44 protein-coding genes, 1 tRNA gene and 3 pseudogenes (2 of these 48 running past the window's edge) are annotated in these 57,671 nt (G+C 65.2%); 30 read left to right on the top strand and 18 right to left on the bottom strand.

Translation table 11 applies throughout. The features are described from left to right. Together IEX72_RS01950 and IEX72_RS01945 are read right to left on the bottom strand one after the other, a co-directional pair. Positions 1 to 1,933, bottom strand: partial view of a bacterio-opsin activator domain-containing protein gene (locus IEX72_RS01950; RefSeq protein WP_188785688.1) — the 5' portion only. The gene continues 11 nt to the left of window position 1, outside the view; 1,933 of the gene's 1,944 nt are visible here — the first part of the coding sequence; it begins with the start codon at positions 1,931 to 1,933; its stop codon lies off the left edge, out of view. A 140-nt stretch (positions 1,934 to 2,073) separates the two neighbouring features. Then, positions 2,074 to 4,293: a histidine kinase N-terminal 7TM domain-containing protein gene (locus tag IEX72_RS01945; protein WP_188785687.1), complete on the bottom strand. Its 2,220-nt coding sequence runs from the start codon at positions 4,291 to 4,293 to the stop codon at positions 2,074 to 2,076. A gap of 92 nt (positions 4,294 to 4,385) precedes the next feature. Between IEX72_RS01945 and IEX72_RS01940 the strand changes: the two are divergent. Further along, positions 4,386 to 5,377: pseudogene (locus IEX72_RS01940) on the top strand (transposase). A 227-nt stretch (positions 5,378 to 5,604) separates the two neighbouring features. Here the strand turns inward: IEX72_RS01940 and IEX72_RS01935 are convergent. Then, complete coding sequence (locus IEX72_RS01935) at positions 5,605 to 6,558, bottom strand: DUF4268 domain-containing protein (RefSeq protein WP_188785686.1); 954 nt, start codon at positions 6,556 to 6,558, stop codon at positions 5,605 to 5,607. Between the two features lie 374 nt (positions 6,559 to 6,932). Here IEX72_RS01935 and IEX72_RS01930 point away from each other — a divergent pair, with 374 nt between their 5' ends. Next, positions 6,933 to 8,186, top strand: coding sequence for a Cdc6/Cdc18 family protein (locus tag IEX72_RS01930; RefSeq protein ID WP_188785685.1), 1,254 nt, complete (start codon positions 6,933 to 6,935; stop codon positions 8,184 to 8,186). A 441-nt stretch (positions 8,187 to 8,627) separates the two neighbouring features. On the opposite strand, the gene IEX72_RS01925 is transcribed toward IEX72_RS01930, so the two are convergent. Together IEX72_RS01925 and IEX72_RS01920 are read right to left on the bottom strand one after the other, a co-directional pair. Next, the gene (locus tag IEX72_RS01925; RefSeq protein ID WP_188785684.1) at positions 8,628 to 9,980 is read right to left on the bottom strand and encodes a DUF790 family protein; all 1,353 of its coding nucleotides are present in this window, start codon (positions 9,978 to 9,980) and stop codon (positions 8,628 to 8,630) included. After that, positions 9,967 to 10,293: pseudogene (locus IEX72_RS01920) on the bottom strand (helicase-related protein); the annotation flags it as partial. The gene IEX72_RS01925 and the pseudogene IEX72_RS01920, both read right to left, overlap by 14 nt. Before the next feature lie 132 nt (positions 10,294 to 10,425). On the opposite strand from IEX72_RS01920, the gene IEX72_RS01915 reads away from it, so the two are divergent. Beyond that, positions 10,426 to 11,508, top strand: coding sequence for a BspA family leucine-rich repeat surface protein (locus IEX72_RS01915; RefSeq protein ID WP_188785683.1), 1,083 nt, complete (start codon positions 10,426 to 10,428; stop codon positions 11,506 to 11,508). 76 nt (positions 11,509 to 11,584) lie between these two features. On the opposite strand, the pseudogene IEX72_RS01910 reads toward IEX72_RS01915, so the two are convergent. After that, a pseudogene (locus IEX72_RS01910) lies at positions 11,585 to 12,672 on the bottom strand (DEAD/DEAH box helicase); the annotation flags it as partial. A 64-nt stretch (positions 12,673 to 12,736) separates the two neighbouring features. Next, positions 12,737 to 13,096, bottom strand: a complete 360-nt coding sequence (locus IEX72_RS01905; protein ID WP_188785682.1) for a hypothetical protein — start codon at positions 13,094 to 13,096, stop codon at positions 12,737 to 12,739. A 365-nt stretch (positions 13,097 to 13,461) separates the two neighbouring features. On the opposite strand from IEX72_RS01905, the gene IEX72_RS01900 reads away from it, so the two are divergent. Beyond that, complete coding sequence (locus tag IEX72_RS01900) at positions 13,462 to 14,139, top strand: hypothetical protein (protein WP_229663701.1); 678 nt, start codon at positions 13,462 to 13,464, stop codon at positions 14,137 to 14,139. A gap of 920 nt (positions 14,140 to 15,059) precedes the next feature. Here the strand turns inward: IEX72_RS01900 and IEX72_RS01895 are convergent. The 4 genes from IEX72_RS01895 to IEX72_RS01880 all read right to left on the bottom strand — a co-directional run bounded on the left by IEX72_RS01895 (position 15,060) and on the right by IEX72_RS01880 (position 17,340). Further along, positions 15,060 to 15,320, bottom strand: coding sequence for a hypothetical protein (locus IEX72_RS01895; protein ID WP_188785681.1), 261 nt, complete (start codon positions 15,318 to 15,320; stop codon positions 15,060 to 15,062). Positions 15,321 to 15,640: 320 nt separating this feature from the next. Further along, a tRNA-Arg gene (locus IEX72_RS01890) sits at positions 15,641 to 15,713 on the bottom strand. A gap of 66 nt (positions 15,714 to 15,779) precedes the next feature. Continuing rightward, complete coding sequence (locus tag IEX72_RS15420; protein ID WP_188785680.1) at positions 15,780 to 16,367, bottom strand: 2Fe-2S iron-sulfur cluster-binding protein; 588 nt, start codon at positions 16,365 to 16,367, stop codon at positions 15,780 to 15,782. Positions 16,368 to 16,434: 67 nt separating this feature from the next. After that, complete coding sequence (locus IEX72_RS01880) at positions 16,435 to 17,340, bottom strand: decarboxylating 6-phosphogluconate dehydrogenase (protein ID WP_188785679.1); 906 nt, start codon at positions 17,338 to 17,340, stop codon at positions 16,435 to 16,437. A 405-nt stretch (positions 17,341 to 17,745) separates the two neighbouring features. Between IEX72_RS01880 and IEX72_RS01875 the strand changes: the two genes are divergently transcribed. The 8 genes from IEX72_RS01875 (at position 17,746) to IEX72_RS01840 (ending at position 25,276) form a co-directional block, all read left to right on the top strand. Further along, positions 17,746 to 18,852 carry an aminopeptidase gene (locus IEX72_RS01875; RefSeq protein WP_188785678.1) on the top strand — a complete coding sequence of 369 codons (1,107 nt, stop codon included), beginning with the start codon at positions 17,746 to 17,748 and terminating at the stop codon, positions 18,850 to 18,852. Between the two features lie 154 nt (positions 18,853 to 19,006). Beyond that, complete coding sequence (locus IEX72_RS01870) at positions 19,007 to 19,480, top strand: 30S ribosomal protein S6e (protein WP_188785677.1); 474 nt, start codon at positions 19,007 to 19,009, stop codon at positions 19,478 to 19,480. Between the two features lie 3 nt (positions 19,481 to 19,483). After that, complete coding sequence (locus IEX72_RS01865; protein WP_188785676.1) at positions 19,484 to 19,912, top strand: DUF7112 family protein; 429 nt, start codon at positions 19,484 to 19,486, stop codon at positions 19,910 to 19,912. Positions 19,913 to 19,970: 58 nt separating this feature from the next. Then, complete coding sequence (gene pepF, locus IEX72_RS01860; protein WP_188785675.1) at positions 19,971 to 21,761, top strand: oligoendopeptidase F; 1,791 nt, start codon at positions 19,971 to 19,973, stop codon at positions 21,759 to 21,761. Positions 21,762 to 21,885: 124 nt separating this feature from the next. After that, a complete protein-coding gene (locus IEX72_RS01855; protein ID WP_188785674.1) occupies positions 21,886 to 22,314 on the top strand; it encodes a universal stress protein in 429 nt (142 codons plus the stop codon). 87 nt (positions 22,315 to 22,401) lie between these two features. Further along, positions 22,402 to 23,793, top strand: coding sequence for an FAD-binding oxidoreductase (locus tag IEX72_RS01850; protein ID WP_188785673.1), 1,392 nt, complete (start codon positions 22,402 to 22,404; stop codon positions 23,791 to 23,793). Positions 23,794 to 24,025: 232 nt separating this feature from the next. Then, positions 24,026 to 25,108: an aldo/keto reductase gene (locus IEX72_RS01845; RefSeq protein ID WP_188785672.1), complete on the top strand. Its 1,083-nt coding sequence runs from the start codon at positions 24,026 to 24,028 to the stop codon at positions 25,106 to 25,108. Positions 25,109 to 25,111: 3 nt separating this feature from the next. After that, entirely contained in the window at positions 25,112 to 25,276 is a 165-nt protein-coding gene (locus IEX72_RS01840) for a hypothetical protein (RefSeq protein WP_188785671.1), read from the top strand. 28 nt (positions 25,277 to 25,304) lie between these two features. On the opposite strand, the gene IEX72_RS01835 is transcribed toward IEX72_RS01840, so the two are convergent. The 3 genes from IEX72_RS01835 to IEX72_RS01825 all read right to left on the bottom strand — a co-directional run bounded on the left by IEX72_RS01835 (position 25,305) and on the right by IEX72_RS01825 (position 29,354). Continuing rightward, the gene (locus IEX72_RS01835; protein ID WP_188785670.1) at positions 25,305 to 26,774 is read right to left on the bottom strand and encodes a heme-binding protein; all 1,470 of its coding nucleotides are present in this window, start codon (positions 26,772 to 26,774) and stop codon (positions 25,305 to 25,307) included. A 221-nt stretch (positions 26,775 to 26,995) separates the two neighbouring features. Next, complete coding sequence (locus IEX72_RS01830) at positions 26,996 to 28,810, bottom strand: site-2 protease family protein (protein ID WP_188785669.1); 1,815 nt, start codon at positions 28,808 to 28,810, stop codon at positions 26,996 to 26,998. Positions 28,811 to 28,904: 94 nt separating this feature from the next. Beyond that, positions 28,905 to 29,354: a pyridoxamine 5'-phosphate oxidase family protein gene (locus tag IEX72_RS01825; RefSeq protein ID WP_188785668.1), complete on the bottom strand. Its 450-nt coding sequence runs from the start codon at positions 29,352 to 29,354 to the stop codon at positions 28,905 to 28,907. A gap of 97 nt (positions 29,355 to 29,451) precedes the next feature. On the opposite strand from IEX72_RS01825, the gene IEX72_RS01820 reads away from it, so the two are divergent. Together IEX72_RS01820 and IEX72_RS01815 are read left to right on the top strand one after the other, a co-directional pair. Further along, positions 29,452 to 30,339, top strand: a complete 888-nt coding sequence (locus IEX72_RS01820; RefSeq protein ID WP_188785721.1) for a universal stress protein — start codon at positions 29,452 to 29,454, stop codon at positions 30,337 to 30,339. 42 nt (positions 30,340 to 30,381) lie between these two features. After that, positions 30,382 to 30,822 carry a universal stress protein gene (locus IEX72_RS01815; protein WP_188785667.1) on the top strand — a complete coding sequence of 147 codons (441 nt, stop codon included), beginning with the start codon at positions 30,382 to 30,384 and terminating at the stop codon, positions 30,820 to 30,822. 7 nt (positions 30,823 to 30,829) lie between these two features. Here the strand turns inward: IEX72_RS01815 and lysS are convergent, their stop codons facing one another. Together lysS and pyrH are read right to left on the bottom strand one after the other, a co-directional pair. Further along, on the bottom strand, positions 30,830 to 32,488 hold the full coding sequence (gene lysS / locus IEX72_RS01810; RefSeq protein ID WP_188785666.1) for a lysine--tRNA ligase: 1,659 nt from the start codon (positions 32,486 to 32,488) through the stop codon (positions 30,830 to 30,832). 2 nt (positions 32,489 to 32,490) lie between these two features. After that, positions 32,491 to 33,210: a UMP kinase gene (gene pyrH / locus IEX72_RS01805; protein ID WP_188785665.1), complete on the bottom strand. Its 720-nt coding sequence runs from the start codon at positions 33,208 to 33,210 to the stop codon at positions 32,491 to 32,493. Between the two features lie 151 nt (positions 33,211 to 33,361). Here pyrH and IEX72_RS01800 point away from each other — a divergent pair, with 151 nt between their 5' ends. The 3 genes from IEX72_RS01800 (at position 33,362) to IEX72_RS01790 (ending at position 36,086) form a co-directional block, all read left to right on the top strand. After that, positions 33,362 to 34,165 (top strand): molybdopterin synthase, encoded by an 804-nt coding sequence (locus tag IEX72_RS01800; RefSeq protein ID WP_188785664.1) that lies wholly within the window; start codon positions 33,362 to 33,364, stop codon positions 34,163 to 34,165. Positions 34,166 to 34,533: 368 nt separating this feature from the next. Beyond that, positions 34,534 to 34,800, top strand: a complete 267-nt coding sequence (locus tag IEX72_RS01795; protein ID WP_188785663.1) for a DUF7123 family protein — start codon at positions 34,534 to 34,536, stop codon at positions 34,798 to 34,800. 146 nt (positions 34,801 to 34,946) lie between these two features. Beyond that, the gene (locus IEX72_RS01790; RefSeq protein WP_188785662.1) at positions 34,947 to 36,086 is read left to right on the top strand and encodes a site-2 protease family protein; all 1,140 of its coding nucleotides are present in this window, start codon (positions 34,947 to 34,949) and stop codon (positions 36,084 to 36,086) included. A gap of 18 nt (positions 36,087 to 36,104) precedes the next feature. On the opposite strand, the gene thiL is transcribed toward IEX72_RS01790, so the two are convergent. Continuing rightward, entirely contained in the window at positions 36,105 to 36,977 is an 873-nt protein-coding gene (gene thiL / locus IEX72_RS01785; protein WP_188785661.1) for a thiamine-phosphate kinase, read from the bottom strand. 231 nt (positions 36,978 to 37,208) lie between these two features. On the opposite strand from thiL, the gene IEX72_RS01780 reads away from it, so the two are divergent. The 13 genes from IEX72_RS01780 (at position 37,209) to IEX72_RS01720 (ending at position 56,216) form a co-directional block, all read left to right on the top strand. Continuing rightward, a complete protein-coding gene (locus IEX72_RS01780; RefSeq protein ID WP_188785660.1) occupies positions 37,209 to 38,258 on the top strand; it encodes a lysylphosphatidylglycerol synthase transmembrane domain-containing protein in 1,050 nt (349 codons plus the stop codon). Positions 38,259 to 38,367: 109 nt separating this feature from the next. Continuing rightward, entirely contained in the window at positions 38,368 to 38,823 is a 456-nt protein-coding gene (locus IEX72_RS01775) for a 30S ribosomal protein S19e (RefSeq protein ID WP_188785659.1), read from the top strand. Positions 38,824 to 38,912: 89 nt separating this feature from the next. Next, complete coding sequence (locus IEX72_RS01770) at positions 38,913 to 39,275, top strand: DNA-binding protein (RefSeq protein ID WP_188785658.1); 363 nt, start codon at positions 38,913 to 38,915, stop codon at positions 39,273 to 39,275. 1 nt (position 39,276) lies between these two features. Continuing rightward, positions 39,277 to 39,879 (top strand): DUF7411 family protein, encoded by a 603-nt coding sequence (locus tag IEX72_RS01765; RefSeq protein ID WP_188785657.1) that lies wholly within the window; start codon positions 39,277 to 39,279, stop codon positions 39,877 to 39,879. Between the two features lie 163 nt (positions 39,880 to 40,042). Then, positions 40,043 to 40,924, top strand: a complete 882-nt coding sequence (locus IEX72_RS01760; RefSeq protein ID WP_188785656.1) for a DMT family transporter — start codon at positions 40,043 to 40,045, stop codon at positions 40,922 to 40,924. 68 nt (positions 40,925 to 40,992) lie between these two features. Next, a complete protein-coding gene (locus IEX72_RS01755) occupies positions 40,993 to 42,195 on the top strand; it encodes an outer membrane protein assembly factor BamB family protein (RefSeq protein WP_188785655.1) in 1,203 nt (400 codons plus the stop codon). Between the two features lie 123 nt (positions 42,196 to 42,318). After that, positions 42,319 to 43,614, top strand: a complete 1,296-nt coding sequence (gene hisS, locus IEX72_RS01750; RefSeq protein WP_188785654.1) for a histidine--tRNA ligase — start codon at positions 42,319 to 42,321, stop codon at positions 43,612 to 43,614. Between the two features lie 8 nt (positions 43,615 to 43,622). Beyond that, entirely contained in the window at positions 43,623 to 44,450 is an 828-nt protein-coding gene (gene truA, locus IEX72_RS01745) for a tRNA pseudouridine(38-40) synthase TruA (protein WP_188785653.1), read from the top strand. A gap of 186 nt (positions 44,451 to 44,636) precedes the next feature. Further along, positions 44,637 to 48,056 carry a tubulin-like doman-containing protein gene (locus tag IEX72_RS01740; RefSeq protein WP_188785652.1) on the top strand — a complete coding sequence of 1,140 codons (3,420 nt, stop codon included), beginning with the start codon at positions 44,637 to 44,639 and terminating at the stop codon, positions 48,054 to 48,056. Further along, positions 48,053 to 49,486, top strand: coding sequence for a hypothetical protein (locus tag IEX72_RS01735; protein WP_188785651.1), 1,434 nt, complete (start codon positions 48,053 to 48,055; stop codon positions 49,484 to 49,486). The genes IEX72_RS01740 and IEX72_RS01735 overlap by 4 nt, the downstream gene beginning before the upstream one ends. A gap of 51 nt (positions 49,487 to 49,537) precedes the next feature. Continuing rightward, entirely contained in the window at positions 49,538 to 51,592 is a 2,055-nt protein-coding gene (locus tag IEX72_RS01730; RefSeq protein ID WP_188785650.1) for a DUF456 domain-containing protein, read from the top strand. Between the two features lie 7 nt (positions 51,593 to 51,599). After that, positions 51,600 to 52,856 carry a hypothetical protein gene (locus IEX72_RS01725; protein WP_188785649.1) on the top strand — a complete coding sequence of 419 codons (1,257 nt, stop codon included), beginning with the start codon at positions 51,600 to 51,602 and terminating at the stop codon, positions 52,854 to 52,856. A 147-nt stretch (positions 52,857 to 53,003) separates the two neighbouring features. Then, complete coding sequence (locus tag IEX72_RS01720) at positions 53,004 to 56,216, top strand: hypothetical protein (RefSeq protein ID WP_188785648.1); 3,213 nt, start codon at positions 53,004 to 53,006, stop codon at positions 56,214 to 56,216. Between the two features lie 77 nt (positions 56,217 to 56,293). Here IEX72_RS01720 and IEX72_RS01715 read toward each other — a convergent pair whose 3' ends face one another. Then, positions 56,294 to 57,671 carry the 3' portion of a COG1361 family protein gene (locus IEX72_RS01715; RefSeq protein WP_188785647.1) on the bottom strand. 1,301 nt of this gene lie beyond the right edge of the window, so the window shows 1,378 of its 2,679 coding nt (coding positions 1,302–2,679); the start codon falls outside the window, past its right edge — the gene reads right to left on this strand; its stop codon occupies positions 56,294 to 56,296.

Genomic DNA, 57,671 nt, shown 5'->3' with positions numbered 1-57,671 from the left:
GCGGCCGTAACTGTTTGCGCTGGGCCGCCCGAAGATGATGGAGGAAAGTGGGGTGAGAAACCCCGAGCAGGTCGGCGATCTCGGTCGCGGAACTCTCCCGCGGTTGCTCGAAGTAGCCGTTGTAGTGGGCTGTCTTGAGTGCCCGCAGTTGCTTGTCGGTGAGGGTGGCGTTCGTATCGGGACTGTCGCCATCGTTCGCCGACTCGGGAGTGCCGTCTGCGATAGTGCGAACCGAGATCGACCCGAACGCGTCCTCCAGGGAGTCGACAGTGGGACGCAGATCCGCCCTCGATTCGAGTTCGAACGAGAGCGTCGCGGTCTCGGCGGCGACGGTCGTCGATCCGACGACTATCCCCCGGGTGGCGAGATGAACTTCGGGGACGGGATCTGTCACGGTCACCCGCAACCGCGTCGGGTCGTCGTCGGTCACGACGGCAGTCTCCCGCACGGCTGGACAGTCATCGACAGCGTCGCGGATGGTTGTCGCCGACTCGCCGGGAACCTCGATGTACTGTAACGCCGTTTCGTCGTCGACCGGGACTGTACCAACGATATCGACGGTCTCAGAGTGCCCGAAGGCGCCCGTACGCGCAGGGTAGAGGAGGTAGTGGCCGTCGGACAGCTCGACGGTCACCTCGACTGACTGGTCGGCCACGAGCGCGTCACGGGTTTCCAGGCTGTGAATGCCAAACGCGACGGTATCTGCCAGTTCCCGCAGCAGTCGCTTCTCCGTCTCGTCGAAGCGGTCGGGCTGTTCTTGGTACACTGCCAGCACTCCGTAGGCGATGTCGTTGTGGACGAGCGGAACGGCGGCACAACTCCGGTAGTCGTGCTGGACAGCACGGGCGGCCCACGCCGCCGAGGACAGGTTCGCAACGTTCTCGCAGAACTGTGCCCCACCAGTCGCCGTTGCCAGAACACTCGGCTCCCCGTCCGAGTCCTCGGCATCGAGTGAGCGGTCGATGGTCTCGAGGTATCGGCTGTCTCCACCGACATGCCGCGGAACTACTCCACCCCCGGCTTGCTCGCCGATCCACGCCAGTGCGTACCCGTGATGCTGTAACTGGTCTGTCACTTTTTGTTCAAGACTGCCGCGACTGCGCGACTCGACCAGTGCTTCCTGAATTGTTCGGTTGAGATTGCGTTCCCACCGGAGTTCGCGCTCGCGTCGAATCCGTTCGGTGACGTCCCGAATCGAGACCATCACCGCTGGCTCGTCCCTGTAGTCGATCTGTCCGCCCGTGTACTCGCAGTGACGGATCGTCCCATCGGGCCGGACAATGCGTGCCTCGTGTAGCAGTGACTGTTCGTCACCCTCGAACCAGCTATCGATGACGGCTCTGACCCGGTCGCGGTCGTCCCGGTGGACGATATCCGCGACGATGTCACCGTCCTGTAAGCTCTCCCGTTCCCGACACGTCAGTTCTATCAGCCGCTCGTTGCAGAACCGAAGTTTGCCGGACTGCAAAATAACGATTCCGTCGTGGCTCTGCTCGGTCACTGTCCGGTAGCGCTCCTCGCTCTCCTCAATCGCACGCTGGAGTCGGTTGTGTTCGACCGACGTGTGGATCTTGTTGACGAAATCTCGGGTCTGGTCAGTTCCGTAGTCCTTGATGAGGTAGTCGGTAACCCCGGCGTCCAGCGCTCGCGAGGCGACTGTCTCGCTGCCCTGGCTGGTCACGAGCAGGTACGGGAGCCGCGGGTGCTCCTCGCGAACGCGTTCGAGCAACTCAATCCCGTTTTTCCCCGGCATCCGGTAGTCCGCCACAATACAATCGACCTCGGCCGAGAGCGCGTCGAGTGCCTCGTGGGCGCTCCCCACGACGGTAACATGGACGTCCGCCGCCTCGGATTCGATGTCCCCTGCAGTCAACGTGGCCCACTGCTCGTCGTCGTCGACGAACAGAACCTGAATGTCCGCCCCGGTCGACACTCGCGGTCGGTCTCCGGTCACGCCGAGTCACTCCTGACGCCGTCGTCGGATTGACCCGCCTCTCCTGACAGATGTTTCACCATCGGTGTCCCCCCGCCCGGCTCCCCGTGATCCATACGTGCATATACAGACAGATGCGATTAGACTGGCGGCCACTCGATTTTCGGGAGTTCGACGACGAACACCGACCCGTCGGGTTCTCCCTGCTCGGTCGCTGACGCCCCGGCTGCGAGGCAGAGTCTCCCATCATCGTCTATCCCACAGTTGTCTGTGGCATTATATAACACCCTGTCCCGAACGTGGACGGTTCCGCCGTACCGATTGAGCAGTTTGGTGACTAGATACAGGCCGATGCCAGTCCCCTTGCTCTGGAGGCCCCGCTCGCCTTTCCCGAAGATGTCGTCTTTGCTGTCGTCGGGGACGCCGGGACCGTTATCGGCGACTTCGACGATGACGACCTCCTTGTGGGCGTGGGCTGCGACGGTAACTTCTGGCACAGCCTTGTCGTTGTGCTGGATTGCGTTTCGCAGGAGATTCTGGAACACCGACGAGAGCATCCGGTCGGCCCGTACGCTCACCCGTGGTATGTCACCGTCGACGGTGACGCTGGCGTTCTCGTGGGAAGCAGACATGCTCTCGATTTCGGCTTCGAGAATCGTGTCGAGTCGCACTGGCTCGAGTTCACTCTGCTCGTCCAGCGTCGCCTGCATTAGATTCCGCAGATTGTTCGTCATCTCCCCAATATGCTCACCCCGATCCAGCAGGGCGTCGAGATGTTCCTGTCCGTCTTCATCGACGTGTTGTTCAAGTTTTTGCGCAAGTCGTCCGATGACGATGGCGTCGTTCCCGATGTCGTGGCGGAGGACTCGATTCAACGTCTCCAGTTCCTCGTTTGTCCGTTCGAGTCGCTCTTTCGTCGCTTCGAGTTCCTGTTCGTATTCTTTGAGGTCGGTCACGTCACGAGCGTAGCCAAGAACCGCGCTCTCGTCATCGCCAGCAGTCTCGAACGGGATTCTCGTTGTCTTGAAAATCTTTGTTTCACCGTCAGGCCCCATCAGTTCTTCTTCGGATGTCAACGGACCACCCGTATTTACGGCCGCGAGTTCGCGCTGTCGATACTTATCGAAGTCATCGATATTCCCGACCTCAGGTTCGATGTCCCGTTCCCGTTTCCCCTCGATTTCCGCCGGCTTCATGCCGTGTAGCGTGGCATTTGCCTCGTTCGAGAGCAGGACTTCGTCATCCAGATCTTTCGCAAAGATCGGATCCGGGATGAGATCGATGGCTTGCCGGAGTCTCCCGCGGGCTTGTTCGGCTTGTTGCTGGGACTCCGTTTCGGCGGTAACGTCTGTGAGGACAATAACACTCCCTCTGGATCCCTTGGAGCCAATCGGCAGCCGTCTGCGGCGATAAAAACGCCGTCGTGAATCGACTGTGAGTTCGACTGTGCTCGCGCCGCCTGTCTCCGACCCGGTTATTTTCTGCGGGAACACCTCGGTTACCGGCTCACCAATTGTGCCGTTGCTCTCCATCAGGGGTCTGGCAGCGTGGTTGACGTCCACGACGCGGTCGTCGTGGTCCAGGACGACGACGCCGTCCTCGATGGTGTCCAGAACCGCGTACCGGGCCGCGGGTGAAATGTCGACAAGGTCACTCGAGAAGACACCCAGCGCCAGTAGGACGTTCGATAGTGCGAGTCCGAAGGGTGTCGGATCGACGGCGACGTGGGGCCAGTTGAAAAAGACGTACGCGAAGTTTGCGACCCAGGCAGCGAGGACACCAAGCAGTACGAACACCAGTTGACTACGATAGAACCGCGATCGCCTGAATCCCGCATAGACGAGTAAGGCTGACGCGACGGCGAAGATTGTCCAGCTATAGACGACGAACAGCCAGTACAGTGGTCCCACCTCGACGATGGAGATGACGGACATCGACGCGAGCGAGCGAGTCTCATAGGCCGTATAGAACAGTTCATGAAGCTGTGTCGTGGCGACCACGGGTAAGGACGCCACTGGAATGACGAGTAGCGCCGCGAGTCTTCGTCGCGTCAGCAAGTAATCTCTCCCGTCGTACAGCAGTGCGAAGACGAGTAGGGACGGGGCAAGCATCGAGATACCCACGTATTTCACGACCGAGACCGCGAGGAAGGCGTCGAGACTCGTAGTGAACACGCGGGCAATCGATGCGACCATCCAAATCGTTGTCATCCCGACCATACCGACAAAAGCTCGCCCCAGTGACTGGTGCCAGTAGTTGCGGCCGACGTAGACACACAGGCCGAGACTCAGCACCGCAGCACCGACGTGACTCGTGACGAGTCCAGCTATGGCCATCGAGCCAAACTCCGCGAGTCCCATGTGCCGTGTTGGTTCGGTATGCTAGTACATAGTTTTAAACGGTGTCATAGAACGAGTAGCACACCAAAGAGCAGGGCGAAGGCTGAGGTGGTATGGACTCAGCGACCCTGCAAGATGACCCTTCGGTAGACTCGTTCTTCAATGTCGTAGAGACAGAGACGCTAGTGCTGTTTGAGCATCTCTCCTTCGAGTTTCTGAAGAGTTCGACGTGTTCGCCCCGGCGGAGACGGGGCGAACACGAGACCACGAGCCACCAGCGCTGATGCGTGGCTTTCTCCACTGCTACTACAAGGACATCTACGGGATTCGTCCCGTTGAACGGAAGCTTCGGAACACAGTTGTCTGGCTGAGTTGTGGGTTCGATCGACCGCCGTCGAGAGACGCGCTCGATCGCTTTCTCACTGATCTTGAACACGTTGTTGACGAAGTCCTCAACCGGCTCGTCGAGCGGGCCGGGCCGGGCGGCCTGCTCGACTCGACATACTGCATCGATTCAACAGATGTGAGGGCGATGCCTGCCGATCAAGACGCATTGAAGTGCTATGATCCAACCGACGACGAGTACTACCACGGCTACGGCTGTACAATCGTCTCGACCGGGCAAAAGATCCCGATTGCAGCTGAGTTCACCGAGAGCAAACAAGCGCCAGAGGAGACGGCGATGCGCGTCACGCGTGACGCGTTCGCTGTCGCCAAGCCGATCTGGATGGTCGGTGACAGCGCCTACGACACGCTTGACTGGCACGACCACCTGCTGGCCGCAGGGGTCGTGCCAGTCGCCCCGTACAACGCGCGAAACACCGACGACCCGAAAGACATCGAGTACAGGGTCGAAAACCGCACCGAACAACACAGCGAGGACGTACAGCTGAAGTAGTCCACGTTGGATGGGACGTACAACCGCCGTACTGGAGTCGAACGAACCAACGAATCAGTGAAGCACTGCGGCCTCGGGCGAACGCACGCCCGAGGCCGCGTCCACGCGCGAGCACAAGTGTCCCTCGCGCTGTGCCTTCGCCTCGTCGTCGCAATCACCAACTACGAATGCGGAGACAATCCGGGAAGCACGATCATCACGGTGTGAGAAGAGTTCTATTACACCCTCAGGCAATAGCAAGCGATTAGCTAACTGCACGGGATCCACACCTCGCTCTCAGCACACCTGCCGAAACCTCCCCCCAACGCTGGAACCTCAACAGAGGCTATAGTCCAAAGTGGGCGTGGAGGGGGAGGGGGGTGCGTCCGACAAGACGGATAGGATGTAAGTCACCCACGTAGTGAATTCGATGCGCCGATGTAATCGTTCAGCAGTCAGTTGGAGCCAAGCGCAGAAAGACGCGGCTCGAAGTCTTCCTGGAATTCATCCATAGCGTTCACTCCCCACTCGACTAGGTACTCTCGCTGGTCGGCTGTTAGTTCGGTGATTGTCCCGTTGATCTCTTCCGGCCGCTTGATTCGGCAGGCTTGTTTCTGAGGCAAACGCTCCCACTCCAACTCAACGCCTAAATTCTCCTCAATCCGCGTCTGTTCTCGTTTTAATGCCTCAAATACCTCCTCGTTACGTTCCTTATTCGACGTTGAAATATAGAGTTCGACAGAAAATTCCGGCCCCTGATGAAATACCCACCCGAATCTAACCCCTGAAATTCCAGCACTGAACGTCAGATAATTTCGAGGCCCTGGCTTGAGTTTGTACCAGTTAGGACGCCTCTGTGAGTATGCGTCGACCATCTCGACAAAGAACTGCCGGTAGCTTTGCTCGGTGTCGGTAAAGGATCCGTCACTAACCCCTCGTTCCCATTCGTTGGGCTCAACGACGACTTCGAACTCGAAACCACGCTCTTCGGATCCCTCGATGCTCACGACGCGAGGTTTGATCGCGAAGAACTTCACTCCTTTTGGCCCAGTTTCGTTCAGCCATTCGAGCACGCTCCGATGCTCCGGTCGGAACTCCTCGGCAAGCCACATCGTGAATCCGGCATTCTTTCCGGACGAGTACGTCAGGAGTTTTCCCAGGTGATCGTGGTCAGTCTTGCCGTATTGATTCTCGATAACGACGGTCTCACCCGTGTTCATTTCCCGTGCAACGATATCAGCCGAGAAGTCGCCAACGGCTTCCTCTGCCCGTGTATCCTCAATCTCTATTCCCAACTCCGACGCTAACAGGCCGATGTTCTCTGTCAACCACCTCGTGAAGTCCCGCTCCTCGTTTTCCCACACCGAACGGAGGTTATGCTCCCGGATTCGCGAAACGTTCCAGTCCATAGACACGCTTTCGAGGGAGTCTGGATAAAACGTCGTGGACTGTGGGTTCCCTGAGTATGATCGTTGAGGGCCGTTGCCGGACGTACCCCCCTCCCCAGGAGGATTGACCTACAGACAACGAATACGATCGTTGTTCCATCGGTCGCGACGATCCGACCTCGTGCCCTCTGTACCTCGTTGTTACGTACTTCAGTTTACGTCTGGTTCCCCAGTGAGTTGCTGGACGCACCCCCCTCCGTCCCTGTCCTACAGCTAATGTATGGTATTGGCTCAAAATTGCTAACGACGAAATTCTGGACGCTATCCCGCCTGTCAGACAAGAAGATATGTAGGACACGGGGGTTTTATACACAAACATGTAAAACCGAGAGCGTATGAAGGCGTTCGGCGACGAAGACACGATCTTTGAGGATATGGACATCCTCAATCCTAACGAGCAAACGTACCAGCCCGAGTCGCTGCCGGAACGCGAGGTCGAACTTGACCAGATCCACTCTGCTCTCCGTCCGGCGACGATGGGATCGACACCACTCAACCTAATCGTGTATGGCCAATCCGGTCAGGGGAAGACCGTCGGGATTCGTCTCAAGACAAACCAACTGCAGGAGTACGCCGACGACTCCGATATGGACCTCACAGTCGTTCACATCCGCTGTAAGGGTATGGATGGCTCCTATCACGTCCTGACGCATCTCGTCAAGCGACTCCGTGAGACGCGGCTTGGCCCCGGTGAGGAACTCCCGAGCGGTCACCAACGGAAGACTCTGCTCAATATGGTGATCGAAAACTTAGAGAAGGTCGGTGGGACGGTTATTGTCGTCCTTGACGAGATTGATGCTATCGGCAACGACGACTATATCCTCTATGAACTCCCGCGGTCGAATCCGGACGGTGTCCGTCTCTCGTTGATCGGGATCACGAACGACCTCCAATTCCGGGAGAATCTTGATGCCGATGTCCGGTCAAGTCTCGGCGAGGATGAGGTCCGCTTTGAGCCGTACGATGCCAATCAACTCCGCGACATCCTCGCACGGCGTGCCGTCGGTGCCCTCCGGGACACGTATTTTGAAGACGACGTCGAAGACTACCAGCATCTCCGAAGCGAGATCCTGAGTGACGACACGATCCCGCTTGCCGCTGCGTTGGGCGCACAGGACACAGGGGATGCCCGCGAAGCCATCCGGCTGCTGTTCCGTGCGACCCGGTTCGCCGACGATCGGGGAGAAACAACGGTCGCTGAAGCGCACGTACGCGAAGCCCGGGACTTCCTCGAAACGAAGGCTATCGAATCGGGGATTCAAACCCTCCCAAACCAGCGGATGCTCGCGCTGATGGCGGTCACGTATCACCAGGTACACGACGATACCCCAGCTACGACGACACCGATCTACACTCAGTACAAGACTTTCTGTGAGTATGTGGATGTAAACGTCCTCTCGAATCGTCGGTTCCGTGACCGTCTCAACGACCTCGCTGATACGAACGTGCTCAACAAGCGGCAGGGTAGGGGTCGAGGCGACGAGAACCAGTACTCGCTCGCAGTCGAACTCGATACGGTACTCGAAAACCTCCCGAAGAAATCCGAGCGCCTTGGAGATGTAGCAACGGTTCTCCGAGAACGGGTATGATACACCCCCCTGAACAATCGAACGCTCGCAAAATGAATTCTCCGAAGGCGAGTACCTCAGATCCTGAGGTCGAAACATTGCCGGCACTTCCCAATCGTGCAATCACCAGATGGCGGCGACGTGCTGCACTCCCAACTCCGTCATGGAATGGACTCTGTGAGGCTCCAGAAGCACTGTTTAACAGGAATCCTACGCTGTACCGCGACTGCGGTTCAGGGCGTGAGAAGACGGACCCGACGGGAGTCACGCGAGTCGGGCGGGACCGGAGGTCCTGCTGGAAGCCGGCGCGGAGCGCCGGCGATACACCGAGCACGACGCCGTGTCTGACATAGGGGGAGGAACTTGGAACGTGTGACAGTCTTCCAAGCTCCACGTAGCCATTCGCACTCCGTGCTTAAACCTCTCAGGGAAGCACGGTGAAAGTGATACTCGGGAATGAAACTACTGAGTCGGCGAAACCTCGATAGCGTATTCCTCAGCCAACTCAACGACATCGTAGACGTGAATCCCAGATTTGAACCATAGCACACGGTCGTCGATCCCGCTGAAGTCTTCTGACGAGCAGTCCAGTCGTTCGGAGACGGCAACGATGAGGTTGTCACGATTCGCCTCTCGTATCTTGGTCAGCTTCTCATCAAGATACTCAGGCGTCCAGAAGCCGACAATCTCGAATAGTACCCGTTGCCCCTCTGGGTGTTCGATAGCGAAATCGGGGAGCATTACCTCTGCACCCAAGTCCAGCACGTCGTCCTCTCGGAGGAGTTGCCAATCGGTATTCGCTCGTTCCCACTTCTGGGCAAGCGTCTGTTCCACGTCCGAGTCAAACTCACCCTGTGCTGAGTAGTGCGAGGACAATCCCTCCGTGTAGTCAAGCTCAAACGAGAGCGTCCGATTGGGTGAACCACCTTCATCATCAAGAATATCTGCTTCCATCTCCCAGCGGTCGCACAACGGGAGGGCTGGCAGAAAGTTCGCCATTCGGATCCCATACTTCCGTGATTTCGAGAAGAGAGATGCTGCTCCGTCCAGAATCGCCTCATATCCGTCAGCAACGTCCGTACTGGAGACACGATTGCCGTCGTTGTCAATCGGATAGATGCGGTGCATCAAGCCGAATAGCTTGACATAACTGAAGACGGTCGCAAATGAGTCCCAGACCCGTATTCGCATCTCAGTTGCATTATAGAGTACCGCCTGTGCCAGAGCCAGATTGTATCGAGTGAGAAGCCAATCGACTGTGATGGCATCCTCGGCATAGGACTCCTCACTATCCCCGGTTAACCGTGTCGTAGTGGATGACTCATCTACCTTCTCATATCCATCGGAAACACGGTGTCCGAAGCGGACGAGTTGCTTGTTTTCCTCTAAGTCCGCATACATTCCCCGATAGCACTCTCCGAGCGAGATCCCCAGTCGGTCAGCAACGGTACTGTATACCCACACGGACTGAGTATCCTCACCGAGCGTCGGTTGGCGGACAATCGGGTGATTCCTGTTTGCAACCTCGAAAAGCTCCTGTCGAATCTCCCGTGGGTCAACTGGAGCAACCGTCTCGAACTCACACTCGTCTTTCAGTAGTTTCGCCAGCCCTTGGACGATTTTGTAGTCGGTATCCGCAACAGTAAGCTGATCAATCGTATCTTCCAATTCTCCTTTCGGTTCGCCAAGATGCTCCTCGAAAATCTGGATGAGTTCCGCAGCCGTCTCTCGATACTGTTGCTCGTCAGTTTCAATGAGCAACGGGGTAATGCTGTCTTCGTGCGTGCGTGAGCGTGCGAGGTCAGCTGTTAGCATCTGAAGTCACTCCCTGCCGACGCTGTTCGGAAACGTAGGTCTCCATCGTGTCCTCGGCGATAATCTCGTACAGTCGGGCTGGCTGTTTGTCATCTGTCGGACGGAGAATCCGCCCCAACCGTTGTGCGTACTGCCGTTTCGACGCACTCCCTGAGAGGATAATCCCGACATTCGCCGCAGGCACGTCAATTCCCTCATCAAGCACCTGTGAGGTGGCGAGCATCGAGTACTCTCCCGTCCGAAACCGCTCCAGAATTTCCGTTCGTTCGTCAGTCTCGGTCTGGTGTGTGATACACGGGACGATGAATTCCTGAGGGCTCTTGCCTAATCTGGTGAAACAACAGACAGGCTGCTGATATTGCTACTAGCTGGCATGCAAGATATAGAAGTGTACACCAGTATGACTTATCATTAATTCTTTTGCTCTTTAGATGAATTTCCCATTATGCCAGATAGGCGTCAGTTCATTACAGGAATCGCTGCGTTAAGCGCAGTTGGAACTGCCGGGTGCGGTGCATCTGAAGAGACGGATACTGCTGAAGAGACGGATACTGCTGAAGAGACGGATACTGCTGAAGAGACGGATACTGCTGAAGGAACAGAGACTGCTGAAGAGGAAGTGAGTGTGGTGCTTCCCCCGGATAGCAGCGAGTTATTCGGGGATGGCGAACTTTCAGAACATAATTTTGGCGAGAGTTCATTCACCGAGGACCAAGTTGGGACAGCCGTGAGCGAATTTGACCTAACAAATGCGGACACCAGCAGCGTCACAGATATGTTGGGGATGTTCGCCGGGGCTGGGTCGTTTAATCAGGACATCGGCGGGTGGGACACCAGCAGCGTCACAACTATGCGGGGGATGTTCTTCCGTGCTGAGTCGTTTAATCAGGACATCGGCGGGTGGGACACCAGCAGCGTCACAACTATGCGGACGATGTTCAGGGATGCTGGATCGTTTAATCAGGATATCGGTGGGTGGGACACCAGCAGCGTCACAAGTATGTTGTATATGTTCGCCGGGGCTGAGTCGTTTAATCAGGATATCGGCGGGTGGGACACCAGCAGCGTCACAACTATGTTGGCGATGTTCAGGGATGCTGGGTCGTTTAATCAGGATATCGGCGGGTGGGACACCAGCAGCGTCACAAGTATGAATAAGATGTTCGCTGAGGCTGGGTTGTTTAATCAGGATATCGGCGGGTGGGACACCAGCAGCGTCACAAATATGAAGAGGATGTTCCTTATGGCTGAGTCGTTTAATCAGGATATCGGGGAGTGGGACACCAGCAGCGTCACAAACATGTTTGGGATGTTCGCTGAGGCTGGGTCGTTTAATCAGGATATCGGGGAGTGGGACACCAGCAGCGTCACAGATATGTTGATGATGTTCCTTATGGCTGGGTCGTTTAATCAGGATATCAGCGGGTGGTGTGTTGAGCAGATTAGTTCCATGCCGGGCGATTTCGATAAGTTGGCAGGATTCGAGGGCGAAGATGCGAAACAGCCAAACTGGGGCGAGCCGTGCTGAATAAGCGCCGTGTATCTTGCACAGCATGTCTTAACAGAATCCAGAGAGGACTGTTTCGCTATCTTCGGTAAGAGCCTTCCTGAGAGATGTCGTATGCAAACTCGTTGTTGGCGGTGAAGATGATGGTACGGTCGTCGTGGTGTCGTTTCAGCAGGTTGTCGAGCGTGTCGAGCTTCTTGTCGGCAGTACGAGCGATGGTCTCCGCTCGTTGTTTGGCGATGAGCGCCCGCCGCCCCTGTGGGTCGTATGAGGTTCGTTTGAGAAATTCCTGATACCCACGTTCCTTCCAGAGGTCGAACTCCTGACTGTCCACGTAGTCACGGTAAATCCCGTACTCTTCATCGTACTGTTCCCGCTCGTCTTCTGTTAGCTCACCCCGAGGTGGATGGTTTCGTACTCGCTGAGGTACTCGCCAGCAAGCTCATCAACCTCTTCTCGATAGACGACCGTTCCGAGTAGGTCTTCCAACTCCTCGTGTTTGCCGTCAGCACGCTCGTAGGTGGCTGTGAGTCCGAGTCGATACGGGGCAATCGTCATTTCAGGAATCTGCTGGTAGGTCGGAGCTGGCAGATGGTGTACCTCGTCGACAACAAGGAGTCCGAACTTGTCGCCGTACTCGTTGATGTAGCGGTAGGCGGAATCATAGGTTGTGACCGTGATGTTCGCCACGCTGTGGCTTCCACCGCCGAGAACACCAACCCCATCAGGGAGTTGATCGCCGAATGCGTTCGTGAGCGTAGCGTGCCACTGGTTCATCAGGTCGATAGTCGGCACGACAACGAGTGTGCTTACACCCGCATCAGCAATCGCTTGAACGGCGAGGAAGGTCTTTCCACTCCCTGTCGGGAGGACAACGCTTCCCTGACGGTCGCTATCCTGCCACGCCGAGAGAGCGTCTTGCTGGTAATCTCGTGGCTCGATAGCAACGGACGGCGTGAGGTGAAACTTGGAATAAGAGCGAGCGTCGTTCTTGAACTCAGCCACAGTAGCTGTTGATTCTTCGAGGGTAGGTTGTCCATCGGGCTCAGTTGCCCACTCTCGAATATCACGATAGTACTGTGCCTGTGCCCGATACTCGTCAACACGGTCGTCCCATTCGGCATACGGCACAGTGTCAGGAGCGTTTTCAAGGAGAAGCGTACCGTCATCGAAGGCGAGACGCATTCAATCCTGTCTGTGCGAGTAGGGTACTTGTCCTTGCTGGGGCAGGCAGATCAACAAGGAACAACTACGTTGAGAGGTCGTTAGCCATTGAGCGAAGTTCACTCTTAGTCGGTTGGCGTCCAATCTCCACGGTCTCATCCCCAGCCCAGAACCGAAACTGTTGATAATCAACATCGAAGTGGAGTCCACAGGAAACGGTGGGGTCTGCCTGCTCGTACTCGGATTTGCTCACCGTTTTCCCCTCTTGAAGTGTTTCAAGAAGGTACTCAGCGACGTGTGGACGTTGCTTCATCGCCAAGATGTGGTCGGTTGCGATGTGCTTGAGTACCTCCTCACCCGTGCCGTGTCCGTCGCCGAGAAGATAGAATTCACCGCTGAATTCGTACGACTCGATCCGGATGCTGAGAGCATACGTATCGCTCATAGGCTATCGTCGTCGTTTCACAAATATTACGCCCACGGTTGTGGTAAAGACGGGTAATGAGTCACAAGTGCGACGACTGTGGAGAAGAGTTTGAGACACTTTCTCGACTCCGTCTTCATGACTGTTCCGCAGACGGGAGTTTGGAGGGCAGTAGTTTAACCCAGTCCAACGAGAGAAAGCAGCAACACACTACAGAACGTTCTGATGAGGAACAAGTCGGAGAGCTGGACGATCTATTGGTGACCATACACAATGGAGACTCAACTGCCCTTCATCAGGCAGTGGCGACGTACGAGACGCAGTTGGCGTCAGCACACGAATTAGGGAACTCCGACCGCTATCGGAGCATCTCCAGAGCGTATCGAGTGGAACTCATTACGGCACTTGACGACGCAACACAGACGGAGGGGTTTGCGTTCCTTGGGGAGTTCCTTGACGCATACCATCCAGAGACAGCCGACGACTTCCCGCACGTGACCTCAATCCTCCAGAATGTCTCCAGCCGCTATCTCATCCGTACCCGAGTATCAGACGGCATTGAAGCTGTCCCCGTTCCGATATTAGAGTTCTACAGTTCGATCCTTGACCGAGTCGGGGGAGACGGATACGACTTCATCAATGAGGGACTCCATCCATACGGCTGGGGTATCGGACATCCTGACCATTCAGTTGCGGACGACATCCTTGACCACGTCTTAACGGACATTTTCGTTACGAACCCGATGCTTGAACATACGTTCTACGCTGACCAGCACTTAGCTATCGACTTACTGGAACGAATTGTACATAACGACTCGATTCAAGAAACCATTTCTCGTCCACATCGAGAGGTCTCAGACACCCGATACCTGCTGGATGCTCCTGCGGGAGCAGTCAGCGATTTTGACCCAACGATTCCACGCTACTGGGAGTGGCAGGAGGAGTTGGATTACGAATTTATACTGGATGACGACGTAGAACAACGGATTCGACAGCTCGTCGCAGAACACGGAATTGACGACGACCTGCCCAGCGACTGGGTGGTTTCTGACCTAACTCTGTGAGATTAGTGCTATGTTGAATAACATCCTTTGAGGGATGGCGGAGTGGTACGGATTTTGAGGCTGCGACCCTCAACCGCTCACACACCAACTCAATTTCTGCCTTCCTCTCCAAGCACCGCTATTCAACAGGGCAGAAAGCCCTTGGTTCAACTCCAAGCGTGCCCATACCGCTTCGCTCCTAACGGTATCGTATCAGCAGACATGTCTTAACCAACATACTGTCACTGTGTATTGGTGCTGTTGGTTAAAGCCGTAGTCGGCGGGGGAGTGGGTTATCACTTGATGAGGCTCTTGACGAGGAGGTCGCAGAACTGCTGGAAGACGCCTCCCGACGTGCTGAAGCGAACGACCGAACTACGATGATGCGACGGGAGTTATACGGTTCAACGCAGTCCAACAACTGCACTCTCAACTCAGAGCTGACGATTGGTAGTACTCGAACTCAGTCTCTTCACACTCGCTCTGCTTCTCGACACGTGCGACTCTCCCTGTAGTGGTCATCGACTGATTCGATCTCGTCACCACAGGATGGGCATACCCCAGCGAGTTTCTGCCGTAGTATCGACAGCCCAGCATCCAGTTCACGAGACTCAGCGCCCTTCACGTTGTCAGCCATATACACGGTTGTCCCGTCGCTACCTTGCAGATGTCCAGGTCCGTCAACGGTAGCCATCACATCGAATGGAAGCGAGAGCGGTTGCGCTTCGCCCGTGTCAATCATCACCTCGTCAGCAGTTGGGAGGTCAAGATACTCCTCGAACGAATCGGCTTCGCCTGTGTGGACTGTGATGTGTAGTCGTCCTACCTCTGAGGCTGCGGCAGATGAGCGATGTAAACCTCAGCAACATAATCAAATCTGTCGGAGACTTTCTCAATTAGCGATTCGACACCAATCTGCTTAGTTTTTTTCTAACATTTTACTAAATAATCGAGTGAAGGTCATCCTCCTCCAGCATCTCCATCTCACCCCGAATATAATAGCGCATCAGAGATTCCATCTCCTTGCTACAAACATCAGCCAAGTCCGAAACTGAATCGTTAACCGACTCGGCTTCGACCGTGAGATGTCCAGTCGATAGCTTCAGTTTGTTCGCTTTTCTGTGTCGGTGCGTCGTTTCGTCCTGACCTGACCCGTCATCATCACTTGGGTTCTGGTCATCTTCAGCATCTGGCTCGCTCACACGCAGATCTATACGGGTTGGAAATAAAGCTCCTGGCAACTGTTTGATAGAATAGCTAAGAAATCTTAGCTACAGATTTAATACTCTGGCATCCAAGAATCGCAATACGGAGTAGACCCGCAACCGTGTACATATTGAACTCTATGACCAGCAGATCGGGTTCATTTATAAGTACACCCAAGCCGTGCGGCGGTTCTCCGCCGCACCGTAAGAGAACGGACCCGACGGGATTTGAACCCCGGTCGCTCGCTCCGCTCGCTCCCTGCTTCAAATCCCGCGGCTGTCGCTGTTCTACGCTCACTTCGTTCGCGATAGAATAGCGGACCCGACGGGATTTGAACCCGCGACATCCTGGTCCGGAACCAGGGACTCTGTCCACTGAGCTACGGGCCCTCGGCGTGTGATACATCTGCCGCCCGTTTAACGGTTATGAACCGATCCGACGGATGGACAGCCGGTCTACGGCGTCTCGCCCGTTTCGATCGTGAAGTCCGACCGCGGGTACGCAACGCACGTCAGCGTGTACCCACTGTCGAGTTCGCCGTCGTCAAGCATCTGTTGGTCGTCGTGGACCACGTAGTCCTCGGAGTTACCGCCGGAGGTGATCTGGCCGGCACACGACACACACTGGCCCTGCCGGCAGGCGTAGGGGAGGTCGAATCCCTCGTCCTCGCCGGAGTCGAGCAGCGGCTTGTTGTTGGCGACCTCGATGGTCTCGCCCTGCTTTTCGAACTCGACCTCGAAGTACTCCACCTCGTCTTCGGGGATCTCGGCGGGGCTTGTTTCTTCGTCCCCGTCACTGTCGCCGAGTTCGACCTCTTCACCCTCGCCGGCCGGGACCGCCGCCGGGGCCGCACCGCCGCCGATAGACCGGTTCATCGGCTCCGGGAAGTCGGTCTCGGGGACGGCGCTCGCTCGCCGTTCGAGCACCTCTTGGGAGATATCTGCGGTGGGAGTCCACCCGGTGCCGCGGGCGTAGTGTAGCCCCACGGCCAGAAGCGTCAGCGTCACCCCGAGGCTCAGCCCAACGAGGTTGATTTCCACCATATTCGCGGGTATGGAGTCGGAGGTTAAGGAGGTTGTGATTGGCGCGACACCGGGACGCGGCCGTGTGTCACCGGCGTGCAACCTCGTGGCGGCCGAACCCGTACCGGAGCCGGTTGGCCAGCCGCCGACTGAACCGCCCCGGCCCACCGTCGGTCGCCCGCGACCCGAACCGCTCGGCCAGCGCCTGGTAGAGCAGCGGCACCGGAACCTCCTGTTCGAGCGCCTCCTGGACCGTCCACGTCCCGGTGGAGCCGCCGGCGACGTGGTCGGCGACGTCTCCCAACTCGCTTCCCTCCTCGCGGAACGCCTCCTCGCAGAGTTCCAGCAGCCACGACCGGATGACAGCGCCGTTGTTCCAGGTCCGGGCGACGGCCTCCAAATCGAGGTCGTAGCGGCCATCGGCCAACAGCTCGAACCCCTCGCCGTACGCCTGCATCAGCGCGTATTCGACGCCGTTGTGGACCATCTTCACGTAGTGGCCCGACCCGCTCGGCCCCATCCGGTCGTGGCCGGCCGGCCCCGTCGCCACCCCGTCGAACACCGGCGTCATCGCGTCGTACGCCCACCCGGGGCCGCCCACCATCAGCGAGAAGCCGAGTTCCGCGCCCGCCGGGCCGCCGGAGGTGCCGCAGTCGAGGTAGGCGGCGTCGGTCGACTCCGCCCGCCGGACCGAATCCTCGAAGTGGGAGTTGCCGCCGTCGACGACGATGTCGTCACCGTCCAGGCGCGGGTCGAGCTCCTCGAGCGTCGCGTCGACGGCTTCGCCCGCGGGCACCATCAGCCAGATCCGCTTGTCGTCGCCGAGCCGACCTGCGAGATCGTCGAGGTCTTCGGCGGGCGTCGCCCCCGCGTCGGCCGCGGTCGCGACCGCCGCCACGTCGAGGTCGAACGCCACCACGTCGTGGCCCGCCGCGAGCACGCGGTCGACGACGATCTGTCCCATCCGGCCGAGTCCGACGACGCCCAGTTGCATACCGCCGACTGCAACGCGCGCGGAGGTAGTGATTGTGGTTTCGGTGTGGGCGGCGTCGCTCGCTGGTAGTGGGTTGGCCGCCAGCAACGGCCGGTCGACGTTTTCCCATCGAGACGGTCGTATTTGGTTACGCGATTGCTGCCGAAGAACCGTCACGGGCGGGACTGGAAGGGGCCGCGCTCTCGACCAGCGAGACGAGTAAGCACCACAGGCCGAAGGCCGAGGAGCGCAGCGAGTCGCAGCCAGAGAGAGACTGGAGGTCTCTCTGGTAGCCGGCGCTTCGCGCCGGCGACGTCGAGAGCGCGGGGGCTTCCGAGATCATCTCCGTACTACGTTTCACGACTCTTTTGTCACCCAAATCGCACTGTCGAAACACGCTTCCCCCACCCACTCAACCTGCGTGTTATGGGTGAACGCGTACGCGAGCACGCCGAGGTGCTCGTCGGCTGGAGCGCACGGATCGAACAGGGCGACCACGTCGTGGTCCGCGTCGCCGAAGGGGCCCACGACCTCGCGGTCGCGGTCGCCGAGCAACTCGGCGAGCGGGGGGCGACGATCGCCACCGCCTACGCCGCCGACGAGGTCTCCCGGGCGTACCTCCGGGGCCACGACGGCGACTTCGAGACGCCGGAACACGAACTCGCTCTGTACGAACACGCTGACGCCGTCCTCTCGCTGGGCGGCGGGCGCAACACCTTCGCGACCGCCGACGTCGACGGCGACACCCGACAGGCGTCGGCGCGGGCGGTCGATCCCGTTCGCGAGGCCCGGCTCGCGACCGACTGGGTGTCGACGGTCCACCCGACTCGATCACTCGCCCAGCAGGCGGGGATGTCCTACGAGGCCTACCAGGACTTCGTCTACGACGCCGTCCTCCGCGATTGGGGGGCGCTCGCCGGGGAGATGCAGCAGTTGAAGGAGACCCTCGATGCGGGCAGCGAACTCAGACTCGTCACCGAGCGTACCGACCTCACGATGTCCATCGAGGGCCGGACCGCGGTCAACTCCGCGGCGTCGGTGGCGTACGACTCGCATAACCTCCCCTCGGGGGAGGTCTTCACCGCGCCGTACGCCACGGAAGGGACGGTCCACTTCGACGTGCCGATGACGATCTCCGGCTCCCGCGTCCGCGACGTCATCCTCCGGTTCGAGGACGGACGCGTGGTCGATCACGCCGCCGACGTCGGCGAGGAAACCCTCACCGACATCCTCGACACCGACGAGGGCGCCCGCCGGCTCGGCGAACTCGGAATCGGGATGAACCGCGGGATCGATCGAGCCACGGACAACATCCTCTTCGACGAGAAGATGGGTGACACCGTCCACCTCGCGGTCGGGCGGGCGTACGACGCCTGCCTCCCGGAGGGCGAATCCGGGAACGACTCCGCCGTCCACGTCGACCTCATCACCGACGTGAGCGACGACTCACGCCTCGAAATCGACGGCGACGTGATCCAGCGGAACGGCCGGTTCCGGTGGGAAGAAGGGTTCGACGCGGACGGATCGGCGTGACCATACGACCGGTCGCGCCACCGGGACCCCCGACGCGTCCGTGCCGGACTCCAGGGTGATCGCGCTCGACTCGCCCCGAAGGTGCGCTCACGCCCGCGCTTCGCCCGGGGACGGTTTCGACGTGCTTTTTATTCGCGGCCGTCTCGATTGGCGTATGGCTGAATTCCAGGTCGTCGTCTCCGACGAGACCGGACACACCGAGCAGTTCGAGGTCGACGGACAGGACGCGAACCGCTTTCTCAACCGTGACCTCGGCAGCGAGGTCGACGGCGGTGCGGTCGGACACGACGGCGTCACGCTCGAACTCACCGGCGGCTCCGACGAGGCCGGCCGCCCGATGCGGGCCGACGTCGCGGGACCGGAACTGAAGGAACTCCTCCTCGAGGGTGGGGTTGGATATCACCCCTCCAGCGACGGCGAGCGAAAGCGGGTCACGGTCCGCGGCCGCCAGATCTCCGAGGCCACCGCACAGATCAACGCACAGATGATCGACGGGACCTTCGGCGACGACGAGGATGCCGAGGCCGCCGACGGTGAGGAGACGGACGCCGCCGACGGTGAGGAGACGGACGCCGCTGACGGTGAGGAGACGGACGCCGCTGACGCTGACGAAGGCGACGAGGCGTAATCCGTGCCCGAGCGCGTCCCGAGCGATCACTCGTCGGTGACGACGCTCCGCGCGCACCTCGCCCGCAGCGGGGGCACTCGACGGCCGTGTCTCCGACTGCCCGACGCCGCCGCTGTCGAGGCGGGCGACATCGTCCGACTCTTGCTCGACGGTACCACGACCCACGCCCGCGTCGACACCGACGCGAGTGGCCCCTTAGTCCGCGGCGCGTACGACAACCAACGCCTGGTTCGATCGCCCCGCGAGGGCGACAACCGGTTCGTCGAGTGGTGCGACACCCACGACCGCGGTCCGGGTGACGCCGTCGAACTCGACGAGCTCGACCCCGGCTCCTGTTACGGCCTCCGCGACCCCGGCGACCGGGTGGTCTACGACGTCCCCGCCCGCCCCGACGAGTCGCTCCACGACATCGCCGCGTCGCTCCGAGATTGACGCCCGCGGCGTCTCCGCGCCACGCAAGCCTTACTTCCGCTGCCTGGATTCACAACGTATGAGCCAGGTGCCCGAACGGAGCGAGCTCCCCGCTGAAGACACGTGGGACCTCACCAGTATCTACGCGGACGACGACGCGTGGGCTGTCGCCTATGAGTCGGTCAGCGACCGCATCGACGACCTCCGCGAGTACGAGGGCCGCGTGACCGAGAGCCCTGATACGTTGTTGGAGTTTCTCGACCTCCGCGAGTCGATCTTCCGGGAGGTTTCGAAGGTGTCGAGCTACGCCAGCCTCCGGAGCGCCGAAGACACCCGAAACCAGGAGTATCAGGCGATGCAGGCCAAAACGGAGTCGCTGTCGTCGGCAGCGAGGTCGGCCACCAGCTTCCTTGATCCCGAACTCCAAGCGCTCGCGCGCGACGACATCGACCACCTCGTCGGCGCTGAACCCGCGCTCGCCGACTACGCACATTACTTCGACGACGTGTTGCGGACGAAACCCCACACTCGGTCGGCGGAGGTCGAAGAGTTACTCGCCGACCTCGGGGAGGTTGCGGGCGCGGCGTCCGACATCTACGGGATGCTCTCGAACGCCGACCTGACCTTCCCCACGGTCGAACGGCCGGACGGCGAGTCCGTGGAGATCACCCAGGGCAACTTCACGAAGCTCCAGAAACACCCCGACCGGGAGTTCCGCCGGACGGTCTACGAGGCGTACTACGACGAGTGGGCCGACATTCGGAACGCGGTCGGGACGTCGCTGAAGAACAGCGTGAAGAAGGACGTGAAGTACGCCCGCGCGCGGAACTACGACACCGCCCGCGAAGCCGCCCTCGACGGCCCCAACGTTCCGACCGAGGTCTACGACACGCTCCTCGACGCCGTCCACGACAACCTGGACGCCCTCCACCGTCACGCCGACCTGAAGCGTGAGGCGCTCGGCGTCGACGACCTCCGGATGTGGGACCTCTACACTCCGATTACTGGGGACGAAAGCCCAGACATCCCGTACGAGCAGGCTGCCGAACACGTCGTCGATGCGGTCGCCCCCCTGGGCGACGCCTACCAAGACCGGGTTCGGAACGGGCTGGATGCACGTTGGGTCGACGTGTACGAGAACCGTGGGAAGCGCTCCGGCGCGTTCTCGGCGGGGACCTACGACACCCAGCCGTTTATCCTGCTGAACTACCAGGACGACATTTCCTCGATGTTCACGCTGGCGCACGAACTCGGCCACTCGCTGCACTCGGAGCTGGCGAAGGACGCCCAGCCGTGGCAGTACGCCGACTACACCATCTTCGTCGCGGAAGTGGCGTCGACCGTCAACGAGACGCTCCTCACGCATCACCTGTTGGAGACAGTCGAGGACGACACCCTCCGGCGTCACGTCCTCGACGAGTACCTCGAACGCTTCCGGTCGACGCTCTACCGCCAGACGATGTTCGCGGACTTCGAGCTTCGGGTCCACGAGATCGCCGAGGACGACGGCGCGCTCACGCCGGACCGGTTCGACGACGCGTATCGGGAGCTGAAAACCGAGTTCTACGAGCCGGCCGTTCTCGACGACCGGATCGCCCGCGAGTGGATGCGGATTCCGCACTTCTACTACAACTACTACGTCTACCAGTACGCCACGGGCATCTCCGCGGCGGTCGCGATCGTCGAACGGATCCTCGACGAGGGCGCAGACGCCGCGGCGGCGTACCGCGACGCGCTCGCGCTGGGGGGGTCGGAGTATCCGATGGACGTCTTGCGCGCTGCCGGTGTCGACATGACGTCGCCGGAGCCGATCGAGTCCGCACTCGGGGTGTACGACGACTACCTCGGGCGGATGGCGGACCTGGTGTAGGCGGTCGGCAGCGTCGGATCTCTCCGCCGACCCCAGGTCTGTTGTGGCGGGAGTTCCCCCGGTCCACTCCCGCCGGGCGGGAACCGCCGGACGGGTTTATACTCCGGTGTGCGAATACACGCGTATGCAGTATGTCGTTGCGGTCGACGGCTCCACGGAAGCGGACCAGGCCGTCGCGTACGCCGCCACACACGCGGCCGGACTCGGGGCCGACTTGGAGGTCGTCCACGTCGTAGAGCCCGAGACCGAACTGATCGACGGCGAGATCGTCCTCCCGGGGGCCGACCGGGCGACCGACATCGGCGAGCAGGTGCTCAACCGGGCCAGACAGCGAGCCTCCGACGCGGTTGGCGACCGCGACGACCTCGAGACCGACACCACACTCCTGACCGGGCGGCCATCGGACGCGATCGCTGACTACGCCGACCGAGCGGGCGCCGACGCAATCTACCTCGGTCACCGAGGGCTTTCGGCGGAACGCGAACAGGTCGTCGGCAGCGTGGCCAAAAGCGTCGTCGACAAGGCGACCGTGCCGGTCACCATCATCCGGTGAGCGTCGTTCGCTCGCCCGCCATCGAGACGGCTGTGGCCTCCTCCGGCGGCCGCAAACTGTAATCCCAGGTGTCTGTTACCCACTGGTATGGACCCGAACCGTGAGGCCCTGGCGACCGCGGCGTCGCTCCCGCTGGACTCCCTCTCGGACCGGCTCACCGGCGACCTCGTGGCTCCCGACGACGACGCGTACGCCGACGCGCGCCGTGTCTGGAACGGGATGGTCAACGAGTATCCCGTTGCGATCGCGTACTGCGGGACTGTCGAGGATGTGGCTGCGGCGGTGTCGTTCGCCCGGGACCACGACCTCGCTGTCGCAGTCCGGAGCGGCGGCCACAGCGTCTCCGGGGCGTCGGTCGTCTCCGGCAGCCTCGTCGTCGACTGCTCCCGGTTGGCGTGGGTGCGCGTCGACCCCGACACCCGGACGGCCCGCGTCGGCGCGGGCGCCGACTGGGGACTGGTCGACCGCGCCACCCAGTCGTTCGGGCTGGCGACGCCCGGCGGTGTGGTCTCCGACACCGGCGTGGCGGGGCTCACGCTCGGCGGCGGGACGGGCTACCTCTCGCCGAAACACGGCTTCGCAGCCGACAACCTCCGGGCGGTCGACGTCGTCACCGGTCGCGGCGAGCGCGTGACGGCGACCCCCGAGCGCAACGACGACCTGTTGTGGGCGGCCCGCGGCGGCGGCACCGCCGGGGTCGTGACCGCGTTCGAGTTCGACCTCCACCCGCTCGACCACGACGTGGTTTACGCCGAGTCGTGGGTGCCATCCGACCGTGCGGGCGACGTGCTCCGGGCGTACCGAACGTACCAGGCGACCGCGCCCGACGAGGCGTGTGTCTCCCCGTACTTCGCCCGGGTTCCGCCGACGCCAGAATTTCCCGACGACCGTCACGGTGACCTCGCGGTCGTCGTCGCCGGGGTCTACACCGGCGAACCCGCGGCTGGTCGCGACGAACTCGGGGCGGTCGTCCGCCGGGACGACGCCTTCGCGACCACGATCGACACGATGTCGTACGTCGACCTCCAGTCGATGCTGGACGACGATTTCCCCGACGGACGGCGGTACTACTGGACGGCCGTCCCGCTCGCCGACCTCACCGACGACACCATCCGCGAGGTTCGGGCGGCGGCGGAGCGCGCCCCCTCCGACCTCTCGACGATCGTGTGCTGGCCGATGCACGGGGCGGTCGGACGCGCCGGCGACGACGCGGGGCCGATCGTCGGCCGCGACGCGTCGGTCGTCGTCAACGTCGAGGCGGCGTGGGACGACCCGACGGCGACGGCCGAGAACGTCGCGTGGGCGCGGGAGACCCGCCGGGCGCTCAGGAAGGGAGCGTCGCTACCGGGCACGCTCCCGAACTTCGCCGGCGGCGCGGCCCCGGACGCCGACGACGTGTACGCCGAGCGCGCCGACCGGCTGCGGACGGTTCGCGAGCGGTACGACCCCGACGGGGTGTTCGCGTACGAGCGGGAGTGACTCGTCGGTTCGGGATCGACCGCGGTCCTGGATCGGTGGCGAACAGTCGGCACTGCCCTCGCCCGCGCCGACGTGCCGAACAACTGCTACCCGGCGCGGGGTAGTTCACTACACGGGCCGGGTGGTCCCGGCCTCGAACATAAACTCTCGTTCGGCGGGGGCGCCGACCGACCCTCGGCGACACACCCCGAACAGTCGACAGTCTGAATAGCGCGCCCACTAACCTTCAGGTATGAACTTCCGGACACTCGGCGATTCCGACGTCGAAGTCAGCGAGGTCGGGTTCGGCGCGTGGGTGGTCGGCACCGACTGGTGGGGCGACCGCACCCGCGAGGACGCGATCGACCTGCTTCACCACGCGGTCGATGAGGGGATCACTTACTTCGACACGGGCGACGTCTACGGCCACGGCGACAGCGAGGAACTGCTCGGCGAGGCGCTCGCCGACCGACGCGAGGACGTGACGGTCGCGACGAAGATCGGCTACGACTTCTACAACAACCCCCAGGCCGGCCACGGCGAACTCCCCAAAGAGATCACCGGCGAGTGGGTCCGGACGGCGACCGAGCGGAGCCTCGACCGCCTCGGGATGGACCACGTCGACGTGCTCCAACTTCACAACGCCAACGTCGAGGAGGTCGACGCCGACGTGCTCGAAGCGCTCGACGAACTCCGCGAGGAGGGGCTCGTCCGCTCGATCGGGTGGGCGCTCGGGCCGTCGATCGGGTGGCTCGCGGAGGGTGACATGGCCATCCGTGAGGAGTTCGACTCGGTGCAACTGGTCTGGAACCTCTTCGAGCAGGAGGTCGGCAACCACTTCCTCAACACCATCAGGGAGACGGACTCGTCGACCAGCCTGATCCCCCGGGTGCCGCACTCCTCGGGGCTCCTGAACGAGCAGGTGACGCCCGAGACCGGCCACGATCTCGACGACCACCGCGGGTTCCGGCCCGACGCGTGGTACGAGACCGGGTGGGAGAAGTTGGAGACGCTGCGGTTCCTCGAACGAGGGGGAGAGCGCACGATGGCCCAAGCCGCGATTGCGTACCTCCTCAGCCACGACGAGGTCGCCACCGTCACCCCGACGTTCCACACGAAGGAGGACATCACCCGGTGGGCGGCGGCCTCCGAGGTCCCGAAGCTCTCCGACGACGAACTCACGCGGGTCGCCGACCGCTACGCCGACAACTTCGGGATCGACCGTGACGACGGAATGGACGAACTCCGATCCTCCGTCGGCGGCGACGACATCCGCGCGGCGGGGATCGACAAGCGCGCCACTGCGGGGCCACGGAACTCCGCGTCGTCGGACTGACGCGTGAACCGGACCCGATTTCTCGCGGTGACGGCGCTCGTCCACCTCCTGCTCGCGGCGTGGGTACGTCGCGACGCCGACGCCCGCGGGATCGACGCCTCGCCGTGGGACACGGTGACGCTTCTGGCTGGGATCGTCGGCGTCGCGGGCTACCGCCGTACCCGGTGAGGACGATCGCGGGCGGCGATCCGGAATTCTACGCCAGGAACACGTGTCGCGGCCGGTCGGCCAGCACGTCCCGGCCCCACTCGACGGTCTCTCCGAACTCCTCGGACCGGAAGAACGCCATCGCGTTCTCGCGGGCGTCCCACTGGCTGGAGATGAACATATCGTTTTCGTCTTCGACGTTCACGAGCAGGTCGGTGTCCTGGTGGCCCTCCATCCCCTCGAGGACCTCACCGACGGTGTCGAACGTGTCGTGGAACTCCTCGCGGTAGTCGGGGTCGACCGTGTAGAACATCCCCATCGTCCCGAAACCCGACTCCTCGCCCGCGCGGGAGACAACGTCAGGGAGCTCCGAGAGGAACCCTGCGGCGGTCTCGGCCGCGGAGGCGGTGTCCCAGATGCTCACGACCGCGTTGCGGTCCCGGCCCCGGGCCTCGTAAACCGCGGTCTTTTCGTGGGTGTCGTAGTGGTCGAAGTTCCCGCGGAGGCCGTCGACCTCCGAGAACAGGTCGTCGGTGTCTGCCTCCGAGTAGAGCACGGTGGCGTAGACGTCCTCGCCGTGCGGTTGGCCCGCGTAGATGTCGAGGTCCGCGAGTTCCGAGCGGATACTGTCGTCGTCACCGTCACCCGTACTGTCATCGCCGCGGCCGTGTTCGTCGCCGGTGTCACCGCGGGCGTCCGTTTCCCCTCCGTGAGCGTGTGACTCGCCGCCCTCGCTGTCGCCCGTCGGCACCGCCTCGCCCGCCAGGTACGCACCGAGGTCCGCGGGCGGGAACCGGCGGCCGACGTAGAACTCCCCGAAGTCGCTGTACTTCGAGGAGACGTCGTCGAAGCGCATGTCGTAGACGATGTCTTTGATGTCGGTCGGGTCGTCCGAAAAGAGGGTGACGCCCCACTCGTGGTCGTCGAGTCCGACCGACGAGGCGATCACCTGGTTGATCCGGCCGGCGTACCCCTTCCCGGTTTCGGCGTGGCTGGCCATCAGGTCGGAACGTTCCTCGAGGTCGAGGTCGTACCAGTTGTGCGTCTCGCCGCGGCGCTTTGTCATCGGATAAAACGAGACGTACCCGTCGTCGGGGACCTCTGGGGTGAGTTTCCCTTCCATGTACCGCCGCGTCCCCTCGTCGACCGATTCGGGGTCCTCGAAATACTCCGGTGTACTGTACCCGGAGATCTCCGTGACCGACACGTAGGACGTCGCCCGGTCGGTGAACGCCGACAGCGCCGTCCCCTCGAACCGGCGTTCGGCCCGCGAAAGCTGATCGAGGGTGGGCCGGAAATGAAGCACCAGCAGATCCGCCTTGTGACCGAGCACCGAGAACACGCCCGAGTCGCCCTCACCGGCGTCGTCGACGGCTTCGTGTCGCGTGAGATACTGCGTCCCCTCGTCGACCGCGCGCTCACGCTCGTGGTCGGGGGCCTCGCGCCACGCGTCCCAGTCGACGGTTCGGAAGTCGTGGAGGACGAACCAGCCTTCGTCGGTCGGTGGAGCCGCTGTCATACCGCGGGGTTGGTACGCCATCGGTATGGGCGTTGCGAGTCGGTGCCGGGGGTCACTCGCTCACAGCCGCGCGGCGCCGACACCCCCGACCCCAGCCGTGGGGGGCAACGGCGACCCCCGACAGCGACGCGACGGCGACCCCCGACAGCGACGCGACGGCGACCCCCGACAGCGACGCGACGGAGACGGCCCTCGACTTTCGCCTCCCGACACCCGCTTGATCACCCGCCGAGCAGGGTCGGCCCGAACACCAGAATCAAAAGCGACGCCAGCATCGTCACGCCGACGGCAGTCGTGATCGTGCTCACGACCCGGTTTCGGTCGGGGATAGGGAGCCGGGAGACAACCGCCTCCGCGCACGCCCGGAGGATCCGGCCACCATCGAGCGGGTAGCCGGGGATACAGTTGAACAGCGCGAGTTGAAGATTGATCCACGCCATCCAGAAGGTGACGTTCGCGAGGACAAACACCCCACCACCGAGGCCGCCCAGCGGTCCGCCCACCGCGTAGAAGTTCAGCACGTTCCCGGTGAACCCGGGGAAGTTGGGAATGCCGAACACCAAGGAGGCAAGCGGAAGCACGAGCGAGATGTAGACGGTTCCGAGCGGTGACTCCGCGATCGACCCCGAGAGACTCGTTGCGTCGGGGCCGCCGTCGCCGCCGAGGAGTTCGAGGTAGGTTCCCGCTGGGTACGCCTGCGCGCCGAAGTCGGTCACGAGCAGCCCGCTGGTCCCCGGGAAGATGTTGACGCCGAGGAAGCCGGTGTCGTCCTGCGGGTTGGTCCCGAGTTCGACATTGTGGGTTTCGGCGGACCCGCCATAGTAGAGTTCGACCGACACGGTCTGGCCGGGTTCGGTGCCGTCGAGCACACGGGTGAGTTCGGTGGCCGAGACCACGCGCTGCCCGTCGATCGCGGTCACGATCACGCCGGCGTCGGTCGGCGCGCCAGCCTCGGCGAGCGGGCCGTCCTCGGCAACGCGCGTGAGGTACGCGCCGGCGGGGATCGCGACGGTCCCGCGCCCGGTTTCAACCTCGACGACCCTGTTTTCGCCGACGGCGTCAGCGAACCCCGCTCGGGTGGTCACCACCGACCCGTTCACCGCGGTCACGTTCACCGCCGACCCGTCGACAGAGAGGTTCGCGGGGTTGCCGGAGGCCGAATCCACCACCACGAGCGATCGTTCGACCTCCGCGGTTCGAGCCGCTCGGCCGGCCGCGCTCGCCCCGCCGTCGAGTTCGACCGTCACCGTCCGCCCGTCTGCTCCGAGCAGGGCGGCGTTGAGCGTGGTCTCGTTGTCGACGGGGACGCCACCGACCGCGGTGATCCGGTCGCTGGGGCCGATGCCTGCTGCGGCGGCGGGCGACCCGTCGTAGGAGTCCGCGACCGCCATTCCGGGGGCAACGCCGACGCTCGCGATGATCGGCCCGAAAAGCAACGCGAACGCGATGATGGTCACGGCGAAGTTGTTGGTCACGCCAGCGGCGAACATCCTGCTTTTGCCACCCCGTGACGCCTCGCGCTGGCTCTCTTCGTCGGGTTCAACGAACGCGCCCAGCGGGATAATCGCGAGCAGGAACACCCCCATCGACTCGATCTCGATGCCCTCAACCCGGCAGAGAATGCCGTGGCCGCCTTCGTGGACCACGAGCCCCACGAGCAACCCGAAGACGATCTCCGGGGCGACCGAAAGCGGCAGGAAGTCGTTGACTCCGGGGACAACGAGGAAGTTCTGGGGTTGGTTTACCGACGACGCCGGCGGGGGCTGTTGGAGGATCGCGATTCCCTGGAGGAACAAAAAAAGGAACATTCCGGCCATGATCACCAGCGCGGCGCCAACACCCAGGTTGGTCCACGCGCGCCAGAACCGCTTCGGGGCGGCGATCCGGTCGATGAACGCCCGCCCCCGCTTCGTGTGGACGGTGGCGAAGGGGCCTTGGAGCCGCACCGAACTCGGGAGCAGCCCGCGCCGCGAGAGCAAGAGCGCGACCGCCGAGTACGCGGCGAGTCCAACGAGCACCCACAGAAGCGTGTTCATCGTGTGGAGAGACGGGTTGCGCGCCAAAAGACGTGTCGGGTTGTGGAAGCTCCGCCTCCGCCCGCGGTCCCGGCGGGAGCGATCACTCCACCCGCTACTGGGGGTCCGACGACTCCTTCCGGGCAGTTATCTCGTCGGGGACAAGCCGGTAGAACCCGAACGGCACGTCCTTCGTGGGCCGACCGAAGATGTCGACAAGCGGGATGTGGACCCGCTGGAGCCCTTCGAGCGACCCTGTCGCCACCGACGCCTCGCTGGTCTCCTCCAGCCGCCCGGTCACCACCACGCTTTGCCAGGCACCGCCTTCCTGCCCGTACACCACGAACGTGACCGAACTGCCACCCGCGTCCTGCTTGGCGCTGTCGGAACCGACGGCGAGCCGGAAGTAGAACGTCGTCTCCGAGCGGTCATAGCCGTAGGACACGGGCACGGAGTGCGGGGGGCTGTCGTCCGAACGCGGCACGGAGATCACGCCGGTGCCGCCGATCCCGAGGAACGAATCGCGCTCACCGGCGTCCATCCCGATCGACTCGGTCCTGTTCATACCCTGACGTACGTCTCGGATCGACATAAAACCGCCTCCGGCGATCCCGGTACCGAAACATATGAAACTCCTGGGTTTCGAACGCCGCCGCAAGGCAATGTACGACCACATCGTGCTCCCCGTGGACGGCAGCGACGAAGCCACAGCAGCGGCTGGACACGGCCTCGCGCTCGCTGCCACGTTTGACGCGACCGTCTCGGTTCTCCACGTCGTTGAGCGGCGAGCGCTCCGGATCACGGCGACAAACGACGAGCGAACCCGGTTGCGGTCGCGAGGGGAGGCGATCGTGGACGAGGTTTCGGGACTCGCCGCGGATGCCCAGTCTGTCACGACAGACGTCGCCGAGGGCACGCCCGCCGACCGCATCGCCGCGCACGCGGTTGACCGGGACGCTGACCTGATCGTCGTCGGCAGGCAGGGCGCCACCGGCCTCGGGAAACGGTTCCTCGGCGGCGTTACCGAACGGCTTCTCGGTCGGAGCGCAACCCCAGTGCTCGTCGTTCCGGGCGCCGACGCCGCGGCCGACGCCGACTACTCGCGGATCCTGTTCCCGACCGACGGCAGCGACGCCGCGCCCCCAGCCACCCACCACAGCGCGGCGCTCGCGCGGGTGTCCGGGGCGGCCGTCCACGTGTTGAACGTCGTCGACCTCCAGGCTGCGGGTGGTGTGTTCAACGCCGGCGGTCTCGACCCCGAGTTCGTCGACCGGCTGGAACGGCGGGGGCACGACGCGGTGGGGGCGGTCGCAGACGAACTCGGCGAGACCGCCCCGGACGTCGAGGTCCACACCGCTGTCGAGCGCGCGACGCCACGCGGGAGCGTCGCTGCCCGCGTTCGCGACTACGTCGATACGGCCGGGGTTGACCTCGTGGTGATGGGTGCGTCCGGCCGCTCGAACCGTAACCGACAGCTCCTGGGGAGCGTCGCGTCGACGGTGCTCCGGACGGTCGACGTTCCGGTACTGGTGGTTCCGCCGGCCTCGTGACGACCCCCGAAAGTCTTTGCGCTGGTCCGCCTACCACGGCGTATGTACGACCGGATCCTGCTCGCAACCGACGGCAGTCCCACAGCCGACCGGGCGGCGAGTCACGCGGTCGCGCTGGCCCGGCAGTCGGGTGCGGACCTCCACGCGGTGTACGTCATCGAGACCCGAACGGCGTACGACAACGCGATCGTTGATCCCGAGACCGTCCGCGAGAACTTCCGCACGGAGGGCGAAACCGCGCTCACCACCGTCGCGAACCGAGCGAGCCCGGAGCTCGCGGTCGCCACCGCCGTCCGGGACGGCGTTCCGCACGAGGAACTCCTCGCGTACGTCGACGACCACGACATCGACCTCGTGGTTATGGGGTCAAAGGGGGCGTCGGCGTTCAAAACCGTCCTGCTCGGCAGCGTCACCGAAGCGGTCCTCGACGCGGAGACCGTGCCGGTCCTCGTCGTCGATGGCCCGGACGGACAGGGCGAGTAACCGGGTGCTACCCCTCCCGCCGCAGCCGTCGGACCACGAACTCGGAATCGAGTTCGCCGAGGAACTCCCCCAGCCGCGGCCCCTGGGGCTGGTCGAAAAAGAGCAGATAACCAGCCTCGAAGAACTCGGAGACCTCGACGCCGTGGCGGCGGGCGGTCTCGTACATTTCGCTTTGGATCGCCCCGCCGTCGTGCCCCGCCGCGACGAACGCCGCCAGGTCGTCAAGCGCGGCCACGGTGTCCCTGTCGAACTCGGCGTCCGGCAGGGCCTCCTGGATGCGGTAGTTGTACGCGTTGTCCATCCGTTCGGCCCACGCGCGTGCGCGGTCGACGCGCTCAAGCGCCGCCTCGACCGCCCACTCCGGGGTGTCGTCGTCGATGTACCCCTCGTTTCGCGCCATCTCGAGCCGGAGGTCGCGGTCGTCGGTCATGCCGAGCACCGCGGCGAAGGTGTAGGGCAGCCGGATCCGGTCTTCGCGCACCTCGTCGACCACGTAAGGGTACGCGCGCTCCGCGAACGCCGTCACCGACTCGTCGTCGACATCGCCGAAGTACGCCCGCTCGAAGCGGTCGAAGTCGTCGACCAACTGGTCGAGCCGTGAGAGGTCCAGGTCACGGGCCTTCCGAGGGTTCAGCACGAAGAAGTACCGGAGCACCTCCGGCTCCAGAAGTTCCAGGATCTCCGGGACAGTGACGACGTTGCCGGCGGACGACGACAGCGCCTCGCCGTTCAGCGTGAACCACTCGTAGGTCATCGGCACCGGTGGCTCGACCTCGAGGAGGTTCCGGGCGATGTCCTCCCCCGAGGGCCACGACCCCTCGGCGTGGTCCTTCCCGAACGGCTCGAAGTCGACGCCCAGCACCTGCCACTGGGCGGGCCACTCGAAGCGCCACGGCAACTTCCCCTCGCGGAACGTGGCGGTGCCCTCGTGGCCGCACCCCTCGATGGTGTCCCCGCCGGCGGTTATGTCCGTGCAGACGTAGTCGACGGTGCCGGCGTCGAGGTCGATGTCGGTGACGGTCTCGGTGACCGTCCCGCAGTTCCCGCAGATCGGATTGAACGGGACGTACTCCCCGTCGACTTTCGACTGGTACGCCGACAGGACCGCCTGGGCCTCGTCGACGTTCGCTAACACGTGTTCGACCACCGGCTCGAAGGTGCCGTCCTCGTACAGCTCGGTGTTGGAGAGCATCTCGACCGGTACGCCGAGCCGGTCGGCGTCGGCCTTCAACAGCGACGCGAAGTGGGCGGCGTACGACGCCGACTCCCCGAACGGGTCCGGGATGTCGGTGTAAGGCGTCCCGAGGTTCCGGCCGAGCGCCCCGGCGTCGACGTCGCCGAGACCGACGATGTCGCCCTCGGGGTCCGCCAACTTCCGGGGGAGCTTCCGCAAGGGGTCGCGGTCGTCGCTCGTGAACACCTGTCGCACCTCGAAGCCGCGGGTCCGGAGCACCTCCGCCACGAAATAGCCACGCATGACCTCGTTGAAGTTCCCCAGGTGGGCGACCCCGGAGGGCGAGACGCCGCCTTTGATCACGATCGGCTCCGCCGGGTCGCGGGCCTCGATTTCGTCTGCGACCGCCGCCGCCCAGAAGTCGTGTCGCGACCCCTCGGCCGTCTCGTACCCCGCGCCGGATCCTGCCGGGGAGTCGTTGTTGTCGCCCATCCTCACCCCTCCGCCCAGTCGGTCGGGTCGTCGTCGTCGCCCGCCGGGACCACGTCGGTGCCGCCGTGGTCGCCGCGCCGCACCGCCGCGCCGATCCGCCCGGGATCGGTGCCGTCGAGGACGATGGTTCGCATCCCCGACCGCTCGATGAGCTTCGCTGCGAGCAGGTCGACCGGCGCCGAGGCGCCGGCACCGCGGCTCATCGGTGCGATCACGTCCACGAGGTCTGCGGGGGTCAGGCGGTCGTACTTCTCGGCGTCGGCGTCGGTGCCGGGGTCGGCGCTGTACACCCCGTCGACGCTCGTCGCGTAGACGAGCAGGTCGGCGCCGACGTATTCGGCGAGCGCTGCCGCCACCGCGTCGGTGGTTTGGCCGGGCATCACACCCCCCATCACTGACACGTCACCCCGGCGGATCGCGCCGCCGGCGTCCTCGTAGTCGTGGGCGACCTTCGGATCCGCGTCCGCGCCGAGCGCCGCGACGAGCAACCGGGCGTTGATCCGCGTCACGTCGATGCCGATCTGGTCGAGCTGGACCTCGTTCGCGCCGAGATCGCGTGCGGTGTGGATGTAGTCTCGGGCGACTCCGCCGCCGCCGACCACGGCGCCGACCGAGCACCCCTCGGCCGCGAGCCCTTCGATGACTTCGGCGTGGCCCTCGACGCGGCGCGGGTCGAGCTCCGGCGCGAGTACGCTCCCGCCGATGCAGACGACGACTCTCATTGCCTCGTGGTTGCCGCGAACCGGGTTTAAGCGTTGTCAACCCGGGGCGACCGACGCCGGACCGACGGCGCCGTGGCGGGTACGCCCCGCCGCTCGCGCCTCTCCCCCACGTCCGACAAAATAAAGCCGATCGGCACCCCGATTGGGGAGTATGCAGGTACTCGGTTTCGCCGGCCCCGGCGCGCGCACGCTGTGTGACCGCGTCGCCCCGCACCTCGACGGACGCGTCGCGGTCGTCAAACGGACCGACGGGGTGGACGGATCGCAGGCGGGAGACGGATCTCTCGAGGGCGTTGCAGCCGCCTACCGCGTCGGCGGTGACGGCGACGGCGCGTGGAGCGCACGCGGTTCCGACCGGGGGCTCGGCGACGTTCTCGACGACCTGGCGGCGACGTACGACCACGCACTGGTGGTGGGGTTCCCCGCGGCTGCGGTCCCCACGGTCGCTCTCGGCGACGCCGACCCCGAACAGGTGGCGCTCTCGGCCGAGACTGCGGCCGACGTCGACACCGAAGCCATCCTCGATGCGGTGGCCGACGCCGCTCCCCACGTCACGCTCGACACCCTCGTCGAGCAGGTGAAGGCGTCGCCCCGTGCCCACCGGGCCGGCGCGATTGCGACCTTCACCGGCCGGGTGCGGGCGAAGGACGGTGAGGAAGACCCCCGGACGCTCGAACTGACGTTCGAAAAGTACGAAGGCGTCGCCGAGGATCGGTTCCGGACCATCGAGTCCGACCTGATGGAGCGCGAGGGCGTCGAGGAGGTGGTTATGTTCCACCGGACCGGTACGCTCGGAGCGGGCGAGGACATCGTCTTCGTGGTCGTCCTCGCGGGCCACCGCGAGGAAGCGTTCGAGACGGTCTCCGACGGCATCGACCGCCTCAAAGATGAGGTCCCGATCTTCAAGCGGGAGACCACCGTCGAGGAGGACTTCTGGGTCCACGACCGGGAGTAGTTCACCCCTCAACCCGGAGTAGTTCACCCCTCAACCCGGAGTAGTTCACCCCTCAACCCGGAGTAGTTCACCCCTCGGAGATCCGCTCGGGGTGTCGCGCCGCCACCCGCGCGACAGCCTCGATGCCGGATCCAACGCCGCTTTCCGCTGACCCCGCGGCCGGTTCGACGACTCGACTGCAAATATAGTTCACTATGACTTCGGGCGAAATAAAATATTAAAACCAAGAATAAACAATTTAACGCGGTCAGAAATTTCGCTAAACCATCAGGACACCCTCCATTTACGGCTAAATCGTGGCGAATTACACCGAACGTTCCTCCGTTTATATACTCTACCGGCGACAAGCGGCGGGTGAGCCGACACCAATGAGCGCAACCACGAACCCCTCCGCCGAATCCACGAGCGACGAGCCGTCGAAAGAGGACCGCCTGAAGTCCTACCTGACCGAAAAGGCCCAGAACGGCGAGATGTATTTCAAATCCAAATTCATCGCCGAGGAAGTCGGGCTCTCGCCCAAGGAGATCGGTGCGTTGATGGTGAAGCTCCGCGACTCCGCCTCGGAGCTGACCGTCGAGAAGTGGTCGTACACGAGCGCGACCACGTGGCGGATCGAACCCGCACCGGAAGCCTGAGCAGCGTCGCCCCCCGCCCTGTCCTCGCGCCACCGTCCCCCGGCGTGCCACACCTCACACGCGGCCCATACTGATGGAGTCACACCTCGCACGCGGCCCCTGTCCGGTCGCGGAGTTTATCTGACTGAACCACGTACTGCGTTTCAATGGAATCGCCCGACTCGGCGTCGGATCCGCCGATCGACGCCCTTCGGTCGGTGTTCCACCTACGAGAGACCCGACGCGACGGCGACCGGGTGCTGTTCTACGGGGAGTCGCTCGTCCCCGAGCAGATGCTGATCCGTGAGGTGTGGACCGCGTTCCGCGAGGCGGGCTACGAGGTCCAGGCGTCGACCGCCGGCGCCGGCGGAACCGACGTGGTGGTCGCCCGCCCCGTCACCGATGGTATCGACGGGATCCCGTGGAAGAACATCGGGCTGTTCCTCGCGACCGTTGTCTCAACGCTTCTGGTCGGCGCGCTGACGTGGTACTACATCCCGCTGTCGGAGGTCCGCGCGAACCCGCTCACCGTCCTCCGAGCGTGGCCGTTCACCGCGGCCGTGCTCGGCGTGCTCGCGACCCACGAACTCGGCCACTACGCCCTGGGGCGGTATCACGGCGTTGATGTGTCGCTGCCGTACGTGATCCCCTTCGTCCCCCCGTTCGGGACGCTCGGCGCGATCATCCGGATGCGCGGCCAGATGCCAGACCGGAAAGTCCTGTTCGACATCGGCGTCGCGGGGCCGCTTGCGGGGCTCGCAGCGACGATTGCTGTCACCGCCGTCGGACTCTCGTTGCCCCCGGTCGCGGTCCCGGCGTGGGCGCTTGACGGGACCGGCCGGGCGCTCGTGTTCAACAACCCGCCGCTGTTGAACGCCATCGCGACGCTGCTCGGCGAGCCGACCGAGTACGCAGACCCCGCGCTCGCGATCAACCCGGTCATCATCGGCGGGTGGGTGGGGATGTTCTTCACCGTCTTGAACCTGCTTCCGGTGGGGCAACTCGACGGCGGTCACATCCTGCGTGCGATGCTCGGCGAGTCCCAAGAGCGGGTCGCGGCGCTGGTGCCCGCGGCTCTCCTCGGGATCGCAGTATACCTCTACTACGGGCCGGGCTACGCGCTCAACGAGTCGGTCGTGCTATGGGGGTTCTGGGGGGTGCTGTCGGCGTTCATCGCGTTCAAAGGCCCCGCAAACCCCATCGATGACTCCCCGCTCGACACCCCGCGGATCGCTGTCGGGATCGCCACCTTCGCGCTCGGTGCGCTCTGTTTCATGCTCGTCCCGGTGGAAGTGACCACGTTGTAGGCGCCGGCTGGCGCACCCTCACCCGTGAGTGTACCCCTCGTCGGCGAGCGGCTCGCCGTCGACCGTGATCCCGCCGTCGGTTGCTTCGCCGATCTCTGTGAGGGCACTGTTGAGTGAGTCGCGGGCCGCGGCGACGCCCCTCGTGGGGAGCGTACACACCAACTCGAAATCCTCGCCGACGGTCGCCGCCATCTCCCACCGATCGGAGTCGCTGTCGGCGTAGTCGTCGACCGCGTCGTGGACCGGAACCGCCGCCGGGTCGACCTCAAAGCCGACTTCTGACGCCTCGGCGAGTTGGTGGAGCGACCGGGCGAGACCGTCGGAGGAGTCCATCATGGCGGTCGCGTGCGGCGCGAGCGCCAGTCCGGCGTCGATCCGTGGCCGAAACTGAAAAAGGTCGTTGCCGCGGTCGACGTCGCCGGCGTCGAACGCCCGGAGCCCCGCAGCGGTCCGACCGAGCGCACCGGTCACACACACCGTTTCGCCGGGCGTTGCGCCGCGCCGCCGAACCGGCGCGTCGGTTTCACCCACCGCCGTCGTCGCCGCGGCGAACTCCGAGGCGGTGTCGAGGTCGCCGCCGACATACTCGGCGCCGACGCCCTCACACACGTCGACTGCACCCGCGACGAACGCATCGAGGTCGGCTTCCTCGAGCGTCGGCGCCGCGTACGCCGCGACCGCGGCGGTCGCGTCGGCGCCCATCGCCGCGATGTCCGACAGCGACGCGCCCACCGCCCGCCACCCCGCGGTGTATCGGGTCGTTCCCGCCGGGAAGTCGGTTGCCTCGTGGAGCATATCGGTGGTCACGACGAGTCCGTCGACCACGGCGGCGTCGTCGCCGGCGGCCGGCACGGCGGCGGCGAGCCGCCGGAGCGCCGAGCGTTCGTCCATACCCGCTGTCCGACGCGGGCGGACAAAAAGCCCCGCCTGCGTCCGGGTCGGGAACGTACCTAAGCCTGCGTCCGGGTCGGGAACGTACCTAAGCCTGCGTCCGGGTCGGGAACGTACCTAAGCCTGCGTCCGGGTCGGGAACGTACCTAATTCGGGTACGCGCCCGACGCAGGTGACACCCGGAGACACCCGTTTCGATGGGTTGATGCCCGGAACAGCCGACCGGGTAGTATGGTCCGGGCGAACCTCCGCGCCACGGCCGTGGGTTTCGCCGCAACGGCCGCGGTGTTCGCCGTCCTGTTCGCGGTTGCGGGGGTTGACGAACTCCTTGCGACGCTCCGAGCGGCCGACGCCGACGCGCTGCTCCTGGTTGTCGCCGCCACGGTGGTGTGGCTGCTCGCGTGGGCGGTCTCGCTGTACACCGTCCTCGGGGTGTTGGGCGTCGACGTCTCATACCGCTCGTCGGTCCTGCTGTTCTCGGGGGCGACGTTCGCGAACAACGTCACGCCGTTCGGCCAGGCCGGCGGCGAACCCATCACGGCGCTTTTGATCTCCCGGGTCACCGACGCGGAGTACGAACGGGGACTCGCCGCGATCGCGAGCGTGGACACACTGAACTTCGTGCCGTCGATCACGATCGCGCTCCTGGGTGCGGGCTACTTCGCGACGGAGGTCGCACTCGGTGCCAACCGAAACCTCCTCGTTGCCGTCGGTGGCGTGGTCGTCCTGGCCGTCCTTGTCCCCAGTCTGGTGTATCTCGGGTGGCGCCGGCGCTACGGGCTCGAGGCCGGGGTCGTTGCTGGTCTGACGCCGGTGATCCGCGCGCTCGCCCGGCGGCTCCCGCGCGTCCCCGTTCCGACGCCCGAGGGGATCGAAGACCGCATCGACGGCTTCTTTCGGGCGATCGAGCGGGTCGCCGCCAACCCGCGGCGGCTGGCGGTCGCGCTCGCGGCCTCTACCGCCGGGTGGCTGTCGCAGACGATCGCGCTCTCCGTGGCGTTCGAGGCCGTCGGAGCGAGCGTACCGGTGTCGATCGTTCTCGTGGTCGTCCCGATCGGCGCGATCGCGGGCGTGACGCCGCTGCCCGGCGGTGCGGGCGGGATCGAGACCGTTCTGGTGCTCCTGCTTCTGGCGGCGCCGCTGCCGCAGGTGACACAACCTACCGTGGTCGCGGCCGTGGTGTTGTTCCGCGGGGCGGTCTACTGGATCCCGGTTCTTGTCGGCGGCGCGGCGGTAGGGTGGATCGGCACCGGCTACGGATTCCGCGGCGAACCGGAGTGAGTCCGACCAGCGGGCGGGCAGGCCGATCTTCCGGTCGACTGAACGACCGCGTCACCCGCCGTAGCACCGATACGATGGCTTTAAACGACGCCGCCGGGAACCAAACGGTATGGTAAGCGTCTACGACGTTCCGGCCGACGCCCTCATTGAGGACGTCGCCGGCCGCCTCGCGGATCGCATCGAGGAACCGGAGTGGATCGAGTTCGCCAAGACCGGCCACAGCCGCGAACTCCCCCCCCAACAGGACGACTTCTGGTACGTCCGGTCGGCGTCGCTCCTCCGGAAGGTCGCAAAGAACGGCCCGATCGGTGTCGACCGCCTCGCCACGGAGTACGGCGGGCGCAAGCGTGGCTCCAACCGGTACCGCGTCGCCGGCAACAGCTCCGCAAACGGGAGCAAAAAGATCATCCGGACCGCGCTCCAGCAGCTCGAAGACGAAGGGCTCGTCCAGACCGCGAAGGGCCAGGGCCGCCGGATTACGCCCGACGGCCGCAGCTTTCTCGACAACGCCGCCGCCGACGTCCTCGACGACCTCGATCGCCCGGAGCTCGAACGGTACGCCTGAACTCGTCCCCGGCGAACCGGGGGCGCACGGCCGCCGCGAACGCCACGCCGACGTAACGGTTTTTACTGCTGCGACGAAATTCGAAGCCGATGAGTGGAACCCCCGACGACGACCGACTGGAGGAACTCCGAGAGCAGAAAAAACAGCAGCTTCGCGAGCAGGCCGGCGGCCAACAGGGCGGGGCCGACGCCCAGGCCCAGCAGGAGGCGGCCCGCGAACAGGCCGAGGCCAAACAGGAGGCGATGCTCAAGCAGTATCTCACCGACGACGCCCGCCAGCGGCTGAACGCCATCGAGATGTCGAAACCCGAGTTCGCCGAATCGGTGAAAAAACAGCTGACCGCCCTTGCCCAGAGCGGCCGGATCCAAGACCGGATTGACGACGAGCAGATGCAGGACCTGCTGCGGGAACTCAAGCCCGACTCGAAGAGCTTCGACATCCAGCGCCGGTAACGTGGACCTCGCGCTCCTCTACAGTGGCGGGAAGGACTCCACGCTCGCGGCGCTGTTTCTGGACTCCTTCTACGACGTCCGGCTCGTGACCGGTCGGTTCGGGATCACCGACGACTGGACCCACGCCGAGGCGGCCGCCGACCGACTGGAGTACGGCTTCGAGCCGATCGATCTGGACCGCTCGGTTGCCGAGGCAGCCGCCGACATAATGCTCGACGACGGCTACCCCCGAAACGGCATCCAGCACGTCCACGAGCACGCCTTAGAACGGGTTTCGGGGCTTGACGTCGACGCGGTGGCCGACGGTACGCGCCGCGACGACCGGGTGCCGACAGTCTCCCGGGCCCAAGCCCAGAGCCTGGAGGACCGCCACGGGGTCGACTACCTCTCGCCGCTTGCGGGGCTGGGCCGCCACGCGGTCGACCGGTTGGTGGCCGAGACCCTCCGGGTCGAGACCGGCCCCTCCGCGTCGGTCCCGAAAGCCGACTACGAGGCGGAACTCCGGGCGTTGCTCGCGGACGACCACGGGTCGGCGACCGTCGAGTCGGTGTTCCCGGATCACGACCAGTCGTACGTCCGTGGTGTGCGTGACGGCGAGCAGTAGACAGTGTTCGAATAGGCAGGTGACCCCGGGGTTACCTCGAAAGCCCCCGACTCCAGCGAGTCACTGGGGGCTTTCGAGGCATCTTGTGTCGAAGTGATCCTACGTGAACAGTACGGCGGTGGGAATCCGAACGGGTTTTGTTCGCCGGCGCCCACCCTGAAGCGTGTTCCCTCCAGGACCGGGCATCGCGTATGCCGTGGCGGCGGCGTTCGTCTGGGGCGGCTACATCTTCGCGCTCAAGCGCTACTTTTCGTCGTACCCGGGGACGGTCCTGACCGTCGGGATCAACGCCGCGGCGGTCGCGTGGTACCTGCCGATCACGGCGACCCGTGGGGGGCTCGACCGGCTCCCGTCGCCCGGGGCGGTCGGGGCCGTCGGCGTCGCTGTCACGCTCGGCACCGTCGTCGCCAGTGCGGCCGCGTTCCTGCTTTTTCTCCGCGCGCTCGACCTGGGGGAGGTCTCCTACGTCGCGCCAATCAGCAAGATCATCCCGGTGTTCGTGCTCCCGCTCGAGGTGCTCGTGCTCCACCAGCGGCTGACCTCGATCCAGGTCACCGGGGTCGTAGTCGCCACGCTCGCGGTGTACGTCGCGAACTACCGGCGCGGCCCGCTCTTCGCGCCGCTCCGGAAGGCGGCGACCGCGCGGTCGGCGCAGTTCGCGCTGGCGAGCGCGGCGTGTTTCGCCCTCGGCGACGTGGGGAAACGGCTGGTGCTCCAGGAGTACGAGATCCCGCTGACGGTGTGGGTGCCGTTTCTGCTCGGCGGGGTGCTCGTGGTCGTGCTCCCGCTCGCGATCCGGGAGTGGGTGCCGCTCCGGGGTTCGCTCCCGCGGTTTATTCTCGCTGGCGGCGGGGTCGCGGTCGCGGAACACGCCACGTCGTTGGCGTTCTCCCTGGTTCCGGCGTCGATCGCGTCGCCGATCATCAACACCCAGGCGGTGGTCGCGGTCGTGCTCGGTGGCATTCTGCTCCGCGAGGAGGCGTTCGGCATCCGGCTTGTGGCCGCGGGGCTGGCGGTGGTGGGGGTCGGGCTGATCGCGGCGTGAGCGGGAGTTGCAGCGCATCGCGACCCCCACCGCGGAAACTTAGTCGATCGCGCACTTCGCCCCCAACGATGCCCGAGTGGTCCCGCAGACGCCTCCTCGCCGCGGCCGGTGCGGTTGGCGCTGCCGGCGTGGTCGGTGCCGGGGGGTGGCACCTCGCCACCCGGTGTCGCCCCCTCGTGGAGCCCCAGTGGACGTACGTCGGTCGGCGCCGACTCGGCCCGACGGTCCCCAGCGGCAACGACCTCCTGCTCCCGGAGGGGTACGGCGTGACCGGCGACACCGACCACCGGCTCGCGGCGATCGAACCGTTCAGCGCACAGGTCCAGTGGAGTGTCGTCGCGGCGGGCGGCGGGTTCGGCGTGCCCGCCCGCGCCGGTGACACCGTCTACGTCGGCACCGGCCGCGACACGGTCCGCGCGCTCGACGCCGAAACGGGCGACCGACGGTGGATCTACGACCCCGGCGGTCGGGAGGAACACGGCGGCGGGGCGTGGGGGCAACCACTGGTGACCGACGGCCGGGTCTACGTCGGGGTCTCCCGCTCGACGGACCCGAACGCCGACCCGACGGACCCCACCGACTTCACCCACCGCGTGGTCGCGCTGGACCGCGACGACGGGTCGGAGGCGTGGGCGACGCCCATCTCGGGGCAGGTGTGGGCCGGCCCGGTGCTGGCTGCGGGCGTCGTCGTCGCCGCGGCGCGGGAGGGCACCCTCCACGGGTTCGACCCCGAAACCGGGGAGTCGGTGTGGGAGTTTTCCCTCCCCGACCGCGTCACCCAGCCGCTCGCGGTCGTCGACCGGGAGTTCGTCGTGGTCGTCGCCGACGACGGCACCGTCGCGTTCGTCGACGTGCCGGACGCGACGATCCGCCGGACCCAACGGGTCGTCAGCGACGCGACAAGCACCGCCCGCGCCGACGACACCCTCTACGTCGGCGGCGCGGACGGCCGGGTGGCGGCGGTGTCGACGGATATCGGCGGGGAGATCGACGCCGAGACCGGCACCCCCCGGTGGGAGTACGACGCCGGCGTCCCGGTCGACGCCGTCGCGGCCGGCGAGCCGGAGGTGTTCGCGATCGACCGGACCGGGCACCGCCACCGGATCGTCGACGGCGACCGCGACGCCCGGGTTCGGCTGGTGGAGACCCACCACACCGACGGCTGCGGGTGGGACACGGAGTTCCGGCGCGTCTTCGACGCGCGGGTTCACCGCGGCGGGCTCTACGTCGCGTCCCGATTTTGGACGCGGCTGTACCCGATCGAAGCCTAGCGGACGATCCGGTCGTCCCCGCGTTCCGATCGGCGTCTCTTCCACCCTGGCCCGACGGATCGGGCCGCCGACCCCCGCCCCGGCTTCAACAGTTTCAAGCGCGACACCGCCGAACCTCGGGGTATGTACGACCGACTCAAGGGGTTTCGCGACTTCTACCCCGAGGAGATGACCGCGCGGCGGGTGGTCATCGACACGCTCGAGGACGCCGCCGCCCGCTATGGCTTCCGCGAGATCGCCACGCCCGCGTTGGAGCGGACCGAAATGTACGCCGACAAGAGCGGCGACGGGATCGTTGAGGAGTTGTACGCCTTCAAGGACCAGGGCGGCCGCGAGGTGTCGCTGACGCCGGAGTTGACCCCCACGGTCGCCCGGATGGTGGTCGCAAAACAGCAGGCGCTGTCGAAACCGATCAAGTGGGTTTCCACCCGCCCGTTCTGGCGGTTCGAGCAGGTCCAACAGGGCCGGTTCCGGGAGTTCTACCAGACCAACATCGACAGCTTCGGCTCCGCGGAGCCGACGGCCGACGCGGAGATCTTGGCGGTCGCCGCCGCCGCGCTCACCGACCTCGGACTCACCGGCGAGGACTTCGAGTTCCGGGTCTCCCACCGCGACATCCTCGGGGGGCTGCTCCGGTCGTTCGACGCTGATGTGGATAGCCGCGACGCCATCCGCGCGGTCGACAAACGCGCGAAAATCGAGCGCGCGGAGTACCTGGGGCTGCTCTCTGACGCCGGGCTCTCGTACGACCAGGCCGAGTCGTTCGACGACTTGGTAACGACCGGCGACCTCGACGAGATCGCGGCGTTCGGCGGCGCGGAAGTCGAGAGCGCGGTCGCGAACCTCCGGGCGGTCCTGGACGCGGCCGCGGATTTCGGCGCCCGTGAGTACTGCACGGTGTCGCTTTCGACCGCCCGCGGGCTAGATTACTACACCGGTGTCGTCTTCGAGTGTTTCGACTCCACCGGCGACGTCTCCCGGTCGGTGTTCGGCGGCGGCCGGTACGACGACCTCATCGAGAGTTTCGGCGGCCAGCCAACCCCCGCGGTCGGGGTCGCGCTCGGGACCGCGCCGCTGTCGCTGCTCTGCCAGCGGGCCGGGGTCTGGCCCGACGAGGCGCTCGCGACCGACTACTACGTGTTAACCGTGGGCGACACCCGCGGGGTCGCGTCGCGGATCGCCCGCGACCTCCGCGCGGCGGGCAACGTCGTTGAGGTCGACGTCTCCGACCGGAGCTTCGGCGCGCAGATGGGGTACGCCGACGGGATCAACGCAGAGACCGTCGTGATCGTCGGCGAGCGCGACCTCGAGAACGGCGAGGTGACGGTCAAGGACATGGACTCCGGCGACCAGACCACGGTCCCGGTGGAGTCGTTCCCGGGCGACGCGGCGTCGCCGACGTACGACGACATAACGTAGGTGACGGCGTGCGCGCGTTCCGGATCGCCTACGACGGTCGGCCGTTCCACGGATACCAGCGCCAGCCGACGGTTCCGACCGTCGAGGGTGCGGTGTTCGACGCGCTCGAGACCCTCGGCGTGTTCGCCCGTTCGGACCGGGACCGCCCCGCGGGGTACGCGGCCGCCGGGCGCACCGACGCCGGCGTGTCGGCGACGGCCCAGACCGTCGCCGTTGAGTGTCCCGAGTGGTGTACCCCGCGGGCGCTGAACGGCGAACTCCCCGCCGACATCCGGGCGTGGGCGTCGGCGCCGGCGCCGGAGGGATTCCACGCCACCCACGACGCGACCCGCCGGGCGTACGTCTACCTCCTCTACGCACCCGACCTCGACGACGACCGCGCCGCCGACGCCGCGGCAATCCTCGACGGGGAGCACGACTTTCACAACCTCACGACCGACGACGCGGGCACGGCCCGGGATCTCTCGATCGACCTCGACCGCGACGGGGCGTTTCTCCGGATTCGGGCCGCGGCCGACGGGTTTCCCCGCCACCTCGTCCGCCGGCTCGCCTCGGTCGTCAGGGGCGTCGGCACCGGTACCCGGTCGCCGGCGTGGGTGCGTCGGCTGCTCGGATCCGAGCCAGTGGACGGGCCCGATGGGGTCCCGAAAGCACCGCCCGAACCGCTGGTTCTAACCGACGTTTCGTATCCGGATCTGTCGTTCGAGCGGGACCCGGAAGCGGCCGCGAGCGCGGCCGAAGTGTTCGGCGACCGCGGACGGGCGGCGCGGGTTCGGGCCCGCGTGGCCGCCCGGCTCGCGTCGGTCGACGGAGCGGATCCCAACACAGTGTGGTAGGAGCCCGCCGCGGGTAGCGATGCGACTGGACACCGCGAGAACGGTGACATACTGCTTCGTACTCCATCGACACTCGCCTGAGTTCGGTTCCGACGCGGGGTTCCGGGAGTTGTCCAGCGGTTTCGGGCCGGCGTGGTCGTGTATCCACGACAATATTTATGCCGGTTCGTTCACCAATCAGCAACTATGTCTACTGATGGGGACGGGTTGGACGAGGAAGATCTGAGCCTCCCGGACAATATTATCGGTATCGGAAACGCCGGCAAAACCACGGTGAAACATTACCTCTCAAAGGACTGGATTGTAGAAGAGGCTGTCGCGATCAAGGATCGTCAAACGCTCAACGACGACGACCAGGAGTTCAAAGCGTTCATGATCGACACTGCGAGGGACGAACAGCCGGCCGACGAGCGCAGTGTGAAGTCGATCAACGAGCGCATCAAGCGGATCGCCGAACGCTCCGGCCGGACCCCCTCAACGGTCAACACCGAACTCGAATACATCAATCCGCTTGACGACGCGCCGGACAACCTCATCTCCCGTGCGGGTCTGACGTCCGAAGTGACGGTCAACCAGATCGCAACCCAAGACCGCCTCCGCGCGTGGTGGCTGGAGAACGAGGACTCGATGTTGACCGACGGCTACGGTCAAGGGGTGCTTCGACGACGCGGGCTGAGCAAGGCGCTGTTCCACGCTAGCCGCGCCGGAAACGGGGACATGGAGGGGTTCGCTAGGCGGCTCTCGGGTGACACCGCCACGATCGTTGTGGGACTCGGGGGCGGAACCGGTTCGGGGATGTATCTCGATCTCGCGAAGCTGGTCGCGCCGAAGGTCGACGAACTCCACCTGATCGCGAGTATCCCCGGGCTCCAAGAGAAAGATCGACGGACCGCCAACACCTTCGCTGCGCTCTCGGAACTGGAGTATCTCGCGCTCACCGAGGAGGAGAACAACCCCTTCACCAACATCGTCCTCCTTCCGTTCGGTCCCGCCCGCAACCTCCAGAACCGCGATACCTTCCTCGACGCGATGGTCCAGACCGTCGTCGCCCGGGAGGCGACCACCAACGACTTCACGACCTTCCTCGACTCCGATAACTCCGAGCGGGTTCCCAAAGCGTACGCCCCGTTCACCGTCGCGATTCCACAGATCCTCCGGTACGACGTCGGTGACATCCGGGAGGCCAAGCGGGCGATCAACGAGTACCAGGAAGCAAAACGGACCGCACTCGACGCGGAACTCACGCTGTATGACGAACTCCACGACTTCTTTATCCACGAGTGGGGCGGAGAGATCGCCGACGCGCTCGACACGGCACAGGACGGGCTGACGGTCGAAAACGACCAGTTTGCGCTCAGCGGTGACGAGGCGAGTTCGCTCCGGAACCGACTCGACACCCTTCAATCGTGGATCGAGGATGAAGAGACGTTCGGCCACGTCGACAACGACGCGCTCAAAGACTGGCGCGACCAACTCGGCGGGTGGATCGAAGCGATCAGAGAGAACTACGCGGACCTCTCGGAAGGTGAACTCAAAAAACAGCTCGTGACTCGTCTCCCGGACCGAGTCGAAGCGCTGGAACCCGTCGACGACATCTACCCGAGCGAGCCGGACGACCAGGCGCTTGCGGCCGTGTTCCGCGACGAAATCCGCGCGCTCAAGCTTCGAGCGAACCTGCTCCGCGCGCTCAAACTCGTCGACGAAGAGGAGGTAAACGAGGCGTTGGCTGCGGCACTCTACCCCACTCGCCAGGGCTGGATCGGCGCACAGCGGATCGAGGATCGGATCAACGCGCTCAACGGCGAAGCCAACCAGCACGAGTCGAACCTCGAACTGCTCGCGGATCTCGACGCGGACCTCGTGGAGGCTCGTGATCACACCCTCGAATCGTGGCGTGAGGCAGTCACGGACGACCTCGAACTGCTGGTGGAAATACAATCCAGCGCCGACGAGATCGAGACCCAACTCGACGCGCTCCGAAACGAGCTCGGAGACGAGCTACGGAAGATATCCAAGGCCAACAGCCCCGACAACGTTTCGGGGGGACTGACGTTCAATTTCGACCGGCTCAACGCACAGCTCCGCGACGTCGGTCTCGATCCGATCGACGGACGGGAGTTGGTGGAGGCGGTCGAACAGACCCAACGTGCATACGAGGCGTGGTACGACATCAACAACACCGGGTTGGTCGGAAACATCCTCGGGAGTAAAGAGGACAGACAAGAGGAGTACATCGGCTACTTACAGGAGGTGCGCGACAGCCCCATCGACATCTCACCAAAAGCCGAACGGGGGGATTTCACCGACGACTTCGATTGCAGGCTCGCCGTCGACGAGTTGTTCGAAGACCTCACACAGGAACTCACGGAGCGCCGCAACACGCACCGCAAACGCATTATCCGTGAGTTCAAATCCGCGGTTTCGGACTTCGAGGCCACCGAGGTCGTCGAAGACTACCGAGCCCAGTGGCAAAGCACCGACTTCAGTCTCGAGTGGCCGGGCGACACCGACGACCCGGTGTCATCGATGCGTGAGCGGCTCGACGACCTCGATGCCGACTCCGCGCAGGCGGTGTTCGACGAGTTCCTCGCGGACGGCAACGGGTTCGACGACCCCGGACTGGTCTACCTCGCCGTCCATAACGCGTACCTCGGCCCTGTTGAATCGAAGCGGTCCGACCTAAACGCCCGGATCGAGGACGTGGAGTCCCGAACCGAGGTCTACGACTCCCTCCGCCGGATCGTGATGGACTACGATTACGACCACGGCTACGACGACGACGACGAGGAGTTCGGTCCTGACACCCCTGAGATCGACCACCCGACGAACGTCGGCGGGAGCTCCGAGAGCCCGTACGTCAGCAAGATCCAATCCGAGGACCAGGTCGGCCTGCTCCAGTACAACGACATCGCGGAGTCGGGCGTTTGGAGCCAGGAGAACACCACTGAGATGCGAAAGATCCAGTCGTATTTCAAAGATTTCGCGGAAAACGCGGCCAAAAACGACGAACTCGGCTGTCTCCGGGAGCGCGAAATCCAGATAGACACCAAGGCCAGCGACGAGTACACCGACTCCGACAGCACGATCTACGACGGCCACTACATCGGGAACGTCTTTATGAGCCGGGCGTTCGACGACGACGAAAACCCCGGACACCCCGTATTCAACACCGCCCGCAAACAGTTCGACGAGTCCGAACTCTACTTCCTGGAGGACGCCAACGGGTACAGCCACGAATCAGTCGGGTACGGCGCCCCGTGGGACCTCTCGATGGTTACGTTCATCGGCGGGGTGTTCCTCGACAACATCCGCCAGCTCAACCAGCCGACTCGTGGCTACAAGACGTCCTACGAGTCCCAGCGTGATGACCTCCGGGAAGCCGTTCGGATCCGGCACGTCCACGGGACCGACGGCAGGGATTCCACGATCGGTGGCTCCGACGAGGGCGGCTACGTCTACCGGGACCAGTTGCTGGATGTCACAGAGCCCGCGGACATCTACGCGCTTCTCAACTCCGACGAGGGAGAGGTAATAGAGATGCTCCAGCAGGACTACATCGGCCGGACGACCTTCCCGAGTTCGATCGACCTCGACACTGACACATGAGCCGGTCGGGGTCGCGTCGCGCGGAGGCGCTCCGTCTGATCGTGGCGCTCGTCGCCATCCTCGCGGCCACAGCCGCTGCCTCGCGGATGCTCGTCGCCGCGTGGGACGACCACGGCCTGGTATACCACCTCGTCCACGGGTTCGGCCGCACGATGGGGTGGGGGATCAACGGCACGGTGGTCTTCGTGGCGCTGTTCGGCGCGGTCCTCGTGGTCGCGTTCGCGCTCGACGAGGACAAACACGTCCAAGGGATCCTGCTTCTGGCGGCAATCGGGTTGGTGTTCGTGCCCACGCTCGTCGTGTTGGGTCGGTGGCGGATCGATTTCCTGGCGTATCCCACGGCGATCGCGACAGGCGTCGTCGTCGGTGGCGTCGTGGCCACGGTCGGCGGGACCGCCCCACCGTTCAGCAACGGCCGGGTGTCGTTCCCGACCGCCGCGCGTGGCCTCTACGCTGCCGTCGCTGGGACCGCGGTCGTGGGGTTCCTCGAGCGGTACCTCGCTTACGGGAGCCCGATTGTCGTCGTGCAGAACACCCCCACGGTCGACCAGGTCGCGGGTGGCCCCCTGACACCGGTTGTGGATCTCCTCGCGGTGTCGGCGCTCGTCTACCTGATGGGGTATTTCACGAGGTATTCCGACGTGACGGACGTCGTCATCTCCTCGCCCGATGACGGGACAGTGTCGAGCTTTCTCGGCGGGTTGTACGACGCTGCCGACCGGCGGTACGGCGCGACCACGCTTGAGGGCGGTGATGTGCTGAACGACGCGCGGGCCCTGCAGCACTCCCAGCCCTCCGTCACCGGCCGGGTGGCGTTCCAGTACCAGCCGGGCAGTGGCGTCTTCGTCCGCCGGCGGAAGGTGGCGTACGACAACATCCGTCCGGTGACCGACGAGGACGCCGCGGCGATCGAGACGGTCGCCGAGGAGCGGTCGTCGCTCGGATCACGCGCGTGGTACGGGTTCCGTCGGCACCTCCTGCTCGCGGCCCCGGCGTCGGTCCGGTCGGTGCTCCGGCGCTCGGGCGGCGCCCACCTCGACCGGTTAGTGGGCGCGGACGTGATGCTGCTTTTGGCCCCGCTTGATGAGATCATCGACCAGTACCTGGTGGAGGAGGGCGGCGAGTTCGACGAGTCGTGGGTGAACACCCCTGCGTACCTGTGGGAACCCGAAGACGGAGTCGGGGACGCAGGCAGATACCACCGGATCGGGGAGGCCTGCGGCGCCGCCTCGATGCCCGATGTCTACGTGGTCGCGACCGACGCCGACATCGCGCTCGACATCCACGGCGACGATGACTTCGACGACGACGAGTTCCTCAACTTCCTCCGGACCGACATCCTCCGACTCGGGACCGCCTACCTCGGGAGGGTGCTCCCGGTGTCCAGGACCGAGTCACGTGGGTACGACGACGTGTTACGTCGACTGTGACCACCGGGTAGTGGGATGGGTTTTAGTACATTCACGGGTGAGAACACTGATATGATGTCGTTTCCGACGCTCGCCCCGTCGAACAGGAGACAGCGGCGGCTCCTGTTTCTCGCCTCCATCGGGCTGTTGCTCGTCGCAAGCGTGTCCGTGATCGAACTCCTCGCGACCGCGTGGGGACACCGTCCGTGGAGCGTCGCTAGGCACGGCCTCAGAGGCGGGATGAACGCGGCCGGGGTCGCGCCGACGTTTTTCTACTACATCCCGCTCGGGGTGTTTGTAGGGCTCGTGGTGGGGCTTCTGCTCGACTCGTTCAAATACGTCCAAGGAGCGGTCCTCACGGTCGCGACCCTGCTTGCGGTGCCGGTGGTGTTCATCCCGCGGGGCGTCTTTGTCGAACCCCTGGCGACGAGTTTCGGTCCCAACACCGTACTGACGGCGCTTCTCGCGGCCGTCGTGACCCTCCGGATCGGCGGCGTCACGTTCGACGGCATCGACGCCGACCAGCGGGAGTTCCCCCGGATCCCGGCGCTCATCTTCTGGCTCACCGCCGCTCTCGCGGTCTTCGGCCTCTTCGAGGCCCACGTGGTCTACCGGAGCCCGGTCGTGGCCGTCGCCGACGGGTTCGGCACGCAGACGTTCGCCTTCGAGGGCGTGGTGGGTACCGACGCCGCGGCACACCTCGTCGGCGTGATCGTGCTCCTGCCCGCGCTCCGGTACTTCACGACCTACGAGCGGGGGCTGAACGCCATCATGCTCGGCCCGAAGCGGAGCGGCAAGAGCGCGGTGTTCGGCGGGATCCACCTCTACATCCGCGACAACGTCGATGAGGGCGGCGCGGCGGCCACCCGAGTCAGTAGACTGCGCCAGAGCATCGAGAGCACGCAGTTTCCCGACCCGACACCTGCGACCCTCCAGCCGGGGGGTGACGGGTCCGGGGAGAGCCAGCCGATGCTGCTCGAGCTCCCGTACTCGTGGGGGCGGTTCGTCCCGACTCGCGTCCGGTTCAGCGTGGTCGACTACCCCGGCGAGGCCCTAGAGGACATCCTCGCGGAGGTGATGGAGAAGGCGACCCAACAGACCCAGGGCGGCGACGCGGAGATCGCCACTGACGGGGGCGAACGCGAGAGCTCGGACTTCGACATCCCCTTTTCGGAAGGCGACGACGGCGACGACGACAGCGACTCGGCGGTCCAGTGGGGCGCGACCGACGACGGCGACGACGGCGACGGCCGCGACGGCAGTCCCGGTTCGTCGTCGGGAGTGAGCTCTCAGACCGGCTCCGACTCGGGAGGCGCGTCCGGGGGCACGACCAGTGCCGGAGCGGCGGGATCGACGTACGACGACTCCGGGTCGGACAGCCCCTTCGGAGACAGCTCCGGCGGACTCGCGAACGCCTCCGAGGCGAGCCTCTTCGGCGACGGGGATGTCACCGACGACGGACCCGACATCGACCCGAAGTCGTCGTGGGAGGCGGCGACACAGTCGATCCGGGAGGCCGAGACCCTCTCGGACATGATCCCCGGGATTCGGGGGTGCGTGCACAACGCCGACCGGATCGTGCTGACGCTCCCGCTCGACGATTTCGTCGCGCCGGTGATCGAGCGGGGCAACGTCCCCGCGTACCTCCGGGACCGTGTCGTCACCCCCGAAGAGTACGACGACTACCGCCGGAGCGACATCCGGACAATCGAGTACGACGGTCTGAACTACGGCGTCAAAGGCCCCACTCGCGACGCGGTCGCCGACTACCTCGGGTGGTACGAGGCGATCCAGGCGATCTACCCCGAGAAGGAAGTCGTGATCGTGGGCACGATGGCTGACTGGATGCTCGACGATTTCAAGTCGCACCGCGAGTCGAGTGCGGCTCCCCAGGCAGACGGCTACCGGGCGTTCTGTGACTACGTCCGCGACGAGATCGTCCGGGAACAGAACCCCGAGATCACCCAGATCTTCGGCGGGGCAACCGACCCCGACCCGCTGTACCTGTTGTGGTACGACATCAAAAACGAGGACCCGGCGGGCACCGACGAGTTACGGATCAACGTTCGCGGCCCCTCTTCGGTTCTCAAAGGCGCCCGCCAGTTCATGCAGCGGATCAACCAGTGACCACGGTATGAGTCGATTCCGCCTCTACGGCAGCGGTGGCCGCCCGATCTACGACTCCGACGGCGAGGCCGACGACCGCCGGCTCGAACGGATCAAACGCGAGTTTAACGCGGGTGTTGCGGCGTTCTACGACCCGGGCGCGGGACTGGTCCGTATCCAGGTCAACATCCACCGCCGGAGCCCCGAGCAGTTCGTGGCGACCTACCAGTCCGGCACCGATGAGGCCCTCCTCTCACCCCTGTTCGACCGCCTCCGGGCGCTTTCGGCGCGCCGGGAGTGGACGATCCAGCGCGCCTCCGGCGGGACACAGGCGCTTTACGACGCCCTCGACGACGGGTCGGCGTTCGACCCGGACTCGCTCACGGCGGTCGAGCGTGGCCTCGCCGAGCAGTCGGTCGGGCCGGCGGATATCCAGGACGCGGTCGACGACCTGGGTGCGGTGGACCTGGCGGTCCCCGACTACGACACCGCCGCGGCGACGCTTGCACACGTCACCGAGACGTTCGAGGGGTACGCCGTCGCGGTCTCAGAATCGACGGCTGTCGAGACTATCGCGGGCGCCGATGTCATCGTTCGACCGACGGGAAATGTCGACCGCGTGACGCCCGGCCCGGAGTTCTCGGCGTGGCTCGACCGTCGGCGAGCGGCGGCCGCGACCGCTGCCATCGATGATGCCGTCGAGTCGGCGGCCGCGGGGTTCGAATCGGCGTCGGTCCCCGTTGCGACCGGCGTCGCGGCCGCGGTCGATCGGGCCGATATCACCGCCGAGTTGGGCGTCCGCGCGGTCCCGTCGTCGCCGCCCGCGGTCACCCGGCGGGAACTCCGTCGGACGCTCTCCTACGGCCTCCCGAGCGGCGTCGCTGTCGGGGCTGCTGTCGGGGTGGCGTGGTCGGGGGGTGTCGGATCGGTTTCGCGGTGGCTTCTCGCTGTCGGCAGCCTTCTGGTGGCGGCGGTCTGGGCCGGCGCGCTCCTCGCCGTCGTGGCGGGCGACGGCCCCGACCGGTCGTCGGACCCGCCGGCGGTCGACGCCGACCCCGCAGCCGTCGGTGACGCCGTCTCGCGGGTCGCGGCTGTGATCGGCCCCGACGCCGCCCGCGAGGCGCTCGCGTCCGCACTGGAGCCGTACGGCGTCACCATCGAACCCGCGGGTGACCGGGACCGGCAGCGCCGGCGGGCGATCGGTGCCGGGGTCGTGGCGTCGGCCGGCGCCGGTGCGCTCGCGCTCGTGGTTGTTGCGATCCTCCTCCCGTCCGGGTTGGTGTGACCCGCCGCGATCAAGCGATCCCGCTCCGGGCAGGTGTTTTTTGTCACTCCGGATTCCAGGTCCGGGTATGATATCCGATCGGCCACGCACGCGACACGGCCGACGACGACCGGAGTGTGCGCCGCGCGACTCGGGAGGCGAGTTCCGGTGACCGGCCGTGCCTCGGAGGGGGGCACCGCCGATGACACGCCCGATGCGGTCGCGGGCGGCGACCTCCCGCGGGAGTACGCGCAGGTCAGGTCGGTCGACACCGGGGCGATCGCGCTGATCGCCGCCGGCGACTCCCGGATCGCGCTGGCGTCGGTCTCCGGCGGGGTCTCCGTGCTCGCGGCCGGGTCCGACGACGGCGCGCGGTTCGGCGTCGAAGCACGGCCGCGCGGGCTTGCGGTCGGGCCGCTGGTGTACGTCGCGGTCGACGACCACGTGTTCGGGTACGGGTTCGACGGCGCACGACGGTGGGAGGCGCCCATTGACGGCGCCACGGCGCTGTGTTGGGTGCCCGACCAATCGCGGGTGGTCGCCGCCACCGACACCGGAGAGTTCGTGCTACTCGACGACGCTGACGGGACCGAACGCGGACGGATCGACCGGACCCACGCCGACGTGTCCGAGACCGTCCTGCTCGCCGGCCGGGGCGAGGAGTTCCTCGCGGGCGAGTCGTGGTACCTCACCGGGTTCGGCCCCGACGGCGATCGGACGGGAGAGGCGATGCTCGACGGCACCATCACGGGCGTCGGACTGCTCGAAGACGTGGCGGTGGTGTCGCTCCACGGTGATCGGGTCGTCGGCGTCGACGCGGACGACGGGGCGATCCGGTGGGAACTGCACCTCGACGTCGAGTGGCTCGCACCGCGGGGTGACGGGGGGCTCTACGCCGCCGCCGATCACGGCGTAGTCCGGATCTCCGCCGACGGCGCGGTGACCGACGTCGGGATCGACACACCAGACGCAACGCAGGTCGCGGTCACAACCGACGGGGAGGTGGCCTGCCGGATCGACGGTCGGACCGCCGGGGTGCTTCGGCCTGCGGCGTCGCTTTCCGGCGTCGACTTGGACCTCTCGCCGACGTCGCTCCGGGTCGGCTCGGAACTCGTTGTCACGGCCGAAACCATCGGTGAGCCGACCACCGGGACGGTTCGGGCGTCCGCCGACGACGGATCGTTCCGTCCCGAATCCCGGCGGGTCTCGCTTGACGCCGGCGAACGCACCGAACTGCGGTTCACGCTCGCGGAGGCGGCGGGGTCTCGGCTTGCAGCCCGTGCGACGTTCACCCCCGGCGGCACCGATGGCTCGGAACCGACCGAGGTCGGGGCGACGATTTCGGTCCCGCCGGCAACCCCAACCCCGGTCGTCGGTGCTGATGTCACCGGTGTCGACGACGGGACTGCGACCGTTGAGGTGAGCGTTCGGACGCCGGACGGGTCGGATCTCCCGGCGGTGTCGCTCTCCCCGGGCGGCGTCGACATCGATCCCGAACCGGGGCGGTCCTCGGTGTCACGGACGCTCTCGCTCCCCCTCACGACGGAGCGAGTGACCGCCACAACCGGAGACGGGGAGTCGGTCGACGCCGCGGTGTCACCCCCGACAACCCCGCTTTCGGCGTCCGTCAGCGCACGCGACGACGGGTTCGTCGACGTGACGCTCCGGAACGACACCGACATAACGGTCCACGACGACGTGCGGGTGACCGGCGACCCGCTGGTCACCCCGGTAGAGCGGTCGGTGTCTCTCCCGGCCGGGGGTCGACTCACACTTGCGCTTCCGTCTGCCCGCGCCGGTGTCGGCGAGGTCAGGATCGACGCCGCGGCGGTCGACGCCACCGCCGCTGTTTCGCTTGACCGCGCGACGCTCCCGTCGGCCGGCGGGACGGACGCCCCACAGGACGGCCGCAACGACCACGCACACGACGGCAAGGACCGGGTCCCGGGCGCGGACACGCCGACACGCGGCGGCCGCGACACGCCCTCGACCCCCCATCCGGACCGGGACACAACGCCGCCGGATTCCGCGGAGGCGGGCGATGCATCCGCACCGGCGACCCCTCCGGACCGGGACACAACGCCGCCGGATTCCGCGGAGGCGGGCGACGCATCCGCACCGGCGACCCCTCCGGACCGGGACACAACGCCGCCGGACTCCGCGGAGCCGGGCGACGCGTCCGCACCGGCGGCCCCTCCGGACCGGGACACAACGCCGCCGGATTCCGCGGAGGCGGGCGACGCGTCCGCACCGGCGGCCCCCGGGTCGGCCGGCCAGCCGGACGCGACCCCCGGCCCCGAGCGCGGACCGTCACCGGAGTCGGTCGACTCGCCCGTTTCGCCCGCCGCCCCTGACGACTCCGCCGCATCCGAGGAGTCCGCCTCCCCGGCACCCCGCGACCCGCTCGGCCTTGACCGCAGCCTGGACTCGGACACCGCTCACGAGGGTCACGCCCTCGAAGAGACGCTCACGGTCGAGAACCGCTCGCCGGAGCCGAAGTCGATCACCCTCCGGTCCGACGGTGACGCAGCCACGGTCGAACTCAGCCCGGAGACAACGGCGACTGCCACTCGGTATCACGCCGCGTGGGACACCTCCTCGATCGAGGTCCCGCCGGTCACCGCCAGCGCGGACGACGCCGAGGTGACCGTGCCGGGGGTGTCGGTTCCGGTCGAACCCGCACCGGTCGTCGTTCGTCCCGCGCTCTCGGCGGGGTCGACCACGACCGACGTCCGGCTTGACGTTCATAACAACCTTGAGACGTCGTGTTCCGTGCTCGAAATCGGCTCGAAGGGGTTCTCCACAGGTGTCGGCTTCGACGGGTTCGACGTCGCTCCCGGCGGTGACGTAACCCGGGAGATCACCTACCAGGGCGCGCCAACCGAACGCCCGGCGCTGACGCTCGTCCGGATCGACCACAGGCAGCGGCCGCTGCAAACCCTCGCGGCGGTCCACGACTCACACGCCCCGCCCGTCTCCGTCGCCGTCGACTCGGTGGACATCCTCGGCGACCGCGACACCAACGTCGTGCTTCGGCTGGAAAACGAGGGTGGCGCGCCGGTTGCGGTCCGCGTTGAGGCCACCGGCACGGCGCCCGACGAGTACCTCTACGCACCCGGCGAGATCGACGCGCTCGACCCCGGATCGACCGCGACCCACCGGGTCGAGTGCACCGTCAACGACGACCGCGTCGAACTCCCGATCGAACTTGAAGTCACCCCGTTCAACGGCGCCGACGGCCCTCACTCGACGGCGGTGACCGTCTCAGGGGACCGGACCGACAACGCCGAACGCTGGCGGGTCGACGCCGAAGACGAGGCCGACACGCCGACGCTCCCGGACACGCTCTCGACGCGGCTGGACGTGCGTTCGAGCGAGTAGGTGTCCGACGCGGCTGGACGTGCGTTCGAGCGAGTAGGTGTCCGACGCGATCAAACGCTCCGTCACACCCTGCGCTGCTACTGCAGGACCGCACCCATTTCGACGGTGCGTCTGTCCTGGAGGTACGCGTACAGGTTCCGTCCCGTCCTGAGCAGCGCGACGAGGACCACGAGCCCGTACAGCGCGGTTGCGCCCCACAGCCCGTACCGTGTCAACTGGAGGCGCTGTTGCACCGTGGCGCGTTCCCCGCCGATCGCGTCGGCCTGCCCCGTCGCGCCCGCCTCGGCGTACGTCTCCTCGGCGGTGGCGTACGCCGCGTCGATTGCGCTGATCTCCGCCGAGATACCGTCGAGTCGCGCCGGGTTCAACACCAGCGGCTGGTTCAGCAGGACAAGCGTGGCGTCTTCACGGATCGATTCCCGCGTCGCCCGCGCGTTCTCCGCGCTCTCGGAGGCGTTCTGCACCTGCTGGAGGTAGGTGTCGAACGCGCCCGACGCCTCCTCGTTCAGCCGGCTGGCTCGTTCGGCGTTGCCGCGGCTCTCGGCCAACCGCGCGAGTTGGCGGTTCGCGCTGGCGCGCTGCAACGTGGTGATGTCGCCGTTGAGTTGGGACTCGTAATACTCCACTTGGGCGTCGGCCTGTTCGTCGGTCGCGGCTCGGGCGGACTCGAGCGACCCCGTGGCGGAGGCGTCGACCTGCGAGGCGTCGATCCGCGTGACGTACTCCGACATCGCGTTGAGCGTTGCCTGCGCCCGAAGCACATCCGGTTGTGCGGCGGCCGGCCCGTCGGATCCCCGCGCCTCGTCCGCCGCCTCGAGCGAGTCGAGCAGCAGAATCGCGGTTTCGCCCGCCGCGATCGTCTCGGTGAGGTCGCCCTCCGGGACCTCCTCGCCGTCCCGCAACCGGGTTTCCAGCGCCGAAAGCGACTCCGCCATTCCCGCTGCGGTCGCCGCGCGCGCTCCCGACCCACCGGCGTACGACGAGAGGTTGTTCGAGATCGAATCGAACGAGTAGGGGGTCGGCTGCGCGGTCACGGTCACGGTCTGGGTCTCGACGCCCTCCCCGCGGACCTCGAACTCCCAGCGGTACTGCTGGTAGAGTTCCGCGGAGGTGTCGAACGCGACTGCGAACACCAGCGGCGCGGACCCGCCAGCCCGGAGCTCGGTGGGGCGTTCGGCGACCTCGAGGTACTGGTCTGGACCCGAGACCCGAACGACCTCGACACCGGAGACCGACTCGTACTCCAGGACCTCCGAGACGTCGATGCTCGTCGTCCGCTGGTTGGTGACCGTGATGTCACCCAGCGGCAACTCCGAGCGCTCCACGGCGAGTTCAGGGATGTGCTCGATTGTGAGGTCGCGCGTGACCGACTGGGTGCCCGCCGTCGCGGTGTCGACCGTGACGGTGAAGGGGTAGCTCCCTTCCGCGGCCTCGGGGTCGGCTTCGAGCACGACC

Origin of the sequence: Halobellus salinus, assembly GCF_014646875.1 — an archaeon.
Taxonomy (GTDB): Archaea; Halobacteriota; Halobacteria; order Halobacteriales; family Haloferacaceae; genus Haloquadratum; species Haloquadratum salinum.
The sequence above is the reverse complement of the archived record's forward strand: the minus strand, read 5'-3'. Positions and strand labels throughout refer to the sequence as shown.

Bases quoted from the DNA above. Each gene is read 5' to 3' on its own strand.
- IEX72_RS01845 (WP_188785672.1), top strand. From the start codon at position 24,026: ATGAACTTCCGGACACTCGGCGATTCCGACGTCGAAGTCAGCGAGGTC.
- IEX72_RS01730 (WP_188785650.1), top strand. From the start codon at position 49,538: ATGATGTCGTTTCCGACGCTCGCCCCGTCGAACAGGAGACAGCGGCGG.
- IEX72_RS01770 (WP_188785658.1), top strand. From the start codon at position 38,913: ATGAGTGGAACCCCCGACGACGACCGACTGGAGGAACTCCGAGAGCAG.
- IEX72_RS01915 (WP_188785683.1), top strand. From the start codon at position 10,426: ATGCCAGATAGGCGTCAGTTCATTACAGGAATCGCTGCGTTAAGCGCA.
- IEX72_RS01930 (WP_188785685.1), top strand. From the start codon at position 6,933: ATGAAGGCGTTCGGCGACGAAGACACGATCTTTGAGGATATGGACATC.
- IEX72_RS01800 (WP_188785664.1), top strand. From the start codon at position 33,362: ATGCAGGTACTCGGTTTCGCCGGCCCCGGCGCGCGCACGCTGTGTGAC.
- thiL (WP_188785661.1), bottom strand. From the start codon at position 36,977: ATGGACGAACGCTCGGCGCTCCGGCGGCTCGCCGCCGCCGTGCCGGCC.
- IEX72_RS01735 (WP_188785651.1), top strand. From the start codon at position 48,053: ATGAGCCGGTCGGGGTCGCGTCGCGCGGAGGCGCTCCGTCTGATCGTG.
- hisS (WP_188785654.1), top strand. From the start codon at position 42,319: ATGTACGACCGACTCAAGGGGTTTCGCGACTTCTACCCCGAGGAGATG.
- IEX72_RS01875 (WP_188785678.1), top strand. From the start codon at position 17,746: ATGGGTGAACGCGTACGCGAGCACGCCGAGGTGCTCGTCGGCTGGAGC.
- IEX72_RS01850 (WP_188785673.1), top strand. From the start codon at position 22,402: ATGGACCCGAACCGTGAGGCCCTGGCGACCGCGGCGTCGCTCCCGCTG.
- IEX72_RS01935 (WP_188785686.1), bottom strand. From the start codon at position 6,558: ATGGACTGGAACGTTTCGCGAATCCGGGAGCATAACCTCCGTTCGGTG.
- pepF (WP_188785675.1), top strand. From the start codon at position 19,971: ATGAGCCAGGTGCCCGAACGGAGCGAGCTCCCCGCTGAAGACACGTGG.
- IEX72_RS01755 (WP_188785655.1), top strand. From the start codon at position 40,993: ATGCCCGAGTGGTCCCGCAGACGCCTCCTCGCCGCGGCCGGTGCGGTT.
- IEX72_RS01880 (WP_188785679.1), bottom strand. From the start codon at position 17,340: ATGCAACTGGGCGTCGTCGGACTCGGCCGGATGGGACAGATCGTCGTC.
- IEX72_RS01905 (WP_188785682.1), bottom strand. From the start codon at position 13,096: ATGAGCGATACGTATGCTCTCAGCATCCGGATCGAGTCGTACGAATTC.
- IEX72_RS01795 (WP_188785663.1), top strand. From the start codon at position 34,534: ATGAGCGCAACCACGAACCCCTCCGCCGAATCCACGAGCGACGAGCCG.
- IEX72_RS01830 (WP_188785669.1), bottom strand. From the start codon at position 28,810: ATGAACACGCTTCTGTGGGTGCTCGTTGGACTCGCCGCGTACTCGGCG.
- IEX72_RS01815 (WP_188785667.1), top strand. From the start codon at position 30,382: ATGTACGACCGGATCCTGCTCGCAACCGACGGCAGTCCCACAGCCGAC.
- IEX72_RS01870 (WP_188785677.1), top strand. From the start codon at position 19,007: ATGGCTGAATTCCAGGTCGTCGTCTCCGACGAGACCGGACACACCGAG.
- IEX72_RS01775 (WP_188785659.1), top strand. From the start codon at position 38,368: ATGGTAAGCGTCTACGACGTTCCGGCCGACGCCCTCATTGAGGACGTC.
- pyrH (WP_188785665.1), bottom strand. From the start codon at position 33,210: ATGAGAGTCGTCGTCTGCATCGGCGGGAGCGTACTCGCGCCGGAGCTC.
- IEX72_RS01925 (WP_188785684.1), bottom strand. From the start codon at position 9,980: ATGCTAACAGCTGACCTCGCACGCTCACGCACGCACGAAGACAGCATT.
- IEX72_RS01725 (WP_188785649.1), top strand. From the start codon at position 51,600: ATGAGTCGATTCCGCCTCTACGGCAGCGGTGGCCGCCCGATCTACGAC.
- IEX72_RS01820 (WP_188785721.1), top strand. From the start codon at position 29,452: ATGTACGACCACATCGTGCTCCCCGTGGACGGCAGCGACGAAGCCACA.
- IEX72_RS01780 (WP_188785660.1), top strand. From the start codon at position 37,209: ATGGTCCGGGCGAACCTCCGCGCCACGGCCGTGGGTTTCGCCGCAACG.
- IEX72_RS01740 (WP_188785652.1), top strand. From the start codon at position 44,637: ATGTCTACTGATGGGGACGGGTTGGACGAGGAAGATCTGAGCCTCCCG.
- IEX72_RS01790 (WP_188785662.1), top strand. From the start codon at position 34,947: ATGGAATCGCCCGACTCGGCGTCGGATCCGCCGATCGACGCCCTTCGG.
- IEX72_RS15420 (WP_188785680.1), bottom strand. From the start codon at position 16,367: ATGGTGGAAATCAACCTCGTTGGGCTGAGCCTCGGGGTGACGCTGACG.
- IEX72_RS01835 (WP_188785670.1), bottom strand. From the start codon at position 26,774: ATGACAGCGGCTCCACCGACCGACGAAGGCTGGTTCGTCCTCCACGAC.
- IEX72_RS01855 (WP_188785674.1), top strand. From the start codon at position 21,886: ATGCAGTATGTCGTTGCGGTCGACGGCTCCACGGAAGCGGACCAGGCC.
- lysS (WP_188785666.1), bottom strand. From the start codon at position 32,488: ATGGGCGACAACAACGACTCCCCGGCAGGATCCGGCGCGGGGTACGAG.
- IEX72_RS01825 (WP_188785668.1), bottom strand. From the start codon at position 29,354: ATGAACAGGACCGAGTCGATCGGGATGGACGCCGGTGAGCGCGATTCG.
- IEX72_RS01945 (WP_188785687.1), bottom strand. From the start codon at position 4,293: ATGGGACTCGCGGAGTTTGGCTCGATGGCCATAGCTGGACTCGTCACG.